The organism is Scandinavium manionii (assembly GCF_024764775.1).
In the GTDB taxonomy this organism is placed as follows: Bacteria; Pseudomonadota; Gammaproteobacteria; order Enterobacterales; family Enterobacteriaceae; genus Scandinavium; species Scandinavium manionii.
The window spans coordinates 1-57,671 of sequence record NZ_JALIGC010000033.1 but is presented as its reverse complement, the minus strand read 5'-3'; the positions used below and the strand labels follow the sequence as shown (position 1 = coordinate 57,671).

52 protein-coding genes, 2 tRNA genes and 1 other RNA gene (1 of these 55 running past the window's edge) are annotated in these 57,671 nt (G+C 53.9%); 31 read left to right on the top strand and 24 right to left on the bottom strand.

From position 1 onward, the window contains the following. The 4 genes in view from MUU51_RS04210 to catA are tightly spaced (at most 43 nt apart) and all read left to right on the top strand, a layout consistent with a single transcriptional unit that may run on beyond the window. Positions 1–622: the end of an MFS transporter gene (locus MUU51_RS04210; protein WP_374684785.1), read on the top strand. 659 nt of this gene lie to the left of the window's left edge; 622 of the gene's 1,281 nt are visible here — the last part of the coding sequence; the start codon falls outside the window, past its left edge; it ends in the stop codon at positions 620–622. Next, positions 606–1,718, top strand: coding sequence for a muconate cycloisomerase family protein (locus MUU51_RS04205; protein WP_258967172.1), 1,113 nt, complete (start codon positions 606–608; stop codon positions 1,716–1,718). Before MUU51_RS04210 ends, MUU51_RS04205 begins: the two co-directional genes overlap by 17 nt. Positions 1,719–1,729: 11 nt before the next feature. Beyond that, positions 1,730–2,017, top strand: a complete 288-nt coding sequence (gene catC / locus MUU51_RS04200; protein ID WP_159767514.1) for a muconolactone Delta-isomerase — start codon at positions 1,730–1,732, stop codon at positions 2,015–2,017. A gap of 43 nt (positions 2,018–2,060) precedes the next feature. Further along, on the top strand, positions 2,061–2,987 hold the full coding sequence (gene catA, locus MUU51_RS04195) for a catechol 1,2-dioxygenase (protein WP_258967171.1): 927 nt from the start codon (positions 2,061–2,063) through the stop codon (positions 2,985–2,987). Between the two features lie 45 nt (positions 2,988–3,032). On the opposite strand, the gene MUU51_RS04190 is transcribed toward catA, so the two are convergent. After that, on the bottom strand, positions 3,033–5,321 hold the full coding sequence (locus MUU51_RS04190) for an FdhF/YdeP family oxidoreductase (RefSeq protein WP_258967170.1): 2,289 nt from the start codon (positions 5,319–5,321) through the stop codon (positions 3,033–3,035). A gap of 93 nt (positions 5,322–5,414) precedes the next feature. Beyond that, positions 5,415–6,602 (bottom strand): MFS transporter, encoded by a 1,188-nt coding sequence (locus tag MUU51_RS04185; RefSeq protein ID WP_258967169.1) that lies wholly within the window; start codon positions 6,600–6,602, stop codon positions 5,415–5,417. A gap of 294 nt (positions 6,603–6,896) precedes the next feature. On the opposite strand from MUU51_RS04185, the gene MUU51_RS04180 reads away from it, so the two are divergent. Beyond that, complete coding sequence (locus MUU51_RS04180; RefSeq protein ID WP_258967168.1) at positions 6,897–7,790, top strand: LysR family transcriptional regulator; 894 nt, start codon at positions 6,897–6,899, stop codon at positions 7,788–7,790. 78 nt (positions 7,791–7,868) lie between these two features. Here MUU51_RS04180 and MUU51_RS04175 read toward each other — a convergent pair whose 3' ends face one another. The 3 genes from MUU51_RS04175 to pth all read right to left on the bottom strand — a co-directional run bounded on the left by MUU51_RS04175 (position 7,869) and on the right by pth (position 10,300). After that, positions 7,869–8,351 (bottom strand): glutathione peroxidase, encoded by a 483-nt coding sequence (locus tag MUU51_RS04175; RefSeq protein WP_159767529.1) that lies wholly within the window; start codon positions 8,349–8,351, stop codon positions 7,869–7,871. Positions 8,352–8,508: 157 nt separating this feature from the next. After that, positions 8,509–9,600: a redox-regulated ATPase YchF gene (ychF, locus tag MUU51_RS04170; protein WP_159767532.1), complete on the bottom strand. Its 1,092-nt coding sequence runs from the start codon at positions 9,598–9,600 to the stop codon at positions 8,509–8,511. A gap of 115 nt (positions 9,601–9,715) precedes the next feature. Beyond that, on the bottom strand, positions 9,716–10,300 hold the full coding sequence (gene pth, locus MUU51_RS04165) for an aminoacyl-tRNA hydrolase (protein ID WP_110508678.1): 585 nt from the start codon (positions 10,298–10,300) through the stop codon (positions 9,716–9,718). Between the two features lie 271 nt (positions 10,301–10,571). Here pth and ychH point away from each other — a divergent pair, with 271 nt between their 5' ends. Next, entirely contained in the window at positions 10,572–10,847 is a 276-nt protein-coding gene (gene ychH / locus MUU51_RS04160; protein ID WP_110508676.1) for a stress-induced protein YchH, read from the top strand. A 54-nt stretch (positions 10,848–10,901) separates the two neighbouring features. On the opposite strand, the gene MUU51_RS04155 is transcribed toward ychH, so the two are convergent. The 5 genes from MUU51_RS04155 to lolB form a co-directional block, all read right to left on the bottom strand. Then, on the bottom strand, positions 10,902–11,426 hold the full coding sequence (locus MUU51_RS04155) for a GNAT family N-acetyltransferase (protein WP_159767535.1): 525 nt from the start codon (positions 11,424–11,426) through the stop codon (positions 10,902–10,904). Between the two features lie 8 nt (positions 11,427–11,434). Beyond that, a complete protein-coding gene (gene dauA / locus MUU51_RS04150) occupies positions 11,435–13,138 on the bottom strand; it encodes a C4-dicarboxylic acid transporter DauA (protein WP_258967167.1) in 1,704 nt (567 codons plus the stop codon). Positions 13,139–13,260: 122 nt separating this feature from the next. Continuing rightward, complete coding sequence (prs, locus tag MUU51_RS04145; protein ID WP_110508800.1) at positions 13,261–14,208, bottom strand: ribose-phosphate diphosphokinase; 948 nt, start codon at positions 14,206–14,208, stop codon at positions 13,261–13,263. Between the two features lie 134 nt (positions 14,209–14,342). After that, positions 14,343–15,203, bottom strand: a complete 861-nt coding sequence (gene ispE, locus MUU51_RS04140) for a 4-(cytidine 5'-diphospho)-2-C-methyl-D-erythritol kinase (RefSeq protein WP_159767544.1) — start codon at positions 15,201–15,203, stop codon at positions 14,343–14,345. After that, positions 15,200–15,817 carry a lipoprotein insertase outer membrane protein LolB gene (gene lolB / locus MUU51_RS04135; RefSeq protein WP_258967166.1) on the bottom strand — a complete coding sequence of 206 codons (618 nt, stop codon included), beginning with the start codon at positions 15,815–15,817 and terminating at the stop codon, positions 15,200–15,202. Before lolB ends, ispE begins: the two co-directional genes overlap by 4 nt. A 194-nt stretch (positions 15,818–16,011) precedes the next feature. Between lolB and hemA the strand changes: the two genes are divergently transcribed. The 5 genes from hemA (at position 16,012) to kdsA (ending at position 21,014) form a co-directional block, all read left to right on the top strand. Beyond that, positions 16,012–17,268, top strand: a complete 1,257-nt coding sequence (hemA, locus tag MUU51_RS04130) for a glutamyl-tRNA reductase (RefSeq protein WP_159767550.1) — start codon at positions 16,012–16,014, stop codon at positions 17,266–17,268. A gap of 45 nt (positions 17,269–17,313) precedes the next feature. Further along, positions 17,314–18,396 (top strand): peptide chain release factor 1, encoded by a 1,083-nt coding sequence (prfA, locus tag MUU51_RS04125; RefSeq protein WP_159767553.1) that lies wholly within the window; start codon positions 17,314–17,316, stop codon positions 18,394–18,396. After that, positions 18,396–19,232: a peptide chain release factor N(5)-glutamine methyltransferase gene (gene prmC / locus MUU51_RS04120; RefSeq protein ID WP_258967165.1), complete on the top strand. Its 837-nt coding sequence runs from the start codon at positions 18,396–18,398 to the stop codon at positions 19,230–19,232. The genes prfA and prmC overlap by 1 nt, the downstream gene beginning before the upstream one ends. A 78-nt stretch (positions 19,233–19,310) precedes the next feature. Beyond that, entirely contained in the window at positions 19,311–20,120 is an 810-nt protein-coding gene (gene sirB1, locus MUU51_RS04115) for an invasion regulator SirB1 (protein ID WP_110508662.1), read from the top strand. 39 nt (positions 20,121–20,159) lie between these two features. Continuing rightward, entirely contained in the window at positions 20,160–21,014 is an 855-nt protein-coding gene (kdsA, locus tag MUU51_RS04110; RefSeq protein WP_159767555.1) for a 3-deoxy-8-phosphooctulonate synthase, read from the top strand. A 143-nt stretch (positions 21,015–21,157) separates the two neighbouring features. Here the strand turns inward: kdsA and chaA are convergent, their stop codons facing one another. Further along, the gene (gene chaA / locus MUU51_RS04105) at positions 21,158–22,258 is read right to left on the bottom strand and encodes a sodium-potassium/proton antiporter ChaA (RefSeq protein WP_159767557.1); all 1,101 of its coding nucleotides are present in this window, start codon (positions 22,256–22,258) and stop codon (positions 21,158–21,160) included. A 266-nt stretch (positions 22,259–22,524) separates the two neighbouring features. Between chaA and chaB the strand changes: the two genes are divergently transcribed. Both chaB and MUU51_RS04095 read left to right on the top strand, forming a co-directional pair. Then, positions 22,525–22,755, top strand: a complete 231-nt coding sequence (gene chaB, locus MUU51_RS04100) for a putative cation transport regulator ChaB (RefSeq protein ID WP_159767559.1) — start codon at positions 22,525–22,527, stop codon at positions 22,753–22,755. Between the two features lie 176 nt (positions 22,756–22,931). Continuing rightward, complete coding sequence (locus MUU51_RS04095; RefSeq protein WP_258967164.1) at positions 22,932–23,612, top strand: gamma-glutamylcyclotransferase; 681 nt, start codon at positions 22,932–22,934, stop codon at positions 23,610–23,612. A gap of 78 nt (positions 23,613–23,690) precedes the next feature. Here MUU51_RS04095 and MUU51_RS04090 read toward each other — a convergent pair whose 3' ends face one another. The 3 genes from MUU51_RS04090 to MUU51_RS04080 form a co-directional block, all read right to left on the bottom strand. Then, positions 23,691–23,936 carry a DUF1883 domain-containing protein gene (locus tag MUU51_RS04090; RefSeq protein ID WP_159767563.1) on the bottom strand — a complete coding sequence of 82 codons (246 nt, stop codon included), beginning with the start codon at positions 23,934–23,936 and terminating at the stop codon, positions 23,691–23,693. 271 nt (positions 23,937–24,207) lie between these two features. Then, entirely contained in the window at positions 24,208–24,558 is a 351-nt protein-coding gene (locus MUU51_RS04085) for a DsrE/DsrF/TusD sulfur relay family protein (RefSeq protein WP_159767565.1), read from the bottom strand. Positions 24,559–24,651: 93 nt separating this feature from the next. Further along, a complete protein-coding gene (locus tag MUU51_RS04080; protein ID WP_258967163.1) occupies positions 24,652–25,203 on the bottom strand; it encodes a YbhB/YbcL family Raf kinase inhibitor-like protein in 552 nt (183 codons plus the stop codon). 166 nt (positions 25,204–25,369) lie between these two features. On the opposite strand from MUU51_RS04080, the gene MUU51_RS04075 reads away from it, so the two are divergent. Beyond that, positions 25,370–26,764 carry a YchO/YchP family invasin gene (locus MUU51_RS04075; protein WP_258967162.1) on the top strand — a complete coding sequence of 465 codons (1,395 nt, stop codon included), beginning with the start codon at positions 25,370–25,372 and terminating at the stop codon, positions 26,762–26,764. On the opposite strand, the gene narL is transcribed toward MUU51_RS04075, so the two are convergent. Beyond that, the gene (gene narL, locus MUU51_RS04070; protein WP_159767569.1) at positions 26,761–27,411 is read right to left on the bottom strand and encodes a two-component system response regulator NarL; all 651 of its coding nucleotides are present in this window, start codon (positions 27,409–27,411) and stop codon (positions 26,761–26,763) included. The genes MUU51_RS04075 and narL overlap by 4 nt on opposite strands. Then, the gene (gene narX, locus MUU51_RS04065) at positions 27,404–29,200 is read right to left on the bottom strand and encodes a nitrate/nitrite two-component system sensor histidine kinase NarX (protein ID WP_258967161.1); all 1,797 of its coding nucleotides are present in this window, start codon (positions 29,198–29,200) and stop codon (positions 27,404–27,406) included. Before narX ends, narL begins: the two co-directional genes overlap by 8 nt. A 311-nt stretch (positions 29,201–29,511) precedes the next feature. Here narX and MUU51_RS04060 point away from each other — a divergent pair, with 311 nt between their 5' ends. The 5 genes from MUU51_RS04060 (at position 29,512) to narI (ending at position 37,953) form a co-directional block, all read left to right on the top strand. Continuing rightward, the gene (locus tag MUU51_RS04060) at positions 29,512–30,903 is read left to right on the top strand and encodes a NarK family nitrate/nitrite MFS transporter (protein WP_159767575.1); all 1,392 of its coding nucleotides are present in this window, start codon (positions 29,512–29,514) and stop codon (positions 30,901–30,903) included. A 390-nt stretch (positions 30,904–31,293) separates the two neighbouring features. Next, on the top strand, positions 31,294–35,037 hold the full coding sequence (locus tag MUU51_RS04055; protein WP_159767578.1) for a nitrate reductase subunit alpha: 3,744 nt from the start codon (positions 31,294–31,296) through the stop codon (positions 35,035–35,037). Then, positions 35,034–36,569: a nitrate reductase subunit beta gene (narH, locus tag MUU51_RS04050; protein WP_159767581.1), complete on the top strand. Its 1,536-nt coding sequence runs from the start codon at positions 35,034–35,036 to the stop codon at positions 36,567–36,569. The genes MUU51_RS04055 and narH overlap by 4 nt, the downstream gene beginning before the upstream one ends. Next, positions 36,566–37,276 (top strand): nitrate reductase molybdenum cofactor assembly chaperone, encoded by a 711-nt coding sequence (gene narJ / locus MUU51_RS04045; RefSeq protein ID WP_159767584.1) that lies wholly within the window; start codon positions 36,566–36,568, stop codon positions 37,274–37,276. Before narH ends, narJ begins: the two co-directional genes overlap by 4 nt. Then, positions 37,276–37,953: a respiratory nitrate reductase subunit gamma gene (gene narI / locus MUU51_RS04040; RefSeq protein WP_159767587.1), complete on the top strand. Its 678-nt coding sequence runs from the start codon at positions 37,276–37,278 to the stop codon at positions 37,951–37,953. Before narJ ends, narI begins: the two co-directional genes overlap by 1 nt. Here the strand turns inward: narI and MUU51_RS04035 are convergent, their stop codons facing one another. Continuing rightward, positions 37,954–38,853: a DMT family transporter gene (locus MUU51_RS04035; protein ID WP_258967160.1), complete on the bottom strand. Its 900-nt coding sequence runs from the start codon at positions 38,851–38,853 to the stop codon at positions 37,954–37,956. A gap of 108 nt (positions 38,854–38,961) precedes the next feature. Here MUU51_RS04035 and MUU51_RS04030 point away from each other — a divergent pair, with 108 nt between their 5' ends. Continuing rightward, a complete protein-coding gene (locus MUU51_RS04030) occupies positions 38,962–39,405 on the top strand; it encodes an Lrp/AsnC family transcriptional regulator (protein WP_159768747.1) in 444 nt (147 codons plus the stop codon). Between the two features lie 108 nt (positions 39,406–39,513). On the opposite strand, the gene MUU51_RS04025 is transcribed toward MUU51_RS04030, so the two are convergent. From MUU51_RS04025 to MUU51_RS04005, 5 genes are all read right to left on the bottom strand, one after another. After that, positions 39,514–39,645, bottom strand: a non-coding RNA gene (locus tag MUU51_RS04025) — RtT sRNA. Between the two features lie 44 nt (positions 39,646–39,689). Continuing rightward, positions 39,690–39,774: transfer RNA gene (locus MUU51_RS04020), tRNA-Tyr, on the bottom strand. A 37-nt stretch (positions 39,775–39,811) separates the two neighbouring features. Continuing rightward, positions 39,812–39,896: transfer RNA gene (locus MUU51_RS04015), tRNA-Tyr, on the bottom strand. A gap of 152 nt (positions 39,897–40,048) precedes the next feature. Further along, entirely contained in the window at positions 40,049–40,891 is an 843-nt protein-coding gene (gene purU, locus MUU51_RS04010; RefSeq protein WP_159755830.1) for a formyltetrahydrofolate deformylase, read from the bottom strand. 47 nt (positions 40,892–40,938) lie between these two features. Continuing rightward, positions 40,939–41,397 (bottom strand): YchJ family protein, encoded by a 459-nt coding sequence (locus MUU51_RS04005; RefSeq protein ID WP_258967159.1) that lies wholly within the window; start codon positions 41,395–41,397, stop codon positions 40,939–40,941. Positions 41,398–41,510: 113 nt separating this feature from the next. On the opposite strand from MUU51_RS04005, the gene rssA reads away from it, so the two are divergent. The 3 genes from rssA (at position 41,511) to galU (ending at position 44,632) form a co-directional block, all read left to right on the top strand. Then, entirely contained in the window at positions 41,511–42,422 is a 912-nt protein-coding gene (gene rssA, locus MUU51_RS04000) for a patatin-like phospholipase RssA (protein WP_159767596.1), read from the top strand. An 89-nt stretch (positions 42,423–42,511) separates the two neighbouring features. Continuing rightward, positions 42,512–43,525 (top strand): two-component system response regulator RssB, encoded by a 1,014-nt coding sequence (gene rssB / locus MUU51_RS03995; RefSeq protein WP_159767599.1) that lies wholly within the window; start codon positions 42,512–42,514, stop codon positions 43,523–43,525. A 198-nt stretch (positions 43,526–43,723) separates the two neighbouring features. Beyond that, the gene (gene galU / locus MUU51_RS03990; RefSeq protein WP_159767602.1) at positions 43,724–44,632 is read left to right on the top strand and encodes a UTP--glucose-1-phosphate uridylyltransferase GalU; all 909 of its coding nucleotides are present in this window, start codon (positions 43,724–43,726) and stop codon (positions 44,630–44,632) included. 160 nt (positions 44,633–44,792) lie between these two features. On the opposite strand, the gene hns is transcribed toward galU, so the two are convergent. Further along, positions 44,793–45,203 (bottom strand): histone-like nucleoid-structuring protein H-NS, encoded by a 411-nt coding sequence (gene hns, locus MUU51_RS03985; RefSeq protein WP_110508619.1) that lies wholly within the window; start codon positions 45,201–45,203, stop codon positions 44,793–44,795. A gap of 555 nt (positions 45,204–45,758) precedes the next feature. Between hns and tdk the strand changes: the two genes are divergently transcribed. Next, the gene (tdk, locus tag MUU51_RS03980) at positions 45,759–46,418 is read left to right on the top strand and encodes a thymidine kinase (protein ID WP_258967158.1); all 660 of its coding nucleotides are present in this window, start codon (positions 45,759–45,761) and stop codon (positions 46,416–46,418) included. Between the two features lie 40 nt (positions 46,419–46,458). Here the strand turns inward: tdk and adhE are convergent, their stop codons facing one another. After that, on the bottom strand, positions 46,459–49,134 hold the full coding sequence (gene adhE / locus MUU51_RS03975) for a bifunctional acetaldehyde-CoA/alcohol dehydrogenase (protein ID WP_159767608.1): 2,676 nt from the start codon (positions 49,132–49,134) through the stop codon (positions 46,459–46,461). A gap of 478 nt (positions 49,135–49,612) precedes the next feature. Here adhE and MUU51_RS03970 point away from each other — a divergent pair, with 478 nt between their 5' ends. The 7 genes from MUU51_RS03970 to MUU51_RS03940 all read left to right on the top strand — a co-directional run bounded on the left by MUU51_RS03970 (position 49,613) and on the right by MUU51_RS03940 (position 57,527). After that, positions 49,613–50,260 (top strand): YchE family NAAT transporter, encoded by a 648-nt coding sequence (locus MUU51_RS03970; protein ID WP_159755851.1) that lies wholly within the window; start codon positions 49,613–49,615, stop codon positions 50,258–50,260. 760 nt (positions 50,261–51,020) lie between these two features. Then, positions 51,021–52,652, top strand: a complete 1,632-nt coding sequence (gene oppA, locus MUU51_RS03965) for an oligopeptide ABC transporter substrate-binding protein OppA (protein WP_159767611.1) — start codon at positions 51,021–51,023, stop codon at positions 52,650–52,652. A 120-nt stretch (positions 52,653–52,772) separates the two neighbouring features. After that, positions 52,773–53,693, top strand: a complete 921-nt coding sequence (oppB, locus tag MUU51_RS03960) for an oligopeptide ABC transporter permease OppB (protein WP_125353214.1) — start codon at positions 52,773–52,775, stop codon at positions 53,691–53,693. A 14-nt stretch (positions 53,694–53,707) separates the two neighbouring features. Beyond that, on the top strand, positions 53,708–54,616 hold the full coding sequence (gene oppC / locus MUU51_RS03955) for an oligopeptide ABC transporter permease OppC (protein ID WP_159767614.1): 909 nt from the start codon (positions 53,708–53,710) through the stop codon (positions 54,614–54,616). Positions 54,617–54,627: 11 nt separating this feature from the next. Further along, entirely contained in the window at positions 54,628–55,638 is a 1,011-nt protein-coding gene (locus tag MUU51_RS03950) for an ABC transporter ATP-binding protein (RefSeq protein ID WP_159767617.1), read from the top strand. Next, a complete protein-coding gene (gene oppF / locus MUU51_RS03945; RefSeq protein ID WP_159755866.1) occupies positions 55,635–56,639 on the top strand; it encodes a murein tripeptide/oligopeptide ABC transporter ATP-binding protein OppF in 1,005 nt (334 codons plus the stop codon). The genes MUU51_RS03950 and oppF overlap by 4 nt, the downstream gene beginning before the upstream one ends. A gap of 45 nt (positions 56,640–56,684) precedes the next feature. Further along, a complete protein-coding gene (locus MUU51_RS03940; RefSeq protein ID WP_235033592.1) occupies positions 56,685–57,527 on the top strand; it encodes an ion transporter in 843 nt (280 codons plus the stop codon). Positions 57,528–57,671 lie beyond the last annotated feature (144 nt).

Genomic DNA, 57,671 nt, shown 5'->3' with positions numbered 1-57,671 from the left:
GATTACCTTGATGCGCGATCACCCGAAAGCGCTGTTGCAGGCGATTGCCCTGCGGCTGCCGGAAAACGGCGCGTCCTATATTTTCTTCACCTTTTCGGTGGTGTACGCCAAACACATCGGCATTGGCACCGGGGAAATCATCAGCGCCGTGACGCTGGCGATGCTGGTGGAGTTCTTCTCGATTCTGTTCTGGGGGGCGTTGTCGGATCGCATCGGGCTGAAGCCGGTTTATTACATCGGTGTGATTGGCCTGCTGGTGATGGCGTTTCCGTTCTTCTGGCTGCTTTCCACCGGCAACTACGGCTGGGTGATGCTGGCGATGATGCTCGGTTTACCGGTGTGTCACGGGGCGATGATCGGCACCCAGCCCTGCATCATGAGCGACCTGTTCCCGGTGCGGGTGCGCTATTCCGGACTGGCGCTCGGGCATGAAGTCGGGTCGATATTTTCCGGCGGCCTGGGGCCGATGCTGGCGGTGGCGCTGTTAATGGAATTTAACGCCTCCTGGCCGGTGTCGTTACTGCTGGTGGCGTACGCATTACTGGCCTGGGTGGCGCTGCGAAGCCTGCCGTCGGGCCGACAAAATACCAATACAGGAGTGAATAATGAGCATCACCGTTGAGTCCATCGCCTGCTGGCTGGTGGATATTCCGACCATTCGCCCGCACAAGCTGTCGATGACTACCATGGGCTGTCAGACCCTGACCATCGTGCGCATGACCTGCGCGCAGGGAGTGGGCTGGGGCGAAGCCACCACCATCGGCGGATTGAGTTATGGCTCAGAAAGCCCGGAGTCGATTAAGTCAGCGATTGAAACCTATCTCTCGCCGTTGCTGTGCGGGCAGACGTTCAGCGGCGTGGCAGCACTCGCCGCGAAAATGAACGCCAGCGTGAAGGGTAATACCTTTGCGAAATCGGCCCTCGAAACTGCGTTCCTCGATGTGCAGGGGAAAATGCTCGGCCTGCCGGTCAGTGCGCTGCTCGGCGGGGCGTTAACCGAACGTCTGCCGGTGCTGTGGACGCTGGCGAGTGGTGACACCGATAAGGATATTGACGAGGGAAAACGCTTGCTGGCAGAAGGGCGGCACGACACCTTCAAACTGAAAATTGGCGCCCGCGAGCTGAAAACCGATATCCGTCACGCGCTGGCGATTAAAGCCGCTCTCGGCGATGAGGTCAGCATTCGGGTAGACGTCAATCAGGCGTGGGACGTGACCACCGCCATCAAAGGCATGACTGAACTGCAGGCGGGCGGCATCGACCTGGTCGAACAGCCAATCCCGCTGTGGGATCAACGCGGGTTAATCACGCTCAGCCAGCGCTTTGCCGTGCCGATCCTGGCCGATGAAGCGGTGGCGACGGCACATGACGGCTACGCCCTGGCGAGCGGCGGTTTCACCGGCGCTTATGCGCTGAAAATCGCCAAAGCGGGCGGACCGGTGCAGGCGCTGAAACTGGCGCAGATTGCGCAGGCCGCCGGGGTGGCGTTGTACGGCGGCACCCTGCTCGAAGGTACGCTCGGCACCGTGGCCTCTTTACACGCCTGGTCGACGGTAAACATGCAGTGGGGCACCGAGATGTTCGGCCCGCTGCTGCTGAAAGACGACATCGTGGTGCGCCCGCTCGATTTCAGTCACGGACAGGTCACGCTGCCGCAGGGAGCCGGCCTGGGTGTGGACATCGATACCGATAAACTTCGCCATTACGCCAGAGCATAAAGGACATCAGCATGCTTTTTAAAGTTGAAATGCAGGTCAACATTCCGTCGTCGTTACCAAAAGCGCAGGCGGATGAAATCAAAGCCAAAGAGAAAGCCTATTCCCAGCAATTACAGCGCGACGGCAAGTGGCCGCACATCTGGCGCGTGGTGGGTCAGTACGCCAACGTCAGCATTTTTGACGTGGCGGACAACCAGGAGCTGCACACCATTCTGACGGCGCTGCCGCTCTATCCGTACATGGAGATCAGCGTGCAGCCGCTGTGTGAACACCCGTCGTCGATTCATAACGAGCAGTAATTACACAACGAAAACAACCCTTACCCTACAAGAGGAAGTTGCAATGTCAGTCAATCCGGCAAAACAAACAGAACTGGAAACGTTACTCGCCATCAGCAGCGGCTTGAATTCAGCGCAGGGCAGCGAGCGGTTTAAAGCCATCATGCATCAGGTACTCGGCGACCTGTGCCAGACCATCAAAAAGTTCGATATTACCGACGAGGAGTTCTGGCTGGCGGTGAACTATCTCAACGAATTGGGTGAACGCAAAGAGGCGGCGCTGCTGGCGGCGGGCCTGGGGCTGGAACACTATCTGGATATGCGCGCCGATGAAAAAGAGGCCGCCGCCGGAAATGAAACCGGCACGCCGCGCACCATCGAAGGGCCACTGTATGTGGCCAATGCGCCGCTGAGCAAAGGTTTTGCGCGCATGGATGACGGCAGTGAAAAAGCCGAAGCCATGTGGCTGCACGGGCAGGTGACCGATATTAACGGCCAGCCGGTGGCGGGCGCGGTGGTCGATATCTGGCACGCGAATACGATGGGCGGCTACTCGTTCTTCGACCCGTCGCAAAGCGAATACAACTTACGCCGTCGCGTTGAAACCGGGGCAGACGGGCGCTATGCGGTACGCAGCATCGTGCCGTGTGGCTATGGCTGCCCGCCGGATGGCCCGACGCAAAAACTGCTGAACGGATTAGGCCGTCACGGTAATCGTCCGGCGCACGTGCATTTCTTCGTTTCCGCACCGGGCTTTAAGCATCTGACGACCCAAATTAACCTCAACGGTGACGAATATTTGTGGGATGACTTTGCCTTTGCGACCCGCGAAGAGCTGATTGCGGACCCGGTAAAAATCAACGACCAAAGTCTGGCGCAGCAGCGCGATCTTCCTGCCCCGCATACTGAAGTGAGTTTTGATTTCTCGCTGGTGGCGACCCATGAAAGCAGCGAAGAGGAAAGAGTGAAACGCGCACGCGTGAAGGAATAAGGAAAAAGGCAGGGCAGTTTTCTCAGGCTGCCCTGCTACCCAGCGTTACAGGGCACGAATCTCTTTCGAGCGCAACGTTACCCGCACCGGCACCGATTTATACGATGGCGTGCCGCTGTCTTCATCACGATAACTGAGTGGAATCAGCACGTTGGCTTCCGGGTAATACGCCCCGACCGAGCCAGAGGCGATGCTGTATGCCACCACGGTGATATCTTCCAGCCGCTGATGACTGTCGGGCAACGCGGTGGAAATATCCACCCGGTCGCCGTGTTCCAGCCCCAGCTGCGCCATGTCATCCTCGTTCATAAACAGCACATCACGACGGCCAAACACGCCGCGATAGCGGTCGTCCAGCGCATAAATGGTGGTGTTGTACTGATCGTGACTGCGCAGGGTGATCATCCGTAAAGTGTTGTCGCCTTCGCCTTTGGCGTTTTCATCCACGCCGTGGAATACCGAAAACATTGCTTTGCCAGTCGCCGTCGGCCACACGCGCTCCGTGGGCGGCAATGGCATGCGGAAACCGCCCGGCACGCGAATACGCGCGTTGTAATCGGTGAAGCCCGGTAAGGTTTGTTCAATCAACGTGCGGATCCGGTCATAATCGGCGACTAAATCTGTCCACGCCACTTTGGTGTTCGGCAGCGTCGCTTTGGCCATGCCCGCGACGATCGCTGGTTCGGAAAGCAGCAGCGAGGACGCCGGTTTCAGCTTGCCGGAAGAGGCATGAACCATCGACATCGAATCTTCCACGGTAATCGACTGCCTGCCGCTCTGCTGCATATCCAGCTCGGTACGGCCCAGGCACGGGAAAATAAACGTCTCGTTGGCGACCAGCAAATGGGTGCGGTTGAGCTTGGTGCCGACGTGAACGCTGAGGTCGAGCTTTTGCATCGCCGGGAAAGCCTGCTCGTGATCGGGCATCGCCACGGCAAAGTTGCCGCCGAGACAAATCATCGCTTTAGAAACGCCGTCAATCATCGCCTGCGTCGCCGCCACAGCATCGTGACCGTGTTTCGCCGGCGGCACAAAACCAAACACCTCTTCAATTTTTGACAGGAACGCGGCGGTCGGCTTTTCAGTGATGCCGACCGTGCGGTTGCCCTGCACGTTAGAGTGCCCGCGCAACGGACAAATACCTGCGCCGGGCTTGCCGATATTGCCGCGCATCAGCAGTAAATCAGCAATAAGACGGACGTTGGCGGTGCCTTTATTGTGCTGAGTGACGCCCATGCCGTAGGTAATGATGGTGGCGTTAGATTTGGCGTAGGCGATAGCGACGCTTTCCAGGTCGGCACGTGTCAGCCCCGATTCCTGTTCGATGGACTCCCATGAGGTCGCGTTAATATCCGCGGAAAACGCGGTAAAGCCTTCGGTGTGCGCGGCAATAAATTCACCGTCCAGCACGTTACCGCGCGCGGCTTCAAAGGCGAGCAAATGTTTGGCGATGCCTTTTAACGCGGCCGCGTCGCCGCCTGCTTTAACCTGAAAATAGGTCGAGGCGATATCGGTTGAGCTGTAGGTTGCCATTTCGACCACGCTTTGCGGATCGGCAAAACGTTCCAGCGCGCGCTCGCGCAGCGGGTTAAAGACGATAATCGGCACGCCGCGACGGGCCAGTTCGTGCAGGGTGCCCATCATGCGCGGGTGGTTGGTGCCCGGATTATGGCCGATGGACAGCACCAGCTCGGTTTTCTCAAAATCATCGAGCGAGACCGTGCCTTTCCCGATGCCAATAGAACGCGGCAGGCCGGTGCTGGTGGCTTCGTGGCACATATTGGAACAGTCGGGGAAATTATTGGTGCCCAGTTCACGGGCGAAAAGCTGGAATAAATAAGCCGCTTCGTTCGAGGCGCGACCGGAGGTGTAAAACTCGACTTCATCCGGGGCCAGCCCGCGGAGAATTTCGCCTATGCGCGCAAAGGCCGATTCCCATTCCACCGGGCGCAGGGTGTCACTGGCTTTGTCGTACACCAGAGGATGGGTTAAACGGCCATAGCCTTCCAGTTCGAAATCACTTTTCGCCAGCAGCGAGGCCACGGTATTGGCCGCCAGAAACTCCGGCGTGACACGTTTGTTGGTGGCTTCCCAGGTCACGGCCTTCGCGCCGTTCTCGCAAAACTGGAAGGTTGATTTGTGTTCTTTATCCGGCCACGCGCAGCCCGGACAATCAAACCCATCCGGCTGGTTGGTACGCAGCAGCGTGGAGGGCGCGTCAAAGGTATCCATTTGCGTGCGCACGGCAATCGCCGTGGCTTTCAATGCTCCCCAGCCGCCAGCAGGCCCCTCATAGTGTCTGATCCCGGGTACTGCGCGTCGTTTGTTACTCATATGGGCTCCTGCCGGGTGGTTTACTGGAACAATTCTACACTGCTGGCATTAACGGTCTAACTACAAAAGAGGAACAAATTGTGAGGATTCACTTTATCTTGCAGGGCTTTTCAGCCTTAATACAAAGGCTATGCTGCAAATGATGACACACGCAGCCAGCAAGACCATGCTCTGAAGACCGATGACAGCTAATATCTGCCCCCCGGCAAGTGCACCGGTGCCAATCGCTGCATTGAAAATTGCAACGTAAATGGCTGACGCTGGCTGTGCCGCATTTCCCGCATTACGCAGCAGCCATGTCTGCAATCCAACGAATACAATTGCCATACTCCCGCCCCATATAGAGAGCAGCATACCTGTGAACCACAGAGGAAGTGATGCAAAGCTCTTCATACCAAGCACCCCAAGCGCAACAGCACTGAGGAACAGTGAAGTCAAAATCAGTACTTTGATATGTCGGTCAATCAACTTGCCGGCAATGATATTCCCCATCAGTCCGGACAGCCCTGAAATCAACAACAGGCCAGACATGGATGCCATCGGGATACCCCTGGTTTTTGTCAGCAGGGGTTCGAGGTAAGTAAATGCCGCAAAGTGCGCTGAAATAATGCAGGCGGTGGCAGCATACAGAGAGAGGAGCACTGGATTTTTAATGATGCTACGGTAAACACTTGGCCTCATTGGCTGAGGAGCCGCCAGTGTGGGCAGCGTCCAGAATAAAGCGCATGCGGTGGCCAATGACAACAGTGAAATCGCTGTAAACGCATGGCGCCATCCGGCCATGTCTGCAATAAAGCTGGACAGCGGCACACCCAAAACGCTGGCAGCCGAAACACCGCCAAAGATGATTGACGTGGCCAATCCGAGTTTACCTGTCGGAACAAGCTGTATGGCTACGGTGCCAATTAATGCCCAGAAAGCACCGTGTGCCAGTGCGCCTGCTATACGCGCAGTCATAAATGCATGCATTGTGTGAGACTGCGACGCGAGAAGACAGGAGAGAGCCAGAATCAACATTAGTGCAACCAGCAGACCCTTACGGGATATTCGTGCTGGCATTGTGCCGGACAGAAAAGCGGCCAAAGCGGCAACCCAGCCGTAAGCGGTAACGACAAGACCCGCACCAGATTCAGTCTGATTTAGATCCTTCGCTAACATGCTCAGCATGCCAACAGGGGCAAGTTCGCTGGTCACAATCGTAAACGCACTGATCCCGAGCGCTGTTACTGCCACCCAGGCGCGTGCGGGCACCGAGCTTACCTGTAAAATGGTGTCGTTCATGTCATAAATACTCTTGATAGATACTGGGAGAAATGTGTGAAGAATGTTTCGTGGACCGGGTCCAGCTTCGTACGCCTTTTATTCCTCGGCGTGTAACGTTCTTTGACGCTTTTGCTCTGAGCAAATAATCAGGCCGGGCGTTATAAAACTCTGATCGAATGCGGATACATCGGGGGATGTCGCTAGATTGCGCGTTTGCATGTCTATCTCCTTGTTTGGGACTGCAGTATCATCCGGCTAAATAAGATAAAACAGACCCGAAAACGGAGATCCGTTTTCCATAAATGGAAAAACATGAAAGCAGATTTTAACTGGGACGACGTGCGGATATTTTTGGCAATCGCCCGCATCGGTACGCTGAGTGGCGCCGCAGAAACCCTGGGTATGGGCATTGCTACCCTCTCAAGAAAGCTGGATCGCTTTGAGAAATCGCTGGGAATACCTCTGTTCAGCAGGCATCAGAACGGCTATCGACTAACGGATGATGGCGAGGCTCTTCTGGAGCGGGCTGAGGCGCTCGAATATGCGGGGCTTGCCTTAGGTGAGTCGGCAAAATTGCAGGGTAACGTTGCCGGAATTGTCCGGCTTGCGACTTCGGACAATCTGGCCACCCATTTTATTTTGCCTTCGCTAAAGGATATTCTGGAAAAATATCCCGATCTGCGTGTGGAGGTGCTCAGCGGTGTGCAGTCGGTAAATCTGCATCGGAGAGACGCAGATTTAGCAATACGCATGGTCAAACCTGACAGCGGGAATCTGACATTGAAGCGTCTCGGAACGGTAGGGTTTGGATTATACGGCGCCGATGCATATTTGAATTTATTGGATGATGGCCTCGCCGGATTATCTCTAAGTAACGCTCAGTATGTGGGCTGGTCGGAATCTCACCAGCACTTGCCTGCTGCACAATGGGTAACACGGATACTTCGCGGCAGGCCATGTAGAGTGGAAGCAAACTCTCTCGTAACACAGTTATCAGCTGTTTCAGCAGGCCTTGGTTTGGGTGTTTTACCGCACTTTATGGCAAGGAAAAACGGCCTGTATTGCGTTAATCCAGATATCTCTGTGGATCAGACATTATGGCTGGTTATGCACTCTGACTTAGCCGCCTCGCGGCGAGTCCGAGTGGTCGCAGACCATTTAATTGCCTTATTTGATGAGGTTAAAGATCAACTGACGCTGCCATGATCATTTTATTATGACTTCCAGGCCTGTTTGAATGACTACACAGGTCAGCGTTTTTGGTCGTTCGCATTACATGAATACTTAGCGTTCAAGTGCAGCGAGGATGACGGTTTCCATTTTCTCTGGGGTGGTAAACGGTGCAAAACGCTTGAGCGGTTTGCCGTCGCGTCCGATCAGGAACTTTGTGAAGTTCCATTTGATTCGCCCACCCAGCACGCCGGGCAATTCGTCTTTCAGGTAACGAAACACCGGATGTGTACCGGCGCCGTTGACCTCCACTTTCTCGAACATCGGGAAGCTTACACCGTAGTTGATGTGACAGGTCTGCGCGATTTCGTCGGCGTCGCCGGGTTCCTGTTTGCCAAACTGGTTGCAGGGGAAGCCAAGCACCACCAGACCCTGGGAGGCGTATTTCTTGTAGAGCGCTTCGAGGCCTGCGTATTGTGGCGTAAATCCACAATGGCTGGCGGTATTAACCACCAGAACAAGCGTGCCCGCATAGTCAGCCATAGAGACGGACTCTCCACGCAGGCTGGTGGCAGTCAGTTGATGAAAGGTGGTCATGTCGGGATCCTCGAAGAAGAATCAGTTTTTCGTCGATAGTGCCAGTCAGCGCTTTACACGACGGTGGTGCTCAACCTTACATCCATGCCCTCTAAAACGCCCATAAAAAAATCCACGCCGAAGCGTGGAATTTCTCGAGTCACGACCAAAGCAAAGCTTAGACGTTGAACAGGAAGTTCATTACGTCACCATCTTTAACGATGTAGTCTTTGCCTTCTGCGCGCATTTTACCGGCTTCTTTGGCACCTTGCTCACCCTTGTAGGTGATGAAGTCTTCAAAGGCGATAGTCTGTGCGCGGATGAAGCCTTTTTCGAAGTCGGTGTGGATTTTACCCGCAGCCTGTGGGGCGGTAGCGCCGACAGGGATGGTCCACGCGCGAACTTCTTTCACGCCAGCGGTGAAGTAGGTTTGCAGGTTAAGCAGTTCGTAACCGGCGCGGATAACGCGGTTCAGACCCGGTTCTTCGATGCCCAGCTCCGCCATGAATTCGTCACGGTCAGCGTCGTCCAGTTCGGCGATGTCGGATTCGACTGCGGCGCACACGGCAACCACCACAGAACCTTCGGCGTCGGCGATTTTACGCACCTGGTCGAGGTAAGGGTTGTTTTCGAAACCGTCTTCGTTGACGTTCGCGATGTACATGGTTGGCTTCAGGGTCAGGAAGCTCAGGTATTTGATGGCGGCTTTATCTTCTTCAGACAGATCCAGCGCGCGCAGCATACCGGCGTTTTCCAGCTGCGGCAGGCATTTTTCCAGTGCGGCCAGTTCAGCTTTCGCGTCTTTGTCGCCGCCTTTCGCGCGTTTCTGTACGCGGTGGATAGCACGTTCGCAGGTATCGAGGTCTGACAGTGCCAGCTCGGTATTGATAACATCAATATCATCAGCCGGATCGACTTTGTTATTCACGTGGATGATGTTGTCGTTTTCAAAGCAGCGCACCACGTGGCCGATAGCTTCGGTTTCACGGATGTTGGTCAGAAATTGGTTTCCCAGGCCTTCGCCTTTGGACGCGCCTTTCACCAGACCGGCGATGTCGACGAATTCCATGGTGGTCGGCAGAATACGCTGCGGCTTGACGATTTCAGCCAGTGCATCCAGACGCGGATCGGGCATCGGCACGACACCGGTGTTCGGCTCGATGGTACAGAACGGGAAGTTGGCCGCTTCGATACCGGCTTTGGTGAGCGCGTTGAACAGGGTGGATTTGCCGACGTTAGGCAGGCCGACGATACCGCATTTAAATCCCATGATGTAAATCACCTTAATCTTTGGTAATCAACCTGTTACGTTGAACAGATTGCAGAAAAGTAAACAACTTCGCCTATTATACACGGCGCGGGGCAAAATTGCCGCCTGCCGGGTGTTATTGTGCTTTAAAAGCGTGTAAGCGGTTGGTCGCTTTGGTCAGCCCGTCTTTCAGCCAGACCTCGGTGCAGCGCGCCGCTTCGTCAACCGCTTCGTCTATCAGCTTCTGCTCTGACATCGGTGGCTTGCCCAGAACAAAACCGACAACTTTGTTTTTATCGCCCGGATGACCGATTCCCACGCGTAAACGGTGAAAATTAGGGTTATTACCGAGTTTGCTGATGATGTCCTTAAGACCGTTATGACCGCCGTGGCCGCCGCCGAGTTTGAACTTCGCCACGCCGGGTGGCAGATCCAGCTCGTCATGGGCGACCAGAATTTCGTCCGGCGCGATGCGGAAAAAGGTCGCCATCGCGGCAACGGATTTACCGCTGAGGTTCATGAAGGTGGTCGGCACCAGCAGGCGTACATCTTCGCCCGCCAGGTTGATGCGCGAGGTATAACCAAAGAATTTACTTTCTTCGCGCAGTGGGGCGCGGCAGCGGTCGGCCAGTAAATCCACATACCAGGCCCCGGCGTTATGACGGGTAGCGGCATATTCAGCCCCTGGATTGGCAAGGCCGACAATCAGTTTAATCGTCACGTTTTTATTCCTGAGTGCGTCGATATCTGGCGCGTAGTGTACTGTAATCGCTGCGGGAGACAAAATTCTGCAAGCCAGACGGGATGAGGGAAGTTGTTGCGGTGCTGAACCATTAGAAATTCATATAGTTCAGACTGTTATTTGTAAAGTTTTGTTGCCCACATGTTCGTAATTGTGATCGCATACGCACTAACAGGCAAAAGTGTTGTCTATACTTTACACACAAGGACCAGGGATATTCCCTGTCAACCCAAAGTTCCGGAGGTGACATATGAAACGCAGAAACGCTTCGCGACTCGGTAATGTGCTCATGGGTTTAGGGTTAACTGTCATGGTCGTTGGAGTTGGTTACTCTATTTTAAACCAGCTTCCGCAACTTGATCTGCCGCAATACTTTGCGCACGGCGCAGTGCTCAGCATCTTCCTCGGTGCAGTCCTTTGGCTGGCGGGGGCTCGCGTCAGCGGCCACGAGCAGGTGAGCGACAGATATTGGTGGGTGCGCCACTATGATAAACGCTGTCGTCGGGACAGCCATCGCCACAGCTAAGACCTGGATTTTTCAGCAAAACGGCTCCTGAGAGAGCCGTTTTCATTTATGCGTTCAGGGCGCAGGGCGCGTAAACATCCGCACCGGGCTGCCGTGATAAATGACGTCAAGCTGGAACTGAAATCCAAAACGTTCGGCGAGATGCACGGAACGCTGATTCTCTTCATCAATAATGCAGCATAGCGGTGCGCCGAGTTCACGGTCTGCCCATTGCAGCATCGCCTCTAACGCTTCTTTGGCATAACCCATGCCGTGCACCGCCGGGATAAGCGCCCAACCTGCTTCAGGGCAGTCCAGCGCCGGAGTAAGATTACGCTTCGCTTCCTGCAAACCAAACGAACCGATATAGCGCCCGCTTTGTTTCTCAAACGCCGCCCAGTAACCGTAGCCCAGCACCTGCCAGTGGCCGATATAGCGCAGTAATCGGCTCCAGCTGACCTCCGCACTTTGCGGTTCCCCGCCAATAAATTTCACCACCTGCGGATCGGCCCAGAAGGCCGCCAGGTCGTCAAAATCATCAACGGTAAAATGGCGTAAAACTAGCCGTTCCGTTTCCAGACGCGGGGCGTGAGTGAGCATTGTCTTCCTTATTGGTTGGTCATTTGATTATCGCGTTGGTCCGCCAGTGCCGCATCGCGGTCCGGGTAGAACGCCAGTCGGCCGGGGATCGGCTTGACGCCTGCGCGGGCCAGGGTGCGCAGCGGCTGAAACTCAAGATTCGAGACCCGCAATTCACATCCTTCCGGCAGTTTACTGACAAAGCGCTGGAACGCTTCCAGGCCGCCTGCATCCAGGACCGGCACGGCGTCCCACTTTAAGACCACAATGCGCTTACCATCAATTCGCGATTCAAGGTCTGTGAACACGCTTTCGGCGGCGGCGAAAAACAGAGGACCGATCACCCGAATCACCAGCACGTCATCCGGCACGGTAACATTCACTGGCGCAAGGTGCGTCATTCTGGCAATCCGGCGCATGAATAACAAAGATGCCAGCACGATGCCGACGCTGATAGCGATCACCATATCAAACAGCACCGTAAGTGACATACAAATCAGCATCACCACGATGTCATCACCAGGTGCCCGGCGCAGCAAATAAACGACTTTGTGCGCTTCGCTCATGTTCCACGCCACCATCAGCAGCAGGGCGGCCATTGCGGAAAGCGGAAGCCAGGAAAGCAGCGGTGCCAGCACCAGCAGCGCCATGATCACCAGTACCGCGTGGATGACCGCCGCCATTGGCGAGGTGGCCCCAGCGCGAACGTTGGCGGCAGAACGGGCAATGGCGGCGGTGGCGGTGATGCCGCCAAAGAATGGCGCAATCATGTTGCCGAGGCCCTGACCGATCAGCTCATTATTGGCCTTGTGGCGGGTGCCGGTCATACCGTCCAACACGACTGCGCAGAGCAGGGATTCAATCGCCCCGAGCATCGCCATCGAAAACGCGGCGGGCAGCAGCGCCTGCAGAGAATCCCAGCTCAGGGTGAAGTCGGAATCGGGCATCTTCCACGGCAGCACCAGCTGCGGCAAAAGCTGCGGGATCCCGTTGCCTTGCGTACCGTCGCCCAGAACATAGTGGAACTGCGAGCCGATGGTCGCTACGTGTCCACCCAGCATATTCACGATACCCATTACCGCGCAGCCTGCCAGCAGCGCCGGTAAATGCCCCGGTAATCGAATGCCCAGACGTGGCCAGAAAATCAGAATAGCCAGCGTCACCACGCCAATGGCGGCATCGCCCGGGTTTAGCGTCGGCAGGGCCATCACCAGCGCGCCCACTTTCTGCCAGTAATGTTCCGGCATATGCGTTAACGACAGGCCGAAGAAATCTTTTATCTGCATGGTGGCGATGGTGATGCCAATCCCGGAGGTAAAGCCAAGCGTCACCGAGATCGGAATATATTCAATCAGGCGGCCAAAACGGGCGAGGCCGAACAGCACCAGGAAGACGCCGGAAAGTAGCGTCGCCACCAGTAATCCCGCGAGGCCGAACTGTTGGGACACCGGGTAGAGGATCACCACAAATGCGGCCGTCGGGCCGGAGACGCTGAAACGAGAACCGCCAGTCAGGGCAATAATTATCCCGGCGACCGCCGACGTATAAAGGCCGTACTGCGGCGCAACGCCGCTGCCAATCGCCAGCGCCATTGCCAGCGGAATAGCAATAATACCGACGGTTATCCCGGCTACCAGATCGCGGGTAAATCGGTTAACGGTGTATTTTTCTTTCCAGCAGGCGTCGATAAGGGCGCGAAACGGCAAGATATCTGCGAGTGTGGCTTTGTTCACAGTGGTCTTCATCCATGAGCGCATCATTTGTCAGAGGAGAACAAATGAAGGAGGCATTAGTCATACAAATAGTTGATTAAAACAAAAAAACCCGCCGGAGCGGGTTTTTGTACCGGGCTCGATTAATGCTCGAACATGGCAGAGATAGATTCTTCGTTGCTGATACGACGAATCGCTTCGGCCAGCATTCCTGACAGGGTCAGGGTACGAACGTTTGGCAGCGCTTTGATTTCATCCGACAGCGGGATGGTATCGCAGACAATCACTTCGTCGATGACGGAGCCGCGCAGGTTACTTGCCGCATTGCCAGAGAAGATCGGGTGAGTTGCGTAAGCAAATACGCGCTTCGCACCACGTTCTTTCAGCGCTTCGGCGGCTTTGCACAGAGTGCCACCGGTGTCGATCATGTCATCAACGAGTACGCAGTCACGGCCAGCAACATCACCGATGATATGCATCACCTGTGAAACGTTAGCGCGTGGACGACGTTTGTCGATGATAGCCATGTCGGTGTCGTTCAGCAGTTTAGCGATAGCACGTGCACGTACTACGCCGCCGATGTCCGGAGAAACCACGATTGGATTTTCCAGTTTCAGCTGCAGCATATCTTCCAACAGGATTGGACTGCCGAATACGTTGTCTACCGGAACATCGAAGAAGCCCTGAATCTGTTCAGCATGCAGGTCTACGGTCAGAACGCGGTCAACGCCGACGCTGGACAGGAAGTCCGCGACAACTTTGGCAGTGATTGGCACACGAGCGGAACGTACGCGACGATCCTGGCGGGCATAACCAAAGTAAGGGATAACGGCGGTGATACGACCTGCGGAAGCACGGCGCAGGGCATCGACCATTACAACCAATTCCATCAGGTTGTCATTGGTTGGGGCACAAGTGGACTGGATGATGAAAATATCACCACCGCGTACGTTTTCGTTAATTTGTACGCTGACTTCACCGTCGCTAAAACGACCTACGGCGGCGTCACCAAGAGAAGTGTACAGGCGGTTGGCAATACGTTGTGCTAGTTCCGGGGTAGCGTTACCAGCAAAAAGCTTCATATCAGGCACGAGAAGAACCTCAGGCATGCGTCCAGTGGTGGATGAATGAGCCAAAAACTGTGCGGGCCAGGCGCATTTCATCCAGGCGGTGTATTAATGAGCACGATGCAACGTCTGGAACGGGGTGACGTTGTCACCGAAACTCAGTCTGCCCCTTCGAAAGTCAGCATTAACGGCGAGATGTTCACACCGCGGGCAATAAAGCCCTGCAACCATTCCGGGGCTTGCTCAAGCACCTGGCGGGCGGCGGATTCGGTGTCAAATTCAGCAAACACACAGGCCCCTGTGCCAGTCAGGCGCGACGGGGCGTATTCTAACAGCCAGGAAAGCGCGGCATCAACCTTACGAAAACGTTTTCTTGCGATAACCTCGCAATCGTTGCTGAATTCACATTTTAGTAACGTTTCAATTGACCTGTGCGGTGAATTTCTGGGCAATTCGGGATCGCTAAAAATAACTGGCGTCGGAATGCTCACGCCAGGGTGTGCGACCAGGTACCATTTTTCCGGCACCGTGACCGGCGTCAGCACTTCGCCAACCCCTTCGGCGAAGGCGGCATGTCCGCGAACAAATACCGGCACATCAGCGCCAAGGGCCAGGCCCATCGTCGCCAGTTCATCCACTGACAGCCCACAGCCCCATAAATGGTTCAGCGCCACTAACACGGTGGCGGCATTCGATGAGCCGCCGCCGAGACCGCCGCCCATCGGCAAACGTTTGTCGATACTGATGTCCGCACCCGCGCCTTCAGGCAGGCGACCGCTTTCCGCGGCCGCGCGCATCAGCATCCGGGCTGCGCGAATAATCAGATTCTCATCATTCGGCACGCCGTCTACGGGGGTGAGCAACCGTAGCTCGCCGTCGTAACGTACGTCGATGGTTATCGTGTCGCCGTAATCAAGGAACTGAAACAGCGTCTGCAACGTGTGATACCCATCGGCGCGCTGGCCGGTAATATAGAGAAAAAGATTCAGTTTTGCCGGAGAAGGCCAACGGGTACTCATTTAACTATCCAGCTGTCCATTTTCAGTTTGATGCGCTCGCTGCCTTCGGTCAGCTCCATGTTGGACGGCAGTGACGGCTGGGTTTTGCTGTCATATCCGCTGTACACCACTTTCCAGTTCTTACCGTTTTCAGTGTAGTTCACTTCACTCAGGCGATACTGGTCATCGAGTTTGTAGTCGGTCGCATCGCCCGGCAGGCCGAGGATCCACTGGCGCAGGCTGTTCAGCGGAATAGGCATTCCGGTCAGCTTGCCAATCATCTCTTCGGCGTCGGTAGAGGTGTAGGATTGACCTTTGTTATCAATCAACGTCACGCTGCCCGGCGCTGCGGTGAGTGACAGCTCAGTGCTGCCGAGCGGGTTAGTCAGCAGCAGGCGATAGTTATCTTTGCCGGTCTGCTGCCAGAAGAAGCGGGCATAGACTTTTTGAGAGTCGGACAGGAACGCGAACGCGCCACGGGTCTGGTACTGGCTTAACTGGCGGACTTGCTGCTGATGTTGTTGCCACTGCGGCGAATCCGGGCTTTTGCCTGGACCCTTCGGTGCGTTGATGGAGCAGGCGGTTAATACCAGCGCCGCCAGGGGCATCAGGCGTAATACACGGGTCAGGTTCATAAAAATCCTTGATATACGTTGCAGTTATAACCGTCAATGCTAGCGCCGCCTTCTTCCAGCGTCTACGTTCAAGTTGTCTCAAATCACAAAATTACCGATTACTCCGAAAGGAGGCTCTCCCTTTTATTGACCTTGCGCATCCTGTATGATGCGCTCAGACTAACCTTATCAACGCTGGTACTACTCCTGCATTCATGACGCTCCTGGCACTTGGCATCAACCACAAAACCGCTCCGGTCGCGCTGCGAGAACGTGTTACGTTTTCGCCAGATACGCTCGACAAGGCGCTGGAAAGTCTTCTGTCCCAGCCGATGGTGCAGGGCGGCGTGGTGCTGTCGACGTGTAACCGCACCGAGCTGTATCTCAGCGTTGAAGAAGAAGGTAATTTGCAGGAATCGCTGATTCGCTGGCTGTGTGATTATCACCAGCTCAACGAAGAAGACCTGCGCAACAGCCTTTACTGGCATCAGGATAACGACGCGGTCAGCCATCTGATGCGCGTTGCCAGCGGGCTGGATTCGCTGATCCTCGGTGAACCGCAAATCCTCGGCCAGGTGAAAAAAGCCTTTGCCGATTCCAGTCGTGGGCATCTACACGTCAGTGAACTGGAACGCATGTTCCAGAAATCCTTCTCTGTAGCCAAACGCGTGCGCACCGAAACCGACATCGGCACCAGCGCTGTTTCCGTCGCCTTCGCGGCCTGTACACTGGCCCGCCAAATTTTTGAATCTCTGTCGTCTGTCACCGTGTTACTGGTCGGCGCCGGGGAGACTATCGAACTGGTTGCCCGTCATTTGCGTGAACATCGCGTCAAAAAGATGTTGATTGCCAATCGGACGCGAGAACGTGCGCAGGTGCTGGCCGATGAGGTTGGGGCGGAAGTGATTGCGCTGAGCGACGTCGACGAACGCCTGAAAGAGGCTGACATTATTATCAGCTCCACCGCCAGCCCGCTGCCGATCATCGGCAAAGGCATGGTGGAACGTGCGTTGAAAGCGCGGCGCAACCAGCCGATGTTGCTGGTGGATATCGCCGTCCCGCGCGACGTTGAGCCAGAGGTCAGCAAACTCGCCAACGCCTATCTTTACAGCGTCGACGACCTGCAAAACATCATTCAGCACAACATGGCGCAGCGCCAGGCCGCCGCGCAGCAGGCTGAAACGATAGTCGAGCAGGAAACCAGTGAATTTATGGCCTGGCTGCGCGCGCAAAGCGTCAGCGAGACTATTCGTGATTACCGCTCGCAGGCCTCCCAGGTGCGTGATGAACTCACCGCCCGCGCATTGGCTGCGCTGCAGCAAGGTGGCGATGCCGAAGCCATCATGCAGGATCTGGCGCGTAAATTAACCAATCGCCTGATCCACACTCCAACCAAATCACTTCAACAGGCTGCCCGTGACGGGGATGATGAACGCCTGAATATTCTGCGCGACAGCCTCGGGCTGGAATAGCGCTGCTCTCTCAAATTTTAATTACAGGGTGAATTTTACACGCCTATGAAGCCGTCTATTGTTGCCAAACTGCAAGCGCTGCATGAGCGCCATGAAGAAGTCCAGGCGCTGCTGGGTGATGCCGGAACCATCGCCGATCAGGACCGTTTCCGCGCGCTGTCGCGGGAATATGCGCAGCTCAGCGATGTCGCGAAATGTTTTACCGACTGGCAGCAAGTCCAGGAAGACATTGAAACCGCACAGATGATGCTCGACGACCCTGAAATGCGCGAAATGGCGCAGGAAGAGTTGCAGGAAGCGAAAACCAAAAGTGAACAACTGGAGCAGGAGCTTCAGGTTCTGTTGTTACCGAAAGACCCGGACGATGAGCGCAGCGCATTTGTCGAAGTCCGCGCTGGTACCGGCGGGGATGAAGCGGCGCTGTTTGCCGGCGACCTGTTCCGCATGTACAGCCGTTATGCCGAAGCGCGTCGTTGGCGCGTGGAAATCATGAGCGCCAACGAAGGTGAGCATGGTGGCTTCAAAGAAGTGATCGCCAAAGTCAGCGGCGACGGCGTTTATGGTCGTCTGAAATTTGAATCCGGCGGCCACCGCGTACAGCGCGTTCCGGCCACGGAATCGCAGGGGCGTATTCATACCTCCGCGTGCACCGTCGCGGTGATGCCAGAATTGCCGGAAGCCGAAATGCCGGACATTAGCCCGGCCGATTTGCGTATTGATACCTTCCGCTCCTCGGGCGCGGGTGGTCAGCACGTAAACACCACCGATTCCGCGATCCGTATTACCCACTTGCCGACCGGTATTGTGGTGGAGTGTCAGGACGAACGTTCGCAGCATAAAAACAAAGCCAAAGCGCTTTCTGTGCTGGGGGCGCGTATTCGTGCCGCTGAAATCGCAAAACGCCAGCAGGCAGAAGCGTCCACCCGCCGTAACCTGTTGGGTAGCGGCGATCGCAGCGACCGTAACCGTACCTACAACTTCCCGCAGGGCCGCGTGACCGACCACCGTATCAACCTGACGCTGTACCGTCTGGATGAAACCATGGAAGGCAAACTCGATATGCTCATTGAACCGATCGTGCAGGAATACCAGGCCGATCAGCTGGCGGCGTTGTCCGATCAGGAATGATGAGTTTTAAGCAGTGGCTGACTCAGGCGATTGAGCGCCTCGTGAACAGCGAAAGCCCGCGCCGTGACGCTGAGATTTTACTCGGCCACGTCACAGGTAAATCGCGCACCTATATTCTGGCCTTCGACGAAACGATATTAACGACGGAAGAGGGCGCTCAACTTGAGACGCTGCTTAACCGCCGGGTTAACGGCGAGCCGGTGGCGCATTTGGTTGGGATGCGCGAGTTCTGGTCGTTGCCGCTGGAAGTCAACTCTGCGACGCTGATCCCGCGTCCGGACACTGAGTGTCTGGTCGAACAGGCGCTGGGCCGTTTGCCCGAATCGTCTTGCGATATTCTCGATTTAGGCACCGGCACCGGGGCTATTGCGCTGGCGCTAGCGAGTGAACGCCCGGATTGCCGGGTGACTGCCGTTGATTTTGTCGCCGATGCGGTTGCGCTTGCCACGCGTAACGTCACGAGTCTGGCTATCAGCAACATCACGATTGCCCACAGCAACTGGTTCAGCGCGCTGGAAGGTAAAACGTTTGGCATGATTGTCAGCAACCCGCCTTACATCGATGAGCAGGACCCGCACCTGGTCGAAGGCGATGTACGCTTCGAGCCACTCAGTGCATTGGTCGCCGCCGATGAAGGGCTGGCTGATTTGGCCCATATCATTCGCGAAGGGCGGCGCTTTCTGCTGCCCGGCGGCTGGATGTTGCTGGAGCACGGCTGGAAACAGGGCACCGCGGTAAGAGAGCTTTATATTCAGGCCGGTTATGACGAGGTGGAAACCTGTCGTGACTATGGCGGCAACGAGCGCTTAACCGTCGGGAGACGCAATGCTGACTGAAAGCACGTTTAGCGTTATTATTAGCATCATTTTGAAGTCATCAGGTTGCCATTCGGTAACCCGCAGTTGGGGTAGGTCATGAGGTCATTAGCAGATTTTGAATTTAACAAAGCACCTTTGTGCGACGGCATGATCCTCATCACTGAACTGATCCGCGACGATTTTCAGGCCCAGTATGTGATAGACGAGCTGGAGCAACTGGTGAGCCTGGCACGCGAAGAGATTAGCCCATCGTGGACTGAAACCCGCCAGGTGGAACGCCTGATTGAGTTGTTCTACGGTGAGTGGGGCTTCAGCTCCGCGCACGGCATTTATCGCCTTTCTGATGCACTGTGGCTCGATACCGTGCTGAAAAACCGTGAAGGTAGCGCGGTGTCGCTCGGCGCCATCATGCTGTGGGTCGCGCGCCAACTCTCAATCCCAATGATGCCGGTGATTTTCCCGACGCAGCTGCTGCTGCGCGCGGATGTTGAAACCGGTGAAATGTGGCTGATTAACCCGTTTACCGGCGATACCCTCGATGAGCATACCCTCGAGGTGTGGCTGAAAGGCAATATCAGCCCGGTAGCTGAACTGTTTAATGAAGACCTGGATGAAGCAGAAAACGCAGAGGTTATCCGTAAACTGCTCGATACCCTGAAATCTGCCCTGATGGAAGAGCGGCAGATGGAGCTGGCCTTGCGCGTCAGCGAAGCGCTGCTGCAGTTTAATCCAGAAGACCCCTATGAAATCCGCGATCGCGGCCTGATCTACGCCCAGCTGGAGTGCGAACATGTCGCGCTCAGTGATTTAAGCTATTTCGTAGAGCAGTGCCCGGAAGATCCGATCAGCGAAATTATTCGCGCCCAGATCAACAATATCGCGAGCAAACACATTACCTTGCATTAATCCGGAAAGAATCCGATTAACCCCTGATAAGGCGATCCTATGAAAGAAAAAGTGGTTAGCATTGGCGATATCAACGTCGCAAACGACCTGCCGTTCGTGCTGTTCGGCGGCATGAACGTGCTGGAGTCCCGTGACCTCGCAATGCGCATTTGTGAGCACTACGTGACCGTGACCCAGAAACTGGGTATCCCATACGTGTTCAAAGCCTCTTTTGATAAAGCCAACCGCTCATCCATAAAATCCTACCGTGGCCCGGGCCTCGAAGAAGGGATGAAGATTTTCCAGGAGCTGAAGCAGACGTTCGGCGTGAAACTGATTACCGACGTACACGAAGCCGCCCAGGCGCAGCCAGTTGCCGAAGTGGTTGATGTTATTCAGCTGCCTGCGTTCCTCGCTCGTCAGACTGATCTGGTGGAAGCGATGGCGAAAACCGGTGCGGTCATCAACGTTAAAAAACCACAGTTCGTCAGCCCTGGTCAGATGGGTAATATCGTTGATAAATTCGCAGAAGGCGGCAACGACAAAGTGATTCTGTGCGACCGTGGCACCCAGTTCGGCTACGACAACCTGATTGTTGACATGCTGGGCTTCAGCGTGATGAAAGCCGTTTCCGGTAACTCCCCGGTGATTTTCGACGTGACCCACGCGTTACAATGCCGCGACCCGTTTGGCGCCGCCTCCAGCGGTCGTCGTGGCCAGGTTACTGAACTGGCACGTGCCGGTATGGCAACCGGTCTGGCTGGCCTGTTCATTGAAGCGCACCCGGACCCGGAAAACGCGAAATGCGACGGTCCGTCTGCACTACCGCTGGCTAAGCTGGAACCGTTCCTGAAACAGATCAAAGCGATTGACGATCTGGTGAAGAACTTCGAGCCGCTGGATACCAGCAACTAATCTGTTCGCTCGTTAAAAACAAAAACCCGCCGCGGCGGGTTTTTTTATGGGTGTTATTTGATGCCTGAACTTTTGTGCCCGGTACAGAGCAAAATATGTAGGCCCGGCAAGCATCAGCGCCGCCGGGCATCAGGCCGCACAAATCACGCAAATATCGTCATCAAATACGCCACAAACAATGCCAGATGCGCTGCGCCGTTCAGCACATTGGTACGCCCGGTCGAGAATGAAATCTGGCACAGAACCAGCGATGACACCATCACAATCATCTCCGGCGCGCCGAGCGCGAAGTGCAGATCATTCCCCGTCGCAAAGGCAATCAGCGTCACCACCGGCACCGTCAGGGAAATGGTCGCCAGCACTGAACCGAAGAACAGGTTCATTGCCCGCTGAACCTGATTGTTCAGCACTGCTTTCAGGGCACCCAGACCTTCAGGTGAGAGGATCAATAGCGCAATCAGGAAGCCAGTAAACGCCACAGGGGCATTCATACTGCTCAGTAGCGTCTCCAGAGGAATGGCATTCATCTTGGTCACCGCAATCACCGCAACCAGATGTACGATCAGCCACACCGCGTGCCACAGACTGCTGTGTGCGGACGGCTTACCATGATGCGGATCTTCATCGTCGGGCTCATCTTCATGCTCATACACGAACAGGCTCTGGTGCGTTTTGGTCTGAATAAGCAAGAATACGCCGTACATGGCGGCGGAAATTAACGCAACCAGCAGCGCCTGGCCGGAGGAGAAATTCGCTCCCTTCAGCGCCATCGGGAATACCATCACGATAATCGCCAGCGGGAACAGGGCAATCAGGTACTGTTTAATGCCGAATAAATTCACGTACTGGGTGGCAAACTTACGTCCGCCGAGCAGCAGTGAGAAACCAACCAGTCCACCGGTGACAATCATGATTATCGAATACAGCGTATCGCGCATCAAAGTCGGCGCGGCATCGCCGGTCGCCATTAATGCGGAAATCAGGCTTACTTCAAGAATAACCACTGAAAGGCTTAAAATTAATGAGCCAAAGGGTTCACCGAGACGATGAGCTAACACGTCTGCATGACGAACAACGCTAAATGCGCTGCTTAAAATACCGATTAGCGCCAGGATATTAATCCCAATAACCACTGGCAGAGACTGGTTATGGCCAAAGAAAACCAGTATCGCCAGCGCCACGACCGGGAAAATAAGGGTCGTCTCCTTGTGGCGGGTCTTAACCGCCTCATGTGCTTGTGTCATTAACCATCTCCATTTTGCGAAGTTTTTATAATTATAGATAACTAAAGACAATAAAATAACAGACTTAAGAAACCTTACGGTGAATTTTTACTGAAATTTACCCGATTGAGGATAAATCATCTAAGTGGGTGTTATTCTGTGATTATGTTTGTTTTATATGTTAAATAACAGGGTGTTGGCTCCATCAATTATCCACTTTTCAGCAATGTTTGCGCCTGTCCACTGGGTGAGCCACACTTACAGTTCCTGTGAAACCTGGAGGTTTTATGCCTTATAAAAGCACTCGCGATTTACCCGACAGCGTTCAACATGTTTTGCCTGCGCATGCGCAAGATATTTATAAAGAAGCGTTCAATAGCGCATGGGATCAGTATAAGCACAAAGAAGACCGACGGGATGATGCCAGCCGGGAAGAGACGGCGCATAAGGTCGCGTGGGCAGCGGTAAAGAATGATTATCAAAAGGGCGACGACGATAAGTGGCATAAAAAGAAATAAATTGAAGGCCTTATTTAAGTGAGGTTAATCACGAATCGTTTATTTGCACTTTATTGAACTCCGGTTGGGTTGCAAGCGGCCCGTTCATTGCATATTGTCTGAGGAAGCTGGATAATATTTCAGCAAATCAGAAGGGAATGGGGTTGCAGGGAAGTGTGCAGTGGTGGAGGTATAAAGTGTTAACACGTGATTTCTTGCTGAAGGCCGATTGCAAAACGGCGTTTGGTGCAATCGAGGAATCGCTACTCTGGTCGCCGGAACAACGCGCAGCCTCACTGGCCGCGACGCTTGCCTGCCGACCTGATGGTGGCCCGGTATGGATCTTTGGTTACGGTTCGCTGATGTGGAACCCGGCGCTGGATTACAGTGAATCCTGCACTGGCACGCTCGTTGGCTGGCACCGTGCCTTCTGTTTACGCCTGACGGCAGGACGCGGTAGCGCCTGTCAGCCCGGGCGCATGCTTGCACTAAAAGAGGGCGGACGCACCACCGGCGTGGCCTATCGCCTGCGGGAGTGTGCGCTGGATGAAGAATTGTCGCTGCTGTGGAAGCGCGAGATGATAACCGGTTGCTATCTGCCGACCTGGTGCAAGCTGGAACTTGACGATGGTCGTACGGTTAACGCGCTGGTGTTCATCATGGACCCGCGTCATCCACTCTATGAATCCGATACCAGCGTGAAGGTGATTGCACCGTTAATCGCCGCCGCCAGCGGGCCGCTCGGTACTAACGCACAGTATCTTTTCTCGCTCGAGCAGGAACTGGTGAAGCTTGGGATGCAGGATGAGTGTCTGAATGAGCTGGTCGGGAAGGTCCGCCATCTGCTCAATGGGGAAAACCTGCCGCGCTCAGCGTGAAAAATGCCCGGCGGTGCTCCGTTTGCCAGACCTACAAAATCGTAGGCCCGTGCAAGCGTAGCGCCGCCGGACAAGAAATCACGCAGGCACGTAACTGATCGAATGCTCCAGCGACTGGCTGTGACTGTCAATCAACACATTCCAGGTGCCGCTATAAGGCACCGCTAAATAGGCATCTTCCCGATTTTGCACGCTCAAAATATCTGCCTGAATATCATGCGCCTGCTGTTTGGCACTCATTAAATGAATATGGCAGCGCTCCGAACAGCGCACAACCACCGTATCCCCACCAAATAACGTCAAACTCGCTTTCACCATCGCCATTATTTACCCCGTCACTATCAGCCCGCGCATTCCGTGCATGAGAATTCCTGTGTGATGTTGTTCACAATTCACTCATGGCATAACACCAAAGGAAGAGGCTACCGATGCTGATTTTGATCAAAAAATGCTGCAACGATTAAACGAAAATGACAATATGCCTGAAACCATTCAGCTTATGCGTCGTTTATGGTTCCAATACCCATCAGTATAAAATTAAATGTGGAAAAGGCCTGCGATAGCAGCAAAATAATCCATTGACGCGCTTTTTGACTCAAAAAGTTAATACTTTGTCCGCGTCGAGCGTCCATTGCGCCAGTTCAACCAGGGTGCCGATTTCAACGCCATCGGCGAGCGGCAGCAGGGTAATTCCGCGTCCGTCGGTGCAGGTTTTGCACAATTTTACCGGCACATCCTGCGCGGTCAGAATTTCCAGCATTTGCTGAATGTTGTAGCCCTCGGCGGGCTTTTGCCCACGCAGCCCGGCGGTGACGGCGTCAGACATCAGGAACACTTTCAACTCAACCGGCTGCTGTTCGCGCAGTGCAATCGCCAGACGCAGGCTATTGAACAGGGATTCGCTGCCGTAGGCCGCGCCGTTGGCAATAATAACAATACGTTGCATGTTCACTCCTGAAAGAGGATTAGTCCTCTGATGCTACTGCGACGATTACTGCCTGCCAATCGGTTAACGCCAGCGAGATGACCTGGCGCAACGTTACTGCCCGAAACGCCCAATCAGCCCGGCGGCGGCCAGCTGATGCCCTTTGAGTTTTTCAAACAGCGCCTCGCGGGTTAGACCCGCAGGTAAAGTGGGCGGCAGGTCGGTCGCAATCAGCGTGAAGGTGTAATGATGCGCGCCAGAGCCGGGCGGCGGACATGGTCCGTACCAGCTGGCGGTGCCCGGCGTATTTTTGCCACCGGTAAAGCCTTTCGCATCGCGCAGTGCATCCGGGCCAAAACCGGTGGCCGCAGGCGAAATGTTGTAGGCCACCAGATGTGTAACGCCGAGCCCTTTGTTGCCTTCCGGATCGTGAACAACCAGCGCCAGACTCTGCGTCTGCGGCGGAATATTGCTCCACACCAGCGGCGGCGAGCTGTTTTTTCCGGTGCAGTTAGCATTTTTCGAATCATTACCTGCGTATTGGCTATCGAGCATGGCGTTATCCGCAAAAGCCGGCGACTGAACGATGAACAGCCCCTCCGCGCAGACGTTGCCGATACTGCCGAACAGTGCCGCGCAGACGATGGCGCGGGGGAGAGTTTTCATGAGGGCTTCTCACGCAGGAATGGTGGTTTAACTGTAGCCGATGCTTAAGGATCTTCCTGAAATTTGCGCTAAAGCTGAAAGAGAGGAGTAAAACCGTTAAAATAACAAGACGTGCCGTCCGGCACGATATTGATTTATTGAGGGATCCCGCTGCGTTTTGAGGTATTTGCCGTCACGTCCACGTCTGCTGTTGTTGTTACTCTTGCCCCTGGCAGGAGGTGCCGCAGGTGCCCGCCAGACCTTTGTCGATCAGGCCGAACACCCGTTTGATGAAAGCATCGATAACCTGCCCAATCTGGGTATTGCCCCGGATAATCACGAAAGTGAAAAACACCTCGCGGAAATGATGAAGGCATTTGGTGAAGCCAGCATGCAGGACAACGGGCTGGATACCGGCGATCAGGCGCGGCTTTTTGCCATCGAAAAACTCAGCCATCAGCTCAATTCCGAAGTGAATCAGCAGCTCGACTACTGGCTTTCTCCGTGGGGGAACGCCACGGCGGAGCTGTTAGTGAACAGCGAGGGCAAGTTTACCGGCAGCCACGGCAACTGGTTTGTGCCGCTGGAAGACAACGATCGCTATCTGACCTGGAGCCAGGTTGGCTTAACGCAGCAGGACGACGGGCTGGTGAGCAATCTCGGGCTTGGGCAGCGCTGGGTGGCGGGTGACTGGCTGCTCGGATATAACGCCTTTTACGACAGCCTGATGAGTGAAAGCCTGCAACGTGGCGGTTTAGGGGCTGAAGCCTGGGGCGAGTATTTACGGCTGTCGGCCAATTTTTATCAACCTTTTAACGGCTGGCGTGATGACAGTGATACGGTCGAAAGTCGAATGGCGCGCGGTTACGATCTCACTGCCCAGGCGCGACTGCCGTTCTACCGTTTCATTAATACCAGCGTTAGCTTTGAACGCTATTTTGGTGACAGCGTCGACTTGTTCCATACCGGCACCGGGTATCACAATCCGATGGCGGTTTCGCTTGGGCTGGCTTACACCCCGGTGCCGCTGGTGACGATTTCCGCCGCGCATAAGCAGGGGGAAAGCGGCGTCAGCCAGAATAATTTGGGTATGAAGCTCAACTACCGTTTCGGCGTCCCGCTGAAGAAACAGCTCGAGTCCAGCGAGGTGGCGGCGTTTACCTCGCTGCGCGGCAGCCGGTACGACAGCCCGGAACGCAGCAATTTGCCGGTGGTCGAATATCGCCAGCGTAAAACGCTGTCCGTTTTCCTCGCCACGCCGCCGTGGGATTTGCAGCCCGGCGAGACCGTGTCGTTGAAGTTGCAGGTGCGCGGGCGGTATACGATTAAGTCATTAACCTGGCAGGGCGATTCACAGGCACTGAGCCTGACGCCGCCGGTGAATCACAATAGCCCTGATGGCTGGACCGTCATTATGCCGGCGTGGAATTACAGCGACGGCGCGAAGAACCGCTGGCATCTGTCGGTGGTGGTTGAAGATGAGAAGGGGCAGCGTGTCTCATCCAATGAGATTACGCTGGCGCTGACTGAACCGCTGGTAACCTTCCCGGCGGCGTCGTCAGATTCGCTGTTGATGCCTTAAAAAATACGTTCCTGATGGACCCATACCGCCGCTTCGACGCGGGATTTGAGCTTCATCTTTTTCAGCATGTGCTTCACATGAACCTTCACTGTGCTCTCAGTGATATCGAGTCGACGGGCAATCATTTTGTTCGGTAGACCTTGGGCAATCAGCTTCAGAATGTCGCGCTCGCGCGGCGTCAGCTGATTAATATCGCGGTCGGACGTTGCACGATTCGCTCGCAGGCTGGCAGCCAGCACTGGCGTCAGCGCTTCGCTTAATACCATTTCCCCGGCGGCGGCCTGATGCAGCGCCTTCAACAAATCTTCCGGCTCCATATCTTTCAGCAGATAGCCATCCGCGCCGCGTTTAAGCGCCGTCACCACGTCTTCTTCGTGGTTGGATACGCTGAACACCACCACGCGTCCGGAGAGGGATTTTTCGCGCAGCTTGTCGAGGGTTTCCAGACCATTCATGCCCGGCATGTTCAAATCGAGCAGTACCAGATCCGGGTCGAGAGATTCTGCGAGTTCGATGCCCTGTTCGCCATTGCTGGCTTCGCCCACCACCAAAAGGTCAGGGGCCATGCTGATAAGCTGTCTGACGCCGGTGCGCAGCATTGGATGGTCGTCAATTAACAGGATAGTGGCGTGTTCCTGATTACTCATGAATAAGTCCTTGCGGTTGTGGAAGCGATTTTTCGGGAATGAAAGAGACGACAACTTCAGTGCCACCGGTATCACGGCGTCTGACCTGGCAATCGCCACGCAGACTCTGCGCCCGATCGCGCATGATGATTAAGCCGTAGTGGTTATTCCGTTCGGCGTGGTCCGGAACGCCGAGGCCGTTGTCGGCCACGGTGAGACGAACCTGATTGTCGTTTTGGGTAACCGTCACGGTGACTTCCGTCGCTTCAGAATGTTTAAGCGCATTGCTCAACGCTTCACGGGCAATCTGTAATGCATGGATAGCCTGATGCGAAGGAACAAAACGCGGGGGGAGCTGATAGTCCAGTTGCACGGTAAAGCCGAAGCGGGCGCTGTATTCAGCACAACTCGCTTCCAGTGCAGGACGCAGCCCCGGTTCGGTTAATTGTAGTCGGAAGGTCGTCAGAAGCTCGCGCAGTTGCACCCATGAGGTATTCAGCTCGTTGCGCATCTGGCTCAGCAGAACCCGGCTGTCTTCCGGCAGTTTTTCGCCCTGCATTTGCAGACAGCTGACCTGCATCTTCAGGCACGACAGCGACTGGGCGATGGAATCATGCAGTTCGCGGGCGATGGTGGCGCGCTCTTCCATGACAATCAGCTGATGCTGGCGCTCTTGCTGGCGGTCGAGGGCCAGGGTGGCGGTCAATTGTTCAACCAGGGTATCTACCAGTTGCTGTTGATCGTGGCTTAAATGGCGGCCTGCAGGCAGCGTTGCCAGCAGAATACCGTACTGATTATGCGCATCGGTCATCCGCCATTTCAGCGTTGTGCCGCCGCCGGGCAAATCCGGGAGATTACGCGGACAGAGGTAACATTCTTTGTCGTCGCAGTCGGGCTCAGAATGACAGCTGAACTCCTGATGGTTTTCCTCGTCTTCCATATCGTAAACCCGCACTTCGATATCGCGCAGCAGGGTCAAACCTTGCAGACCATTCAGCACCGGGGAAATACGTTCACACAGCGGCGCCTGGGAATGCAGACGCCGGTTGGCCTGCCAGAGGAAGGCGAGAATTTCGTTCTTTTGTTCGAGATTGGCGGTCTTTTCCTGCACGCGCTGTTCCAGCACGGCGTAGCTTTCAGCCAGCTCTTTCGACATGTTGTTCAGCGCCATGCCTAGCGTTGCCATTTCATTACGACCGCTAATTTTGGCGCGTTTGCTAAAATCACGCTGGCTCACCGCCCGCGCCATGCTCAACAGTTGTTCCCACGGATGCAGCAGCCGTGCACGCAGCCAGACGATGGTAAACAGGAATAGCAGTGCCATGCACAGCGCCATCATGCTGTGTACCCACACCACGTGTTGAATGCGCTTTTCGGTGGTATGGTCAAACGCGGTAACCAGCTTGTCGATGCGGTTCACAAAGGCCGCGACCTCACCGGAAACTTGTTCCTGACGGGTCGCTTGTTTCAGGTTAGGCGCAAGCTCTGATTTCCAGTACTGTTGCAGGGCTTCGAGCTGTTGACGCTGACCGTCACGGCGCGCGGATTCAATCAGTTCCGGGCTGCTCACGGTCTGATTCATTTCGTCGAGCAATGTCTGATCGTTGGCGTTCAGCGGAATCGCTGCCAGCAGGCGGTAACTCTGCATTCGCAGGGAGCCCGCTTTGTTGATAGCATGCGCGCTGCCCTGGACACCGTGGACCAGGCGTGCAGAAATTGCCATGCCCGTCACACCGATAGCGGTGGACAGCAAAACAATAAGCGCCAGTTGATTGACCAGCGTAAGCGGGGTAAAAAGACGTTTAAACATCGACAGTTTGGCTCCTGACCTGGGATGCAATCCGGGAGTGCGGCTTATTCTGGGATATCAACTGGAGTATACATATACTCAAAAAGGATTACCCCCTAATTGCCAGGGGTGGCAGAGGAAGGGTGTAAAGGGGTAATCTCTGCCTGAGCAACGTGAAAAACCACAGTTTTTTGCGTGTTAAGGTCTACCCCCTAAGGGTGATGCCCGTTTTTCGCCCAAAAATATGTTCTCTTTTCCTTTGATTTATATCAACTTACCCTGGCTGGTAAACCCTAATGTGGCGGCAACTAACTCCATCATTTGAGGTTTATATGAGTCACACTTCCGCATCGGAAAAGGATAAAGGCGCGGTCATCACTGACTGGCGCCCTGAAGACCCGGCTTTCTGGCAGTCTCGTGGCCACCGTGTTGCCAGTCGCAACCTGTGGATTTCCGTTCCCTGCCTGCTGCTCGCGTTTTGCGTCTGGATGTTGTTCAGCGCCGTAGCTGTAAACCTCAATAAAGTCGGTTTTAACTTCACCACCGATCAGCTGTTCATGCTGACCGCGCTGCCTGCGTTGTCCGGCGCACTGCTTCGCGTACCTTACGCATTTATGGTGCCGGTTTTCGGCGGTCGTCGCTGGACTGCATTCAGTACCGGGATCATGATTATTCCGTGCGTATGGCTGGGATTTGCGGTGCAAGACACCTCTACGCCGTTTAGCGTCTTTATGATTATCGCGCTGCTGTGCGGTTTTGCCGGGGCAAACTTTGCTTCAAGTATGGCAAACATCAGCTTCTTCTTCCCGAAAGTGAAACAGGGCGGGGCGTTGGGTCTGAACGGCGGTCTGGGTAACATGGGTGTGAGCGTAATGCAGCTGGTTGCACCGCTGGTTATCTCCGTCTCCGTATTCGCCATGTTTGGCGGCGACGGTGTGGCTCAGCCAGACGGTTCTTCGCTGTTCCTTGAGAACGCGGCGTGGATTTGGGTTCCGTTCCTGATTATCTTCACCCTCGCAGCCTGGTTCTTCATGAACGACCTGGCGGCGTCGAAAGCCTCTCTGAAAGAGCAGTTGCCGGTCCTGAAGCGTGGTCACCTGTGGATCATGGCGGTGCTGTATCTGGCAACCTTCGGCTCGTTCATCGGCTTCTCTGCCGGTTTTGCAATGCTGTCGAAAACCCAGTTCCCGGACGTGCAGATCCTGCACTTCGCGTTCTTCGGTCCGTTTATCGGTGCGCTGGCACGCTCACTGGGCGGCGGAATTTCTGACCGCCTGGGCGGCACACGCGTCACGCTGATTAACTTCATCGCGATGGCCGTTTTCTCCGCACTGCTGTTCCTGACCCTGCCAACTAACGGCCAGGGCGGTAATTTCATTGCCTTCTTCGCGGTATTCATGGGCCTGTTCCTGACAGCCGGTCTGGGAAGTGCATCCACCTTCCAGATGATCTCCGTTATCTTCCGTAAGCTGACCATGGATAAAGTGAAGGCCGAAGGTGGAAGCGAAGAACATGCTCTGCGTGAAGCTGCAACCGATACGGCGGCGGCGTTGGGCTTCATCTCTGCAATCGGCGCGATTGGCGGCTTCTTCATCCCGAAATCCTTCGGTATTTCGCTGGAGATGACCGGTTCTCCGGCGGGTGCTATGAAAGTATTCCTCGTGTTCTACATCGCCTGTGTGCTGATCACCTGGGTGGTATACGGACGTAAAACAAAAAAATAAGCGTTACTTTTTGATTATCATGGCGCGAGAAATCGCGCCATTTTTTTATCCTCATTTAGTTACAACATACTCACTCATTTTTCTGTGTTATCGGCCTGTGCTTTTTGGCGCGTAAAAGGCGCGGGAGCAGGCGTCTACCCCTTAATACCTCGCGATGGTCTTCAGTCTCAGAAGAAGCCGAACATTTCTCAATAAAGACATACAAAACAATGAGTTAAAAAATAAAAATAACTAATCCTTTGGTGGTATTTGGCTTTTTGCGCCCGATTGTTAACAAATCCCGCCTTGATCGTCATCAATTCCCATCTCCTTTCATAAGGTTACTTTCGCCGCAATTGTTGCAATGTCGATTTATCAGAGAGCCGACAGGCTCCATACAGGAGAAACCCGATGAGCAAATTTCTGGACCGGTTTCGCTACTTCAAGCAGAAGGGCGAAACGTTTGCCGATGGGCATGGTCAGCTTATGGAAACTAACCGGGACTGGGAAGATGGATACCGCCAGCGGTGGCAGCATGACAAAGTGGTGCGTTCTACCCACGGCGTAAACTGCACGGGTTCATGTAGCTGGAAGATTTACGTGAAAAACGGTCTGGTCACCTGGGAAACCCAGCAGACCGACTACCCGCGTACCCGTCCGGATATGCCAAACCATGAGCCGCGCGGCTGCCCACGTGGCGCCAGTTACTCCTGGTATCTCTACAGCGCAAACCGTTTGAAATATCCACTGATGCGCAAACGCCTGATGAAAATGTGGCGTGAAGCGAAAGTTCAGCATCCGGATCCGGTGAATGCCTGGGCTTCTATCATCGAAGACTCAGACAAAGCCAAAAGTTTCAAACAGGCCCGTGGTCGCGGCGGCTTCGTGCGTTCTTCATGGCAGGAAGTGAACGAGCTGATCGCGGCGTCGAACGTCTACACCATCAAAACCTACGGTCCTGACCGTGTGGCGGGCTTCTCGCCAATCCCGGCGATGTCGATGGTTTCCTACGCAGCGGGCGCGCGTTACCTGTCTTTGCTTGGCGGTACCTGCCTGAGCTTCTACGACTGGTATTGCGACTTGCCTCCGGCGTCTCCGCAGACCTGGGGTGAGCAAACCGACGTGCCTGAGTCGGCCGATTGGTATAACTCTTCATACATCATCGCCTGGGGCTCTAACGTGCCGCAGACGCGTACCCCGGACGCTCACTTCTTTACCGAAGTGCGTTACAAAGGCACCAAAACCGTCGCGGTTACCCCTGACTACGCTGAAATCGCCAAGCTGTGCGATCTGTGGCTGGCCCCGAAACAGGGTACCGATGCTGCAATGGCACTGGCGATGGGCCACGTCATGCTGCGCGAATTCCACCTCGATAAACCGAGCCAGTACTTCACCGACTACGTACGTCGTTATACCGATATGCCGATGCTGGTGGCGCTGGAAGAACGTGACGGCTACTACGCTGCAGGCCGTATGCTGCGTGCGTCAGACCTCGTTGACGGTCTGGGCCAGGAACAGAATCCAGAATGGAAAACCGTTGCCTTTGACGATAACGGCGAAATGACCGTACCTAACGGCTCGATCGGTTTCCGCTGGGGCGATAAAGGCAAATGGAACCTCGAACAGCGCGACGGTAAAAGCGGCGAAGAAGTTCAGCTGCGCCTGAGCATGCTCGGTAGCCACGACGATATCGCTGAAGTCGGTTTCCCGTATTTCGGCGGCGATGGTACCGAACATTTCACCAACGTAGAACTGGAAAACATTCTGCTGCACAAACTGCCGGTGAAACGCCTGCAGATGGCAGACGGTTCCACTCAACTGGTGACCACCGTTTACGACCTGACCATGGCCAACTACGGCCTGGAACGCGGTCTGAACGACGAAAACTGTGCCAGCAGCTACGACGACATCAAAGCGTATACCCCGGCATGGGCTGAAAAAATCACCGGCGTGTCCCGTGCGCAGATCATCCGTACCGCGCGTGAATTCGCGGACAACGCGGATAAGACCCACGGTCGTTCGATGATCATCGTCGGCGCGGGCCTGAACCACTGGTATCACCTCGATATGAACTATCGCGGGATTATCAACATGCTGATTTTCTGTGGCTGCGTAGGCCAGAGCGGCGGCGGTTGGGCACACTATGTGGGCCAGGAAAAACTGCGTCCGCAAACCGGCTGGACGCCGCTGGCGTTCGCGCTGGACTGGAACCGTCCGCCGCGTCACATGAACAGCACCTCTTATTTCTACAACCACTCCAGCCAGTGGCGTTATGAAACCCTGACCGCGCAGGAACTGCTGTCGCCGATGGCGGATAAATCCCGCTACACCGGCCATCTGGTTGACTTCAACGTGCGTGCAGAACGCATGGGCTGGCTGCCTTCCGCGCCGCAGCTGGGCACTAACCCGCTGCACATTGCGGCTGACGCCGAGAAAGCAGGCATGTCCGCGGTGGACTACACCGTTAAATCCCTGAAAGACGGCTCGATGCACTTTGCATCTGAGCGTCCGGATAACGGCAAAAACCACCCACGTAACATGTTTATCTGGCGTTCAAACCTGCTGGGCTCGTCCGGTAAAGGCCACGAATACATGCTGAAGTACCTGCTGGGTACCGAGCACGGCATTCAGGGTAAAGACCTGGGCGTACAGGGTGGCGTGAAGCCTGAAGAAGTGGAATGGGTGGATAACGGCCTCGACGGCAAACTGGATCTGGTCGTCACGCTGGACTTCCGCCTGTCGAGCACCTGTCTGTTCTCTGACATCGTGCTGCCGACCGCCACCTGGTATGAAAAAGACGACATGAATACCTCGGATATGCATCCGTTTATTCACCCGCTGTCTGCGGCTGTCGATCCGGCGTGGGAATCGAAAAGCGACTGGGATATCTACAAAGACATCGCTAAGAAATTCTCCGAAGTCTGCGTCGGCCATCTGGGTAAAGAAACTGATGTGGTGACGCTGCCAATCCAGCACGATTCCCCGGCCGAAATGGCACAGGCGATGGACGTGAAGGACTGGAAGAAAGGCGAATGTGACCTGATTCCGGGCAAAACCGCGCCGCACATCATGACCGTAGAACGTGACTACCCGGCCACCTGGGAACGCTTTACCTCAGTCGGACCGCTGCTGGAGAAAATCGGCAACGGCGGGAAAGGCATTGCCTGGAACACCGACAGCGAAGTCGAGCTGCTGCGTAAGCTGAACTACACCAAGGCCGACGGCCCGGCGAAAGGCCAGCCGATGATCAGCACGGCGATTGATGCCGCAGAAATGATCCTGACGCTGGCACCGGAAACCAATGGGCAAGTGGCGGTGAAAGCCTGGGCCGCATTGAGTGAAATCACCGGTCGTGACCACACGCATCTGGCGCTGAATAAAGAAGACGAAAAAATTCGCTTCCGCGATATTCAGGCCCAGCCGCGCAAAATCATCTCCAGCCCGACCTGGTCTGGCCTTGAAGATGAACACGTCTCTTATAACGCCGGTTACACCAACGTTCACGAGCTGATCCCGTGGCGTACGCTGTCAGGCCGTCAGCAGCTGTATCAGGATCACCAGTGGATGCGTGATTTCGGTGAAAGCCTGCTGGTGTACCGTCCGCCGATTGATACCCGTTCGGTGAAAGCGGTAATGGGCCAGAAGTCCAATGGCAACCCTGAGAAGGCGCTGAACTTCCTGACGCCGCACCAGAAATGGGGCATTCACTCAACTTACAGCGACAACCTGCTGATGCTGACCCTGTCACGCGGTGGCCCGATTGTCTGGATGAGTGAATCTGACGCCAAAGATCTGGGCATCGAAGATAACGACTGGATTGAAGTATTCAACAGCAACGGTTCCCTGACCGCGCGAGCGGTGGTGAGCCAGCGCGTTCCGGCCGGGATGACCATGATGTATCACGCCCAGGAACGTATCGTGAACCTGCCTGGATCGGAAATTACCGGTCAGCGTGGCGGGATCCACAACTCGGTGACCCGTATCAGCCCGAAACCGACCCATATGATTGGCGGTTATGCGCAGCTGGCGTACGGCTTTAACTACTACGGCACCGTCGGCTCGAACCGTGATGAGTTCGTGGTCGTCCGTAAGATGAAGAACATTGACTGGTTAGATGGCGAAGGTAACGACCAGGTACAGGAGAGCGTAAAATGAAAATTCGTTCACAAGTCGGCATGGTGCTGAATCTCGACAAATGCATCGGCTGCCACACCTGCTCAGTCACCTGTAAAAACGTCTGGACCAGTCGCGAAGGCGTGGAGTACGCGTGGTTCAATAACGTGGAAACCAAGCCGGGCGTCGGCTTCCCTAACGACTGGGAAAACCAGGAGAAATGGAAGGGCGGCTGGATCCGTAAAATCAACGGCAAACTGGTGCCGCGCATGGGTAATAAAGCGCTGCTGCTGGGTAAAATCTTCGCCAACCCCCATCTTCCGGGGATCGACGATTACTACGAGCCGTTTGATTTTGACTACCAGACCCTGCACAAAGCCGGTGAAAGTAAGCATCAGCCGATTGCGCGTCCGCGCTCGCTGATTACCGGCCAGCGTATGGACAAAATCACCGCCGGCCCGAACTGGGAAGACGATTTGGGCGGCGAGTTCTCTAAGCTGTCCCGTGACAAAAACTTCGAAAACATCCAGAAGGAAATGTACGGCCAGTTCGAAAACACCTTCATGATGTACATGCCGCGTTTGTGCGAACACTGCCTGAACCCGGCCTGTGTGGCGACCTGTCCGAGCGGCGCGATTTACAAACGCGATGAAGACGGCATTGTGCTTATCGATCAGGATAAGTGCCGCGGTTGGCGTATGTGCATCACCGGTTGTCCGTACAAAAAAATCTACTTCAACTGGAAGAGCGGCAAATCCGAGAAGTGCATTTTCTGCTACCCGCGTATCGAAGCTGGTCAGCCGACTGTGTGTTCCGAAACCTGCGTCGGCCGTATTCGCTATCTCGGCGTGCTGCTGTATGACGCGGACGCCATCGAGCAGGCGGCGAGCACCGAGAGCGAGAAAGACTTGTACCAGCGTCAGCTGGATGTATTCCTCGATCCGAACGATCCGAAGGTTATCGAGCAGGCGCTGAAAGACGGCATTCCGCAGAGCGTGATCGACGCCGCGCAGCAGTCGCCGGTGTATAAAATGGCGATGGACTGGAAGCTGGCCCTGCCGCTGCATCCGGAATACCGCACGCTGCCGATGGTCTGGTACGTGCCGCCGCTGTCGCCGATTCAGTCTGCGGCGGATGCCGGTGAGATTGGCAGCAACGGCATTCTGCCGGACGTCGATAGCCTGCGTATTCCCGTGCAGTATCTGGCGAATATGCTGACTGCGGGCGACACCGCGCCGGTTCTGCGTGCGCTGAAACGTATGCTGGCGATGCGTCACTACAAACGTGCCGAAACCGTCGATGGCGTGAACGATACCAGCGCGCTGGACGAAGTCGGTCTGACCGAAGCCCAGGCACAGGAAATGTACCGCTATCTGGCGATCGCTAACTACGAAGACCGCTTCGTAGTGCCAGGCAGCCACCGTGAGCTGGCTCGAGACGCATTCCCGGAAAAAAGCGGCTGTGGCTTTAGCTTCGGCGACGGTTGCAGCGGTTCCGACAGCTCGTTCAACCTGTTCAATAGCCGTCGTATCGACGCGATTGATGTGACCAGCAAAACGGAGCGCAAATCATGAAAGAACTGGTGATTGTCTCCCGTCTTCTGGAATACCCGGATGCTGCCCTGTGGCAGCATCAGCAGGAAGTTTACGACGCGCTGGCGGAGTCTGACGTACTGAGCAAAGAAGACGCCCAGTCGCTATGCGTGTTCGTGCGTGACCAGACGCAGAAAGACGTGCTCGACGTGCAGTCGGCCTACAGCGAACTGTTCGACCGTGGTCGCGCTACGTCGCTGCTGCTGTTCGAACACGTTCACGGTGAATCGCGTGATCGTGGCCAGGCGATGGTCGACCTGATGGCGCAGTATGCGGAGCACGGTTTAGAACTCGACAGTCGCGAGCTGCCAGATCATCTGCCGCTGTATCTGGAATATCTGGCGCAACTGCCGCGTGAAGAAGCGCAGGGCGGTTTGCAGGATATCGCGCCGATTCTGGCGCTGCTAAGTGCGCGTCTGCAACAGCGTGAAAGTCAGTATGCGGTGCTGTTCGACGTGCTGCTGAAGCTGGCGAGCACCGATGTGGATAGCGAGAAAATGGCGGAAAAAATTGCGGACGAAGCCCGCGATGATACTCCGCAGGCGCTGGATGCGGTCTGGGAAGAAGAGCAGGTTAAATTCTTTGCTGACCCGGGATGCGCTGAGTCGGATATCGCCGCCCATCAGCGTCGTTTTGCCGGTGCCGTTGCGCCGCAGTATCTGAATATTTCCACTGGAGGGGAGCGCTAATGCAATTCCTGAATATGTTCTTCTTTGACATCTACCCGTACATCGCCGGAGCGGTATTCCTGGTTGGCAGCTGGCTGCGTTACGACTATGGACAATACACCTGGCAAGCGGGCTCCAGCCAGATGCTGGACAAGAAAGGCATGAACCTGGCGTCGAACCTGTTTCACCTCGGGATCCTCGGCGTAATTGCCGGTCATGCCCTCGGGATGCTGACGCCGCACTGGATGTATGAATCGTTCCTGCCGCTGGATGTGAAACAGAAAATGGCGATGTTCGGCGGCGGTGCTGCCGGACTGATGTGCCTGGTCGGCGGTATTTTGCTGCTCAAACGCCGTCTGTTTAACCCACGTGTGCGTGCGACCACTACCGGCGCCGACATTCTGGTGCTGTCAGTGCTGGTTATCCAGTGCGCGCTGGGCCTGCTGACCATTCCGTTCTCTGCGCAGCATATGGACGGCAGCGAAATGATGAAGCTGGTTGGCTGGGCGCAGTCGGTGGTGACCTTCCACGGTGGTGCCTCTGCATACCTGGACGGTGTCGCGTTTATTTTCCGTGTGCACCTGGTGCTCGGTATGACGCTGTTCCTGCTGTTCCCGTTCTCGCGTCTGGTACATATCTGGAGCGTGCCGGTGGAATACCTGACACGCAAATACCAGATTGTTCGCGCGCGTCGCTAACTACCGCGCTTTCTGTTCAAGGCCCTGCTGATGCGGGGCTTTTTCTTTTGTGCCCCAGCCCAGATTATTCCCCGCCGCCGAAAACAGTATCAGTATCCCGCCGAGCCACTGTATCGCGCTTAGCGTATGACCAAACGCCAGACTATCGACCACAATCGCCACCAGCGGATAAATAAATGAGAGTGAGCCGATAATGGGCGTTGGCAATTTCTGAATCGCACTGTAGAGCAGCTGGTACATTACCCCGGTGTGAACAATGCCGAGCGTGAGTAATATTCCCCACGGGAAAGTGGCAGATATTGAGGTGAAATGCGCCAGCGGGAGCAGCATCACCACCCCGGTTAACACCTGGATAAAGGCGATATGCTGCGGAGGGAGCGGGCGTAATTTCCGGGCGATGATGGCCGTCAGAGCATAGAAAAAGGCTGCACTTAATGCCAGCGTAATTCCGCTCAATAAATCGGTGTGATGCCCGCCGCTGAGTTCGCTTGATAACAACACCACGACGCCGCTAAACGCCAGCAGCAGCCAGGCCCATTTCACCCGCGATACCCGCTCGCCGGTCAGCATTCCCATTAACACCAGCATAAACGGCTGAGTGTTGTAGACCACCGTCGACATCCCAATCGAAATCTTGTCGTAGGCCGCAAATAGAAGCAGCCAGTTGATGACCAGTGCGATACCGCCAGCCACCGCCAGCAGCCACGTTGCACGCGTCAGGCGGCTGAACGGTTGTCGACTCAGAAGAATAAATGCGCCTAATGTGAGAGCACCAATGACACACCGCCAGAAAACGACGTCGATAACGGGTAAACCCGAGAGCAGGACAAACGCGCCGATAGAGCCGGAAATCAACATCGCCAGGCTCATGTGCCAGACGCCAATATTACGATCACGCATACACACCTCCACAATCAGATGACCATATTGTGGGGGAGAGGCTGAATGTGTTACATACTTTTTATAAGGTGAAAGGTGGTTTTTTCTTTTTTAAATAAGGTGAATATGATGGATGTCCTTATTGATGATATCGATCGGGCGATTGTAGCGGCGCTGGCAGAGGATGCGCGGCTTTCATTAAAGGTATTGAGTGCGCGAGTGGGGCTGACGTCGCCCAGTACAGCCGAACGCTTAAAACGTCTGGAGGAGCGTGGAGTGATTCAGGGCTATGGCGCCAGAGTGAATCTGTCCGCGCTCGGTTATACCCTGCAAGCGCTGGTGCGTGTCAGACCGCTGCCGGGGTTACTACAAAAAGTCGATAAATATATTCAGGCGATGCCGGAATGTATTGAATGCGACAAGGTGACCGGGGAAGACTGTTTTGTGATGCGATTAGTCGTGAAGGATATTACTCAGTTGGATACGCTGCTCGATGGGTTGGCCGAATTTGCGCAGTGCAATACATCGATCGTGAAAAGTTCACCCGTGAAACGGCGTTTGCCTGTGATTTGAGTGATCAAAAACTGGCGAAAATGAGGGGCGTGCAGCTTCTCATCCTTCCCCATATGGAAAACAATGTGGCATCTAAGGTATTTGGGATGGCGGTGCAAAATGAGGTGATGGTGGCGGGGGAAGGATGACTCGACGCCAACGCGTCTCGCCCTTCGGGTCGTTGCCTGCGGCAACGCTTTCTCGCTTCGCTCGAATCGAACCTTGGTCGAAGCTTCTTATCCTTCCCCATACGGAAAACAATGCGGCATCTAAGGTATTTGGGATGGTGGTGCAAAATGAGGTGATGGTGGCGGGGGAAGGATTCGAACCTTCGAAGTCGATGACGACAGATTTACAGTCTGCTCCCTTTGGCCGCTCGGGAACCCCGCCAGGGGTATGATGTGATGCTGGTACTGACCGGAATTTGTGGTGGCGGGGGAAGGATTCGAACCTTCGAAGTCGATGACGACAGATTTACAGTCTGCTCCCTTTGGCCGCTCGGGAACCCCGCCAGGGGTAATGCTTTTACTAGCCTGCTCCCTTTTGGGAAGCGGGGCGCATCATATCAAATGACGCGCCGCTGTAAAGACTTCCTTTCAGGAAAATGAACCGTTTGCGTGCTTTTTACCCATAACGTTTAAAAGCCCTGCAACGGTCGCCCACCTTACAGAATAATTGTCCGATTACCATACACAAACACGCGCTGGGCGAGAACCTGATACAACGCGCGGCTGAGAACGTTTTTCTCAACGTCTCGACCCGCGCGCATCATGTCTTCTGCGGTGTAGGTGTGATCGACGTGAATCACGTCCTGCATGATGATCGGGCCTTCATCCAGATTGTCGTTCACGTAGTGCGCGGTGGCGCCGATGATTTTCACGCCGCGATCGTAAGCCTGCTGATAGGGACGTGCGCCGATAAACGCGGGCAGGAACGAATGGTGAATATTGATGATTTTATTCGGGAAGCGTGACACGAAGGCCGGAGTCAGGACGCGCATGTATTTCGCCAAAACCACGTAATCCGGCGCGTGCTTGTCGATGGCATCCGCCATCAGGGCGTCATGCTCTTCGCGGGTATGGCCTTCGTGGCTAACCAGCTCAAACGGGATATCGAATTTCTCAACAAGCGTTCGCAATGTGTCGTGGTTGCCAATAACAGCAGCGATGTCGACATCCAGGCCGCCATAATTGGCTTTCATTAACAAGTCGCCCAGACAGTGTGCTTCTTTGGTGACCAGAATCACAACGCGACGACGGCCCGCTGGAGTCAGTTCGCGAATCGAACCTTCCGGCAATGCGCCATCGAGATCGGCCAGCAACGTGGCGTCGTTGAAGATGCCTTCCAGCTCGGTGCGCATGAAGAAACGCCCGGTGCGATGATCGACAAATTCATTGTTCTGCACGATGTTCAGTTCGTGCTTGTAGCAAATATTAGTAATACGTGCGATCAGCCCTTTTTGGTCGGGGCAGATTGTACGCAACACTTTTCGTTGTAATGAGTGCATTGCGGGGGAAATCCTGTTGAGGTGTTTGCTGTTTCTGTGTGGCGGTCTTATTGGCCGCAGCACTTTTTAAATTTTTTACCCGATCCGCATGGGCATGGATCGTTGCGGCCGATTAACGGACGTGTACCATCAATATAATACCATTGTCCATTTTCTTTTAAGAATCTTGAACGCTCAATCAGGGCACTCGTCTTGCTATCTTCACGAAAGCGGGCAACAAAGCTGACAAAGCTTTCGTCGGCGTGTTTCCCGTTATCGGCGGCAAAAAGTGTCAGGCCGAGCCATTCCGTTCCAGCGAAACTCTTTTCGAGGTCAGTACGGAATGCGTCTGGTTCACAGGACGGATGCCAGGTTTTCACCAGATAATCTGCGTCCTTCATCACAAAGGCGCTATAGCGCGAACGCATAAGCTGTGACGGCGTTAGCGCAAGCTCGCTGCCTGACAGATATCGCTGGCAACATAGGCTATACTCCAGAGCGCTGCCGCAGGGGCAAAGTGAATGCATAAATGCCTTCCCGTTGAGTCAATAAAGAAAAGCGCAGATGCGCCGGCGGCAAATATGTTAACCGAGCAGTGGCAATGTTGCTACGTTGGGAATAGGGTTCAGTACAGTCAGGAATGAGAAAGCTTAAAGTAGGATTAGCCCTGGGTTCGGGCGCGGCGCGAGGATGGTCACACATCGGCGTCATTAAAGCGCTGCAGAAAATGGGCATTGAGATTGATATCGTTGCAGGGTGTTCCATCGGTTCGCTGGTGGGGGCGGCCTTTGCCTGCGATCGTCTTCCGGTTCTGGAAAAGTGGGTTTGCTCTTTCAGTTCATGGGACGTTTTACGTCTGATGGATCTCTCCTGGCGGCGCGGCGGTCTGCTGCGCGGCGAACGCGTATTCAGTCATTTCCGCCAGCTTCTCCCTGTCGATACTATCGAATCCTGCGAACGTCGTTTTGCGACCGTCGCCACCAACCTCAGCACTGGGCGTGAAATCTGGTTTACCGAAGGTGACCTTCATATGGCCGTCCGCGCTTCGTGCAGTATCCCCGGGCTGATGTCCCCCGTGATGCATAACGGTTACTGGTTGGTCGATGGCGCAGTGGTGAACCCTGTCCCGGTTTCGCTCACTCGTGCGTTGGGTGCAGACATCGTGATTGCTGTCGATTTACAGCACGATGCGCATTTAATGCAACAGGATCTGCTGTCGGTGAACCTTCAGCCCGATCCACAGTCTTTAGATAATGATGAATCGCTCACCTGGCACGAACGTTTTCGCGCAAGGTTAGGACGCATGACATCACGCCGGACGGCGATCACACCCACGGCCATGGAGATCATGACGACCTCTATTCAGGTGCTGGAAAACCGATTAAAGCGCAACCGTATGGCAGGCGATCCGCCGGACATCCTGTTGCAACCTTTTTGCCCACAGATATCTACGCTTGATTTCCACCGAGCGCCCGCGGCCATCGCCGCAGGTCAATTGTCGGTTGAGAAAAAGATGGACGAGCTTTTACCGTTAGTCCGCAGCATGGGTTAGGGTATTTTTCGATTACTTCAGCAAAATCTGACAGGCGATAGCACGAATAGCGTGCCACTATTTACTTATCGTCTGCCAGGGGAGATATCATGACGCAGCCATTGGCGGGAAAACAGATTCTTATCGTCGAGGACGAACCCGTTTTCCGCTCACTGTTAGATTCGTGGCTTTCATCGCTGGGTGCAGATACGGCCCTGGCTGAAGACGGTGTGGATGCTCTCGAAAAAATGGCCAGGCTCAACCCTGATCTGATGATTTGCGATATTGCGATGCCGAGAATGAACGGCCTTAAGTTGGTCGAGTTCTTACGTAACAACGGTCATCAGCTTCCGATTCTGGTCATTTCCGCAACTGAAAATATGGCAGACATCGCTAAAGCGCTGCGTCTCGGCGTGCAGGATGTACTGCTCAAACCGGTCAAAGATCTAAACCGCCTGCGTGAAACGGTGTTCGCCTGCCTTTATCCCAATATGTTCAATTCCCGCGTTGAGGAAGAAGAGCGTTTATTCGAGGACTGGGATGCGCTGGTGATGAATCCATCCGCTGCGGCGAAATTACTTCAGGAACTTCAACCGCCAGTGCAACAGGTTATATCTCACTGCCGAATAAATTATCGTCAGCTGGTGTCAGCCGATAATCACGGTCTGGTGCTCGATATTGCACCACTCTCAGATAAAGATCTGGCGTTTTATTGTCTCGACGTTACGCGAGCGGGTGATAATGGCGTTTTGGCCGCACTTTTGCTGCGTGCTTTATTTAACGGTTTGTTACAAGAACAACTTTCGCACGAAGGGCAGCGTCTGCCTGAATTAGGCAGTTTGCTAAAACAGGTCAATCAATTGCTACATCAGGCCAATTTGCCAGGACAATTCCCGTTACTGGTTGGGTATTACCACAGTGGAATTAAAAATCTGATCCTCGTTTCTGCCGGACTCAACGGATCGCTTAACACCGGTGAGCACCAAATACAGATCAGCAATGGGGTTCCGTTGGGCACATTAGGTAATACTTATTTAAATCAAATCAGCCAGCGCTGCGAATCCTGGCAGTGCCAAATTTGGGGAGCAGGGGGGCGCCTGCGCCTGATGTTGTCTGCGGAATGAACAATTAGTCTGAATCTCGGGATATTGCTGTCTCCGCTTTCAGACGGTAGTGGTACTATCAGCAGGATTTATACGTAAAAATCCTAATTCAAGGTTAACGTGTCCTTTTCAGACCAGATTGAGCAATCGGTACTGATATACTCAACGCGTTATTAATTAACGAGCACGTTCAAAAGTTGAACAGTTCAGGAGATTTCAATGGCTGCATTAAATTCGAAAGTCACTAAGGCCGTAATCCCGGTAGCGGGATTGGGTACCAGGATGTTGCCCGCCACTAAAGCGATTCCTAAGGAAATGCTGCCGCTGGTCGACAAGCCATTAATTCAGTATGTAGTCAATGAATGTATTGCTGCAGGCATTACTGAAATTGTTCTGGTTACGCATTCTTCTAAAAACTCTATCGAAAACCATTTCGATACCAGTTTTGAACTCGAAGCCATGCTGGAAAAACGCGTTAAGCGCCAGCTGCTGGAAGAAGTGCAGTCTATTTGTCCGCCACACGTGACCATTATGCAGGTCCGTCAGGGTCTGGCAAAAGGTCTGGGTCACGCAGTTCTGTGTGCGCATCCGGTTGTTGGTGATGAGCCTGTCGCGGTTATTCTGCCAGACGTGATTCTGGATGAATATGAATCCGATCTGTCCCGTGACAACCTCGCCGATATGATTAAGCGTTTTGATGAAACAGGTGCCAGCCAGATCATGGTTGAACCGGTTGAAGACGTAACCGCATACGGTGTTGTGGATTGCAAAGGCGAAGCCCTGAATCCAGGTGATAGCGTGCCAATGGTAGGTGTGGTTGAGAAACCTAAAGCCGACGTGGCACCGTCTAACCTCGCCGTTGTAGGCCGCTATGTGCTGAGCGCAGAGATTTGGCCGCTGCTGGCGAAGACGCCTCCAGGTGCCGGTGACGAGATCCAGCTGACCGATGCAATCGACATGCTGATCGAAAAAGAAACCGTTGAAGCCTATCATATGAAAGGCAAAAGCCACGACTGCGGTAATAAACTGGGTTATATGCGTGCGTTTGTTGAATATGGCATTCGCCACAATTCACTGGGCGCGGATTTTAAAGCCTGGCTGGAAGAAACAGTGGAAGCTGGCAAGTAATTTGCTCACCTGCTGTACCGACCGGGGTTCTGAAAAGACCCCGGTTTTTTATTACCTGTCATCGGGATTGTGTTAAAACCAGGCACTATTGAGAATGCCTGAGGCGATTTCAGGATAAAAAAAATCCCGCAGAGCGGGATTTTCAAACAAACAAGAAAGATTAAATCAGGAAGTCGTCCAGAGATTTACCTTGCTCATCCATTGCTTTTTTGATGATTGCCGGGGTACGACCCTGGCCGGTCCAGGTTTTAGTTTCGCCGTTTTCATCAACGTAGCTATATTTAGCCGGGCGAGCTGCACGTTTAGCTTTAGCACCAGATTTGCTTGCTGCAGCAATGCTGTTCAGCAGTTCATTTGGGTCAATGCCATCAGCAATCAGCATTTCACGGTATTGTTGCAGTTTACGAGTACGCTCTTCAACTTCAGCAGCGGCCGCATTATCTTCTTCGCGACGTTCGTTCACAACAACTTCTAATTTTTCCAGCATTTCTTCGAGAGTTTCGAGAGTGCATTCTCTTGCCTGCGCACGAAGAGTACGGATGTTGTTCAAAATTTTAAGTGCTTCGCTCATTGTCGTATTCTCAAACTTATATTGTGGGGTGGTTTGTTGAGGTAATAATAGAGCGTTAATTTCAGATGTGCAATAGGGTGGTTTGTAAGGAAGTCAAAATAACGTGTTATTTATCGCGATTAATAATTAGATAAAGTTAAATTTTACGCGGCAGTTCACATCATGAGTGCTTATTGCCTGGCACCAATCATAAGAACACCCTTACAAAGTATGCCTTTTTCTCTGTTGCAGCGCGGCATATATAAGATGAACGCTAATATCAGCCTTTCGTATTACTCGGGGACCAAGGGAGAATTTCCAGGAACCAATAGAATCTGAATCATAACGTCACGAAAGCCCTGGGCCGCCAGGTAAGGGATTAGCTGGCTGATAACTCGGGATAATCTTAAGGCGTCATGTGAATAGCTGGCTGTTTCTGATTGTTATTATAGATAAGAAGAACTTAATATTTTACGTGAAGTAGCAATGGATTATGCGCTGCGTGAACGCTGAAATTTGCAGGGGATATGGTACAATTCGTGCCGTTAAATCACGATGATTGAGGTGATGCTGCGAATGGCACAACTTTATTTTTACTACTCTGCAATGAATGCAGGGAAGTCTACGGCTTTGTTACAATCCTCCTATAATTACCAGGAACGCGGAATGCGAACGCTGGTTTATACCGCAGAAATTGACGACAGATTCGGTGCAGGAAAAGTCAGTTCCCGCATCGGATTGTCCTCACCGGCAAAGCTCTACAACCAACAGACATCGCTGTACGACGATATCGCAGCTGAGCACGCGCAGGAGCCGATTCACTGTGTGCTGGTGGATGAGAGCCAGTTCCTGACTCGCGAGCAGGTCTACGCGCTGTCAGAGGTTGTGGATGAGCTGGATATCCCGGTGCTGTGCTACGGCCTGCGTACAGATTTTCGCGGCGAGCTGTTTATTGGCAGCCAATATCTGCTGTGCTGGTCCGATAAACTGGTGGAATTAAAAACCATCTGCTTCTGTGGTCGTAAGGCGAGTATGGTACTGCGACTGGATCAGGAAGGGCGTCCGTATAACGAAGGGGAACAGGTGGTTATCGGCGGGAATGAGCGTTATGTCTCCGTGTGTCGTAAACATTACAAAGAAGCGCTTCTGGAAGGCTCTCTGAGCGCTATTCAGCAGCGAGTGCGAGGGAAGGTGGAAAGAGTAATCTCACCACGCTTTAGCGCGCAACAGACATAAAAAAACCCGCCATCTGGCGGGTTTTTATTAGGCTTTCAAATTAAGCGGTTTTCTTCGCTTTTTTGTCAGCTTTAGCCGGAGCAGCTGCTTTCTTCTCAGCTACGTCGCCTTCGCTAAACTCGCGGCCGTAGTAGGTGTCCAGCAGAATTTGCTTCAGTTCAGCAATCAGTGGGTAACGTGGGTTAGCACCGGTACACTGGTCATCAAACGCGTCTTCAGACAGTTTGTCGACGTGTGCCAGGAAGTCAGCTTCCTGAACACCCGCTTCACGGATAGACTTAGGAATACCCAGTTCAGCTTTGATGCTGTCCAGCCATGCCAGCAGTTTCTCGATTTTCGCAGCAGTACGGTCGCTGGAAGAGGTCAGACCCAGGTGGTCTGCGATTTCTGCGTAACGACGACGAGCCTGCGGACGGTCGTACTGGCTGAATGCAGTCTGCTTGGTCGGGTTGTCGTTCGCGTTGTAGCGAATAACGTTGCTGATCAGCAGGGCGTTCGCCAAACCGTGAGGAATGTGGAACTGGGAACCCAGTTTATGCGCCATGGAGTGACACACACCGAGGAAGGCGTTAGCAAACGCGATACCGGCGATAGTCGCTGCGTTGTGAACGCGTTCACGTGCAACTGGGTTCTTAGAACCTTCGTGGTAAGACGCTGGCAGGTTTTCTTTCAGCAGTTTCAGAGCCTGCAGAGCCTGACCATCAGAGAACTCAGATGCCAGTACAGACACATAAGCTTCCAGGGCGTGGGTTACCGCATCCAGACCACCGAATGCACACAGTGATTTCGGCATATCCATCACGAGGTTGGCATCAACGATAGCCATGTCCGGAGTCAGCGCGTAGTCAGCCAGTGGATATTTCTGACCCGTTGCATCATCGGTAACCACTGCAAACGGGGTCACTTCAGAACCGGTACCGGACGTGGTGGTGACCGCAATCATCTTCGCTTTCACACCCATTTTCGGGAACTTGTAGATACGTTTACGGATGTCCATAAAGCGCAGTGCCAGTTCTTCGAAGTGAGTTTCTGGGTGTTCGTACATGACCCACATGATTTTCGCAGCATCCATCGGGGAACCGCCGCCCAGCGCGATAATCACGTCTGGTTTGAAGGAATTCGCCAGTTCTGCACCTTTACGTACTACGGTCAGAGTTGGGTCAGCTTCAACTTCAAAGAACACTTCAGTTTCAACGCCAGCTGCTTTCAGAACAGACGTGATCTGGTCTGCATAGCCGTTGTTGAACAGGAAACGGTCAGTCACGATCATCGCACGTTTGTGACCATCGGTAATCACTTCATCCAGCGCGATTGGCAGTGAGCCACGACGGAAGTAGATGGATTTCGGAAGTTTGTGCCACAACATGTTTTCAGCTCGCTTAGCAACGGTTTTCTTGTTGATCAGGTGCTTAGGACCCACGTTCTCAGAGATGGAGTTACCACCCCAGGAACCACAACCCAGAGTCAGGGAAGGCGCGAGTTTGAAGTTGTAAAGGTCACCGATACCACCCTGAGATGCCGGGGTGTTAATCAGAATACGAGCAGTCTTCATTTTGTCGCCGAAGTGCTTAACGCGTTCTGGCTGGTTGTCCTGGTCGGTGTACAGGCAAGAAGTGTGGCCGATGCCGCCCATCTCAACCAGTTTTTCCGCTTTAACAACGGCGTCTTCGAAGTTCTTGGCACGGTACATTGCCAGAGTCGGAGACAGTTTTTCGTGAGCGAACGGCTCGGATTCGTCAACAACGGTCACTTCGCCAATCAGAATTTTGGTATCTGCTGGTACGGTGAAACCTGCCAGTTCAGCAATTTTGGTTGCTGGCTGACCAACGATAGCGGCGTTCAGACCGCCATTTTTCAGGATGATGTCCTGAACGGCTTTCAGCTCTTTGCCCTGCAGCATGTAGCCGCCGTGGGAAGCGAAACGCTCACGTACTGCAGCGTACGCAGAGTCAACCACGATAACGGACTGCTCAGATGCACAGATTACACCGTTGTCGAAGGTTTTAGACATCAGGATGGACGCCACAACGCGTTTCACATCAGCCGTTTCATCAACAACAACAGGGGTGTTACCCGCACCTACGCCGATGGCAGGTTTACCGGAGCTGTATGCTGCTTTAACCATGCCCGGGCCACCAGTGGCGAGGATCATGTTGATGTCTGGGTGATGCATCAGAGCGTTGGACAGCTCTACGGAAGGCTGATCAATCCAACCAATCAGATCTTTCGGCGCACCTGCTGCGATTGCAGCCTGGAGAACGATATCAGCGGCTTTGTTAGTCGCGTCTTTCGCACGTGGGTGTGGAGAGAAGATGATCGCGTTACGCGTCTTCAGGCTGATAAGAGACTTGAAGATAGCGGTAGACGTTGGGTTGGTGGTCGGTACGATACCGCAGATGATGCCGATAGGTTCAGCGATGGTGATAGTACCGAAAGTGTCATCTTCAGACAGGACACCACAGGTTTTCTCATCTTTATAGGCGTTGTAGATATACTCAGAAGCAAAGTGGTTTTTAATCACTTTATCTTCCACGATACCCATGCCAGATTCGGCAACGGCCAGTTTCGCGAGAGGGATTCGAGCATCTGCAGCAGCCAGTGCGGCCGCGCGGAAAATTTTATCAACCTGTTCTTGGGTGAAGTTGGCATATTCACGCTGAGCTTTTTTTACGCGCTCGACGAGTGCGTTCAGTTCAGCGACATTAGTAACAGCCATAAATGCTCTCCTGGATAATGTTAAACTTTTTTAGTAAATCAGCTGCGCGATACGTCAGTATAGACAGACCACAAGCAGCTTGCGTAAGAGTCATAAAAACAACAGGTTACTTTGCGACCTTCATCCACTGATTTACTAAAAGAGCCTTCCATTACACCCGGTAGAGGTACCGGGCTACTCCCTGGTGCGACATTAAGATTACCCACTTCTGAGTACGAATTGCGTGATCTAAATCAAGATTACACCAAGCTGACTCCATTCAGCAGGCCGATTTTAGCGGTTTGTATCAAGTGTTAAAAGATCGTAATTTCGGGCTGGGGTAACATTAGCATAATTTAAACAGATACATAACAACGTGTATTGGTAGCGTTTTACAGCAGATTTGTGGTGAAGAATGCCGTCAAACAGCGTATCTTCAGCGCGTTTTTCGTGATTACTGTACGTCAACTACCACAATTGATGAGGGCGCGGGGTTACCGTGATTCAATCGCTGTTCGATTTTCCAACTTATATCAAGTTTTTCATTGGCTTATTTGCGCTGGTAAACCCGGTGGGTATCATCCCGGTGTTCATCAGTATGACCAGCTACCAGTCGGCGCCTGCGCGCAATAAAACCAACCTGACGGCAAACCTCTCGGTGGCCATCATTTTGTGGACCTCGCTGTTTCTGGGCGACGGCATTCTGCAACTCTTCGGGATTTCTATCGACTCGTTCCGTATTGCGGGCGGTATTCTGGTGGTAACGATTGCGATGTCGATGATCAGCGGAAAGCTCGGTGAGGACAAACAGAACAAGCAGGAAAAATCAGAGACGGCCATTCGCGAAAGCGTCGGCGTTGTCCCTCTGGCATTACCCTTAATGGCCGGGCCGGGGGCAATCAGCTCCACGATTGTCTGGGGCACGCGCTACCATAATATTGCGCATCTGATTGGCTTCTCCGTCGCTATCGCGATTTTTGCCGGTTGCTGTTGGGGGCTGTTCCGCATCGCACCCTGGCTGGTGCGGTTACTGGGACAAACGGGTATCAACGTTATCACCCGTATCATGGGTCTGCTGCTGATGGCACTTGGCATTGAATTTATCGTGGCCGGTATCAAATCTATCTTCCCCGGCTTGCTTGCCTGACACCGTTCTGAAACGGGGCGAACACGCCTCGTTTTTTCTTTCATTTATTAGCAAAACATATCAATAAATGTGAATTAACCCGCCGTAATAACCTTCTGCTATTTCTCCCTAATTCTATTGTTATCAGGTGATTAGCCTTTGGAGTCCTGTGTAGTACCCCGGGCAATAATGTTATTTCACTAACATGATACTCTTACGCTTGCCGTGAGATAATTGAAATGTTATTAGTAATTTCAACGTTCACGCAGAGTAATGTGCTAAATAATAATCAATTGTTAAATTATTGTGCAAAAGGCCGCTGTCGGCGTTGTGCGAGCCGTGCGCTGAGCTGGTTTTTGGTTAACCAATTGATTAATAAAGATTAAATTTCAATCGATGCTGCGAAAATTGACCGGCTTCATTCGAAATGGGTTCAACAAAAGAGAATTGGTTAACAAATTTGCAAATTGTATTGGCGGGGGAGAAATGCTTTTGGTACTTTCCGCTCAGACATTTCACGATACAAAAAGTGGAGATGAGAATAATTTTCAAATAAATCTCCTGACGCAAATAAGAACATCGGTTATCCCGACAGGGGGGATGACCTAAAGAATCGACGAAAGGTTGCCGAATAAAGAGTGACCGTAATAAAAGAAGTCGGTGATAGCAGCAGTAAAGCCTGACAGACGCATTCACTCCTGCGCTGTATGGGAAACCCTTAGGGGATTAAACAAAACAGGCTGGCACAGCCAGTAATTATAATGAGCGGAGTATCAACACAATGTCCATCATCACAAAAAAAAGCCTCATCGCAGCCGGTGTTTTAGCTGCACTTATCGCAGGAAGTGCAATGGCTGCAGACGTTCCTGCAGGTGTTAAGCTGGCAGATAAGCAGACCATGATCCGTAACAACGGCGCTGAGCCGCAGTCACTGGATCCGAACAAAATTGAAGGTGTTCCAGAAGCAAACGTGAGCCGTGACCTGTTCGAAGGCCTGCTCATCACCTCCACCAAAGACGGTCACCCGATCCCGGGCGTAGCAGAAAGCTGGGATAACAAAGATTTCAAAGTGTGGACCTTCCATCTGCGTAAAGATGCAAAATGGTCCAACGGCGAGCCGGTAACGGCACAAGATTTCGTCTATAGCTGGCAGCGTCTGGTGGACCCGAAAACTGCGTCCCCGTATGCGAGCTATCCGCAATACGGTCACATCCTGAACGTTGATGAAATTATCGACGGCAAAAAACCGACCTCCGATCTCGGCGTGAAAGCCATCGACGATCACACTCTGGAAGTCACTCTGAGCGAGCCGGTTCCTTATTTCTATAAACTGCTGGTGAACCCGGCGATGTCCCCGGTAAATAAAACCGCCATCGAAAAATTCGGTGAAAAGTGGACTCAGCCTGCCAATATCGTCACCAATGGCGCTTACAAACTGAAAGACTGGGTGGTGAACGAGCGCATCGTAATGGAGCGCAACACCAACTACTGGGATAACAAAGACACTGTTGTTGACCAGATTACCTATCTGCCAATCTCTTCTGAAGTCACCGACGTAAACCGCTACCGCAGCGGCGAAATCGACATGACCTATAACAACCTGCCGATTGAACTGTTCCAGAAGCTGAAGAAAGAGATCCCAACCGAAGTTCACGTTGACCCGTACCTGTGCACCTATTACTACGAAATCAACAACCAGAAAGCCCCGTTCACCGATGAGCGTGTACGTACCGCACTGAAACTGGGCCTGGACCGTGACATCATCGTCAACAAAGTGAAAGCGCAGGGCGACCTGCCAGCTTACGGTTACACTCCTCCGTACACCGATGGCGCGAAGTTGACCAAACCAGAATGGTTTACCTGGACGCAGGAAAAACGTAACGAAGAAGCGAAGAAACTGCTGGCCGAAGCAGGCTACACCGCCGATAAGCCGCTGACCTTCGAACTGCTGTACAACACCTCCGATCTGCACAAGAAACTGGCCATCGCTGCCGCGTCTATCTGGAAGAAAAACCTGGGCGTGAATGTGAAGCTGGTTAACCAGGAGTGGAAAACCTTCCTTGATACCCGTCATCAGGGTACTTATGACGTTGCGCGTGCCGGCTGGTGTGCGGACTACAACGAACCGACGTCCTTCCTGAACACCATGCTGTCTGATAGCTCAATGAACACCGCGCACTATAAGAGCCCGGCGTTTGATGCGATCATGAAGCAGACTCTGCAGGTGACCGACGAAGCACAGCGTGTTGCGCTGTATGACAAAGCTGAACAGCAGCTGGGCAAAGACTCCGCTATCGTTCCGGTCTATTACTATGTGAATGCCCGTCTGGTGAAACCATGGATTGGCGGTTACACCGGTAAAGATCCGATGGACAACATCTATACCAAAGACTTGTACATCATTAAGCATTAATGGCAATACGTGGGGCAACACGGGGTTGCCCCACTGTGTCTTATTTCACGCACTATCACATGACTGCATCAGCCACGCTGAATTGCGACATGTAAAGGCACACGCCAGAAGGTACGGGCAATGTTGAAATTTATTTTACGCCGCTGTCTGGAAGCAATTCCGACACTCTTTATCCTGATTACCATTTCCTTCTTTATGATGCGTCTGGCGCCGGGGAGTCCATTTACCGGCGAACGCACGCTGCCGCCTGAAGTCATGGCGAACATTGAAGCCAAATATCACCTGAACGATCCTATCGGGGTCCAGTACTTCAATTATTTGAAGCAGCTGGCACACGGCGATTTTGGACCGTCATTCAAATATAAAGATTATTCCGTGAACGACCTGGTGGCCGCGAGCTTCCCGGTGTCGGCCAAATTAGGTTTTGCTGCATTCTTCCTCGCCGTAATCCTGGGTGTCAGCGCCGGGGTGATAGCCGCGCTGAATCAAAATACCAAATGGGATTACGCCGTCATGGGGGTGGCGATGACCGGGGTGGTTATCCCGAGCTTCGTGGTCGCGCCATTGCTGGTGATGATATTTGCCATCACGCTGCATTGGTTGCCGGGCGGTGGCTGGAACGGCGGGGCGTTGCAATACATGATCCTGCCGATGGTGGCGCTCTCTCTGGCCTATATAGCCAGCATCGCGCGTATCACCCGTGGTTCGATGATTGAAGTCCTGCACTCCAACTTCATTCGTACCGCAAAGGCGAAAGGGTTGCCGATGCGCCGCATTATTCTGCGTCACGCGTTGAAACCAGCGCTGCTGCCAGTGCTCTCGTACATGGGGCCAGCGTTCGTGGGCATCATCACAGGTTCAATGGTCATCGAAACCATTTACGGCCTGCCGGGTATTGGTCAGCTGTTCGTGAATGGCGCGCTGAACCGCGATTATTCCCTGGTTCTGAGCCTGACCATTCTGGTCGGTGCGCTGACCATTCTGTTTAACGCGATCGTCGATGTGCTGTATGCCGTTATCGATCCGAAAATCCGTTACTGACACTGGAGTTCGCCATGATGTTGAGTAAGAAAAACAGCGAGGCGCTGGAACACTTCAGTGAAAAACTGGAAGTCGAAGGCCGTAGCCTTTGGCAGGACGCCCGCCGTCGTTTTATGCATAACCGTGCGGCAGTTGCCAGCCTGATTGTGCTGGTGGTTATCGCCCTGTTCGTAACGCTGGCCCCGATGCTGTCGCAGTTCAGCTACTTCGATACCGACTGGAACATGATGTCCAGCGCCCCTGATATGCCTTCCGGGCACTATTTCGGGACCGATTCATCCGGCCGTGATTTATTAGTGCGTGTCGCGATTGGTGGTCGAATTTCGCTGATGGTCGGGATCGCCGCAGCGCTGGTGGCAGTAGTCCTTGGGACGCTGTACGGTTCACTCTCCGGCTACCTCGGCGGAAAAGTGGACTCCGTGATGATGCGCCTGCTGGAGATCCTGAACTCCTTCCCGTTCATGTTCTTCGTTATTTTGCTGGTAACGTTCTTCGGCCAAAACATCCTGCTTATCTTCGTGGCAATCGGGATGGTCTCCTGGCTGGATATGGCGCGTATCGTGCGCGGTCAGACCTTAAGCCTGAAGCGCAAAGAGTTTATCGAAGCGGCGCAGGTGGGTGGTGTCTCAACCGCAAATATTGTTGTGCGCCATATCGTGCCAAACGTGCTGGGCGTGGTGGTGGTTTACGCTTCACTGCTGGTGCCAAGCATGATCCTGTTTGAATCGTTCCTGAGCTTCCTCGGTCTGGGTACCCAGGAGCCGCTCAGCAGCTGGGGCGCATTACTGAGTGATGGCGCCAACTCCATGGAAGTCTCTCCATGGCTGCTGCTGTATCCGGCAGGTTTCCTGGTGGTAACCCTGTTCTGTTTCAACTTTATCGGCGATGGCCTGCGTGATGCCCTCGACCCGAAAGACCGCTAAGGAGTGATGCCATGAGCACGATTGAAATGGTTAACGCCCCGCAGCAGCAACAATCTGGCCTGCTGCTGGACGTAAAAGATTTACGCGTAACGTTTGCCACTGCAGACGGCGACGTGACGGCGGTAAATGATCTGAATTTCAGCCTGAAAGCGGGCGAAACGCTGGGGATCGTCGGCGAATCCGGTTCCGGTAAATCTCAGACCGCGTTTGCACTGATGGGTCTGCTGGCGAAGAACGGCCGCATTGGCGGCGTCGCTTCTTTTAACGGTCGTCAGATCCTGAATCTGCCGGAGAAAGAGCTTAACCGTCTGCGCGCCGAACAGATTTCGATGATTTTCCAGGATCCGATGACGTCCCTGAACCCGTACATGCGGGTGGGGGAGCAGCTGATGGAAGTGCTGATGCTGCACAAAGGCATGGGCAAAGCCGAAGCGTTTGAAGAGTCTGTGCGGATGCTGGATGCGGTTAAAATGCCGGAAGCGCGTAAGCGTATGCGCATGTATCCGCACGAGTTTTCTGGTGGTATGCGCCAGCGTGTGATGATCGCCATGGCGCTGCTGTGTCGGCCAAAACTGCTGATCGCGGATGAACCGACGACTGCACTGGACGTGACCGTTCAGGCGCAAATCATGACCCTGCTGAATGAGCTGAAAAGCGAATTCAACACCGCCATCATTATGATCACGCACGATCTCGGCGTTGTGGCCGGGATCTGCGACAAAGTGCTGGTGATGTACGCCGGGCGCACCATGGAATATGGCAACGCGCGCGACGTGTTTTATCACCCGGCACACCCATATTCGATGGGGCTGCTTAACGCGGTGCCGCGTCTGGATGCGGAAGGCGAAGCGCTGTTGACCATTCCAGGCAACCCGCCAAACCTGATGCGTCTGCCGAAAGGCTGCCCGTTCCAGCCGCGTTGCCCGCATGCGATGGAAATCTGCAACACGGCTCCGCCTCTGGAGGCGTTCGCGCCTGGCCGTTTACGCGCCTGCTTTAAACCGGTGGGGGATCTAGTATGAACGCCGTGACTGAAGATAAAAAAGTTCTGCTCGAAATTGCCGATCTGAAAGTGCACTTTGACATCAAAGACGGCAAACAGTGGTTCTGGCAGCCCTCGAAAACCCTGAAGGCGGTCGATGGTGTAACGCTGCGACTGTATGAAGGTGAAACGCTGGGCGTGGTCGGAGAATCAGGCTGTGGTAAATCGACCTTTGCCCGCGCCATTATCGGTCTGGTGAAAGCCACAGAGGGGCGTGTCGCCTGGCTGGGTAAAGATTTACTGGGCATGAAGCCGGACGAATGGCGTGCTGTGCGCAGCGACATTCAGATGATTTTCCAGGATCCGCTGGCTTCCCTGAATCCGCGTATGAATATCGGCGATATCATCGCCGAGCCACTGCGCACCTATCATCCGAAAATGCCGCGTCAGGAAGTCCGTGACCGCGTGAAGGCAATGATGATGAAAGTAGGCCTGCTGCCGAACCTCATCAACCGTTACCCGCATGAATTTTCCGGCGGTCAGTGTCAGCGTATCGGTATCGCCCGCGCGCTGATTCTTGAACCAAAACTGATTATCTGTGATGAACCGGTTTCGGCGCTGGACGTGTCGATTCAGGCACAGGTGGTAAACCTGCTCCAGCAGCTGCAACGTGAAATGGGTCTGTCACTGATTTTCATCGCCCACGATCTGGCGGTGGTAAAACACATCTCCGATCGTGTGCTGGTGATGTATCTGGGCCATGCGGTAGAACTTGGAACCTACGATCAGGTTTACCACAATCCGCTGCACCCTTACACCAAAGCGCTGATGTCCGCGGTACCCATTCCCGACCCGGATCTGGAAAAGAACAAAAAGATACAATTATTGGAAGGTGAGTTACCGTCGCCTATCAACCCGCCGTCAGGCTGCGTATTCCGCACCCGCTGCCCGATTGCCGGGCCGGAATGCGCGAAAACGCGACCGGTTCTGGAGGGTAGCTTCCGACACGCCGTTTCCTGTCTGAAGGTGGACCCGCTATAATCTCCCGGGCTGACAAATGTCAGCCCTTTTTATTGTGAGGTTATTGTGCCCGTCGCCCCATCTTCACTCCGCCAGCGTCTTTACCGCATTCTGTTTGATCAAAGTACCCGCAGCGGACGTCGCGTTGAGGCGTTGTGCGGTTTTTTTGCGCTATTCAGCGTCGTGATTATTTTTGTCGAATCGGCATTAGATTCTCATTACCATCTGACTTTCGATCAGTGGCACACCTTTGTCTATCTGGAACTGCTCATCACGGTGGTATTTACCGCTGAGTATTTTCTTCGAGTGTTGTGCTGGTCGCAACCCGCGAAATATGTATTCAGCTTTTGGGGAATAATCGATTTAATCACCGTGTTGCCGATGTATGTTCTTTGGCTATGGCCGGAAATAAGCGTGAATTATGTTTTCGCCTGGCGGGCATTAAGAACCATTCGGATTCTGCGCGTGCTAAAGCTGCTGCGCTATATGTCATCGCTGCGGATCTTCTGGCTGGCGATTGTCAGCGCCCGTCATCAATTAATGGTGTTCTATTTCTTAATCGCGATTGTGATGGTGGTCTTTGGCTCGCTGATGTACGGCATCGAAGGCCCTGAAAATGGCTTTGTGACCTTAGGGGCGTCAGTGTACTGGGCGGTGGTAACCGCCACTACCGTGGGCTACGGCGATATCGCCCCACATACTGGTGTCGGACGGTTTGTCGCCTCGCTGCTCATTTTGATTGGTTACTCGGTCATCGCCATTCCAACCGGGTTAATTACTACCCATATGAGTAATGAATATCAGAACCGTCGTAGTACGCGTATATGCCCGAAATGTCGGCATACCGGGCATGAAAAAAATGCCAATTACTGCAGCACCTGTGGCACGTCATTACCGGAAGGGAAATAAAAAAGGCTGCGTAAGCAGTAATGCCGATCAGTTAAGGATCGGTTGATCGATCCAGTGGCTGTGTAAGAATCCGGAAATGCTCACCCGTTTCCGGATTTTTTTATGCACATTGGACAGGCACTTGATCTCGTTTCACGCTACGAC

Coding starts and splice junctions, on each gene's coding strand:
- MUU51_RS04205 (WP_258967172.1), top strand. CDS start 606: ATGAGCATCACCGTTGAGTCCATCGCCTGCTGGCTGGTGGATATTCCG.
- catC (WP_159767514.1), top strand. CDS start 1,730: ATGCTTTTTAAAGTTGAAATGCAGGTCAACATTCCGTCGTCGTTACCA.
- catA (WP_258967171.1), top strand. CDS start 2,061: ATGTCAGTCAATCCGGCAAAACAAACAGAACTGGAAACGTTACTCGCC.
- MUU51_RS04190 (WP_258967170.1), bottom strand. CDS start 5,321: ATGAGTAACAAACGACGCGCAGTACCCGGGATCAGACACTATGAGGGG.
- MUU51_RS04185 (WP_258967169.1), bottom strand. CDS start 6,602: ATGAACGACACCATTTTACAGGTAAGCTCGGTGCCCGCACGCGCCTGG.
- MUU51_RS04180 (WP_258967168.1), top strand. CDS start 6,897: ATGAAAGCAGATTTTAACTGGGACGACGTGCGGATATTTTTGGCAATC.
- MUU51_RS04175 (WP_159767529.1), bottom strand. CDS start 8,351: ATGACCACCTTTCATCAACTGACTGCCACCAGCCTGCGTGGAGAGTCC.
- ychF (WP_159767532.1), bottom strand. CDS start 9,600: ATGGGATTTAAATGCGGTATCGTCGGCCTGCCTAACGTCGGCAAATCC.
- ychH (WP_110508676.1), top strand. CDS start 10,572: ATGAAACGCAGAAACGCTTCGCGACTCGGTAATGTGCTCATGGGTTTA.
- MUU51_RS04155 (WP_159767535.1), bottom strand. CDS start 11,426: ATGCTCACTCACGCCCCGCGTCTGGAAACGGAACGGCTAGTTTTACGC.
- ispE (WP_159767544.1), bottom strand. CDS start 15,203: ATGAGTACCCGTTGGCCTTCTCCGGCAAAACTGAATCTTTTTCTCTAT.
- lolB (WP_258967166.1), bottom strand. CDS start 15,817: ATGAACCTGACCCGTGTATTACGCCTGATGCCCCTGGCGGCGCTGGTA.
- hemA (WP_159767550.1), top strand. CDS start 16,012: ATGACGCTCCTGGCACTTGGCATCAACCACAAAACCGCTCCGGTCGCG.
- prfA (WP_159767553.1), top strand. CDS start 17,314: ATGAAGCCGTCTATTGTTGCCAAACTGCAAGCGCTGCATGAGCGCCAT.
- prmC (WP_258967165.1), top strand. CDS start 18,396: ATGAGTTTTAAGCAGTGGCTGACTCAGGCGATTGAGCGCCTCGTGAAC.
- sirB1 (WP_110508662.1), top strand. CDS start 19,311: ATGAGGTCATTAGCAGATTTTGAATTTAACAAAGCACCTTTGTGCGAC.
- kdsA (WP_159767555.1), top strand. CDS start 20,160: ATGAAAGAAAAAGTGGTTAGCATTGGCGATATCAACGTCGCAAACGAC.
- chaA (WP_159767557.1), bottom strand. CDS start 22,258: ATGACACAAGCACATGAGGCGGTTAAGACCCGCCACAAGGAGACGACC.
- chaB (WP_159767559.1), top strand. CDS start 22,525: ATGCCTTATAAAAGCACTCGCGATTTACCCGACAGCGTTCAACATGTT.
- MUU51_RS04090 (WP_159767563.1), bottom strand. CDS start 23,936: ATGGCGATGGTGAAAGCGAGTTTGACGTTATTTGGTGGGGATACGGTG.
- MUU51_RS04085 (WP_159767565.1), bottom strand. CDS start 24,558: ATGCAACGTATTGTTATTATTGCCAACGGCGCGGCCTACGGCAGCGAA.
- MUU51_RS04080 (WP_258967163.1), bottom strand. CDS start 25,203: ATGAAAACTCTCCCCCGCGCCATCGTCTGCGCGGCACTGTTCGGCAGT.
- narL (WP_159767569.1), bottom strand. CDS start 27,411: ATGAGTAATCAGGAACACGCCACTATCCTGTTAATTGACGACCATCCA.
- narX (WP_258967161.1), bottom strand. CDS start 29,200: ATGTTTAAACGTCTTTTTACCCCGCTTACGCTGGTCAATCAACTGGCG.
- MUU51_RS04060 (WP_159767575.1), top strand. CDS start 29,512: ATGAGTCACACTTCCGCATCGGAAAAGGATAAAGGCGCGGTCATCACT.
- MUU51_RS04055 (WP_159767578.1), top strand. CDS start 31,294: ATGAGCAAATTTCTGGACCGGTTTCGCTACTTCAAGCAGAAGGGCGAA.
- narH (WP_159767581.1), top strand. CDS start 35,034: ATGAAAATTCGTTCACAAGTCGGCATGGTGCTGAATCTCGACAAATGC.
- narJ (WP_159767584.1), top strand. CDS start 36,566: ATGAAAGAACTGGTGATTGTCTCCCGTCTTCTGGAATACCCGGATGCT.
- narI (WP_159767587.1), top strand. CDS start 37,276: ATGCAATTCCTGAATATGTTCTTCTTTGACATCTACCCGTACATCGCC.
- MUU51_RS04035 (WP_258967160.1), bottom strand. CDS start 38,853: ATGCGTGATCGTAATATTGGCGTCTGGCACATGAGCCTGGCGATGTTG.
- MUU51_RS04030 (WP_159768747.1), top strand. CDS start 38,962: ATGGATGTCCTTATTGATGATATCGATCGGGCGATTGTAGCGGCGCTG.
- purU (WP_159755830.1), bottom strand. CDS start 40,891: ATGCACTCATTACAACGAAAAGTGTTGCGTACAATCTGCCCCGACCAA.
- MUU51_RS04005 (WP_258967159.1), bottom strand. CDS start 41,397: ATGCATTCACTTTGCCCCTGCGGCAGCGCTCTGGAGTATAGCCTATGT.
- rssA (WP_159767596.1), top strand. CDS start 41,511: ATGAGAAAGCTTAAAGTAGGATTAGCCCTGGGTTCGGGCGCGGCGCGA.
- rssB (WP_159767599.1), top strand. CDS start 42,512: ATGACGCAGCCATTGGCGGGAAAACAGATTCTTATCGTCGAGGACGAA.
- galU (WP_159767602.1), top strand. CDS start 43,724: ATGGCTGCATTAAATTCGAAAGTCACTAAGGCCGTAATCCCGGTAGCG.
- hns (WP_110508619.1), bottom strand. CDS start 45,203: ATGAGCGAAGCACTTAAAATTTTGAACAACATCCGTACTCTTCGTGCG.
- tdk (WP_258967158.1), top strand. CDS start 45,759: ATGGCACAACTTTATTTTTACTACTCTGCAATGAATGCAGGGAAGTCT.
- adhE (WP_159767608.1), bottom strand. CDS start 49,134: ATGGCTGTTACTAATGTCGCTGAACTGAACGCACTCGTCGAGCGCGTA.
- oppA (WP_159767611.1), top strand. CDS start 51,021: ATGTCCATCATCACAAAAAAAAGCCTCATCGCAGCCGGTGTTTTAGCT.
- oppB (WP_125353214.1), top strand. CDS start 52,773: ATGTTGAAATTTATTTTACGCCGCTGTCTGGAAGCAATTCCGACACTC.
- oppC (WP_159767614.1), top strand. CDS start 53,708: ATGATGTTGAGTAAGAAAAACAGCGAGGCGCTGGAACACTTCAGTGAA.
- MUU51_RS03950 (WP_159767617.1), top strand. CDS start 54,628: ATGAGCACGATTGAAATGGTTAACGCCCCGCAGCAGCAACAATCTGGC.
- oppF (WP_159755866.1), top strand. CDS start 55,635: ATGAACGCCGTGACTGAAGATAAAAAAGTTCTGCTCGAAATTGCCGAT.